The organism is Streptomyces johnsoniae, assembly GCF_031845565.1.
GTDB classification, from domain to species: Bacteria; Actinomycetota; Actinomycetes; order Streptomycetales; family Streptomycetaceae; genus Streptomyces; species Streptomyces johnsoniae.
Map to the genome: position 1 here is coordinate 225,854 of NZ_JAVREV010000002.1, position 54,840 is coordinate 280,693.

Here is a 54,840-nt window from a genome sequence, read left to right on the forward strand (position 1 = left end):
TGGAACGTGCTCCCGGAGCACGTCCGGCAGGTGAACGCGAGCGACCTGCTGCGCGAGAAGGTCCGGCAGGCCAACCGGCGCAGCATCGGCAGCGGGCCGTGACCGCGGCCGACCGGTGTGGCAGGCGTGATGTCAGGCGAGCGGATGGGGAGTTCACATGAAGTGTCCGAGCTGCGGCAGCATCAACGTGACGAGCACCGGCATGCCGCGCCGGTGGCAGTGCATGGACTGCGACAGCACGTTCGCCCGCTGAGCACAGCACGACGCACGGCAACAGGACAGCACCACAGCACCACAGCACCACAGCACGGCAGAACGGCACCGGCGGCCCGGCCTGTCTAGGCCGGGTCGTCGTCGATGTCGTGCTGGGTGTTGAGGTGCGCGGCCAGGGTGCGGGCCGCCGTCTCGTCCGTGCCGAAGAACGCCGCGCTCGGGCGGCCGTCGTCGCCCGGCACGTGCACCAGGCTTCCCACGGGGTCCACGACGTACCAGCCCCGCATGCGGCTGTGCCTCGCCTCGAAGGTCATGCGTCCGCTCGTGCCGAAATCGTCCACCCCAGGATGATGCAGCACCGCGGGCGCCGCCCGCGCCGCCCGCGTCACCCGCAGGTGTCGAGCAGGCCGGCCAGCCGGTCGCGTTCCGCGGTGGTCACGGTCAGCTCGTAGGCGTGCTTGACCGTCGTCCAGGCCAGGGCGTAGGTGCAGCCGAACTCCTCGGCGGGCGGCAGCCAGGCGTCCGGCGACTGGTCGCCCTTCTCCCGGTTCACGCCGCTGCCGACGGCGATGAGCTGCGGCTGCGCCAGGTCGTTGGCGAACGCGCTGCGCTCGTCGTCGGTCCACGCGTCGGCGCCGGAGCGCCATGCGTTGGCCAGCGGGACCACGTGGTCGATGTCGATGTCCCCGTCGTCCGTGTACTCCTCGCCGTCGTAGGCGCTGAACCAGGTGCCCGACACCGGGCGGCAGTCGTCGTCCACGGTGACGTCCTCGCCGTCGCGGCGCAGCACGGTCTGCCGCACGGTGCAGCCGTCCGCGCTGTCCCAGTGCGGGAAGCGGTCGCGCGAGTAGCCGGTCATGGCGCGCGGCTCGGCCACGGTGAGTGCCGCCAGCCGGTCGGCGGCGGTGGCCGCGTCGGGCAGTCCTGGCAGCCGCGTGCCGCTCTCCTGGGGCGCCCCGCTCGTGCCGCCCGTGCCCGCCGCGCCGTCCGCGCCGTCCGCGTCCTCCGTACCGGCCGCGCCGCAGCCGCCCGCCGTCAGCACCGCCGCCGACACCACCGCCACCACCGCCGCCGGAAACCGCGCCCTCATGCCCTCGCCCCGTCTCGCCGTGCCGTCCTGGTTCCGCATGCACTCCCTGCCCGCGAGCGGCCGGTCGCATACCCGCCGACCCGCGGAACCGGACAGGCCGCGCGGGGCCGCCCGCCTGAACGGGCGCCGCCGCCTGGTCACGCGGCGCTGAGCGCCGCCCGGCGCGGCACCGCGGCACCGCGCCACCGCGCCGCGTCACCGCCCTGGCCGTTCAGCGGGGCCGCGCGGGCGTCGAACCATGGACCATGGGGCCCGCGCACTTCCACGCCTACCACTGGCAAGGCGAACGCCGCGTCTTCGACCAGGAGGCCGACCGGCGGCCCGCGGCCGCGCCGGGCGCACCGCCCGCGCCCGGGTTCCTCGCCAACCCCTGCACCCCGCTCCGCATCAGCGACTGGCTGCTGCGACCCGCCGCCGCCGTCGCCCGTACCTGCGGCACCGCGGCCGAGGCGGCCGCGTGGTTCCGGCGGGAGAGCGAACGCGCGGCGCCCGCGTTCGCCATCGAACGGGAACGGCAGGCCGTCCCGGCGCTCGCCGGCCGGTCCGCCGCCCGCCTCGCCGCGGGCGGCGACGTGCACGCCGGGTGGTACCTGCGCGGCACCGGCTTCCTGACCCTCGACGTCATCGGCTGTTCCCCCAACGGCACCGACCCCGCCCTGCCCTGCCCGCTCGGCTCCTGAGCCGCCGGGCCCGCGCCCGGCCCCCGCGGGCCGTCAGGCCGTCAGGCGTGCCGCGCCAGGGGCCGCCGATCCACCCGCGCGAGGTCGCGGACCGCCGGGATCGCCAGCAGCGCCGCGCTCGCCGCCAGCGACACCGCGCCCGCCGCCAGCAGCACCTGGGACGCGCCGAAGAGACCGGCGGCCGGGCCGGCCAGCGCCTGGCCGACCGGCATCATCACCACGGAACCGGCCACCTCGTAGGCGTGGATGCGGTTGAGCACGGCCCCCGGCACCTGCGTCTGGATGCTCGTCGCCCACATCACGCTCCAGAACGCCATCGCCGCGCCCGCCACCACGAAGCCCGCGACGATCGCCGCCACGCCGAGCCCCGCGCCGACCGTCACCGGCTGGAGGAAGAAGCCGAACAGCGCGATGGCCCCCGCGCGCAGCGGGTGCCGCGGCCTGATGCGCATGGCCAGCAGCCCGCCGACGGCCATGCCCGCGCCGAGCGCCGAGTTCACGAGGCCGTACGTGCCGTCGCCGTGCGCCGTGATGACCTCGGTCGCCACCAGCGGAACGGACGGGCCCCACGCCGCGCCCATGAGGATCATCCAGACGACAATGGCCCCCCACATCCAGGTCCTGGCCCGGAACTCCCGCCAGCCCTCCGCCAGATCCGCACGGAACGTCCCCGCCGCGGGCCGCACCGGCCGCTCCGGCAGCCGGAGCAGCAGCAGGCACAGGGCGCTGAGCAGGTACGTTCCGGCGTGCGCGGCGAACACGCAGCCCGCGGACGTCCAGCCGACCAGTACGCCGGCCGCCGCGGGACCCAGTACCGCCATGCAGGACTCGGCCGTACGGATGGCGCCGTTCGCGGCCTGTACGTCGTGCGCGAGGCGCGGCACGGTGCTCGCCACGCCCGGCTGGAACATCGCGGCGCACACCCCGTTGACCGCGCCGATCACGCACACCTGCCACAGCACGACGTGGCCGGTGAAGAACAGCACGGCGGCCAGCGCCTCGGTGCCGATCCGCACCACGTCGGCGCCGACCATCAGCGCCCGCGCCTCGAAGCGGTCCGCGATGACGCCACCGAACACCACGAAGCCCGCGAAACAGCCGGTGAACGACGCCATCGCCAGGCCCACCGCGCCCGCGCCGCCGCCGTGCTGGACCAGGCCCGCGGCCAGCGCGACCGGCAGCATCATGTCGCCGAGCTTCGCGATGCCGCGCGCCGTGAAGAACAGGCCGAAGTCGCGCGTCCACAGCCGCGCCCTGACCACCTCACCGGCCGCCCCCGCGACCACCGCCCCCGCGGGCGCGGGCGGCCGGGCCGGCTGCCCGGCGGGGGGCGACGTCATGCGTCAACTATCACCCGGTGCACCGCTCCCCGCCTGCGCTGATGAGCCGTTCCCACGACGGTGCCCGCCCGGTTCGAGCGGCGGGGCGCCGACCGCGCAGTGCCGCGTGCACTGCGGCGCCGGGGCGTGCGGCAGCAGCCGTCCCGGCACCGTGAACCAGGCGATGACCGCGCCGAGCACCATCAGCCCGGCGCACAGCAGCACCGCCTTGCCGAACGCCCGGTCGACGGCCTCGGCCGAGCGGTACTCGTCCGTGGACAGGCCGATCGCCAGCGGCAGCGCCGCCACGGCGACCAGCTGCGCGACGCGCGCCGCCGCGTTGTTCACGCCGCTGGCCACGCCCGCCCGCCTGACCTCGACGGACGCCAGCACGGTCGCCGTCAGCGGCGCCACGAACAGGGCCATCCCCAGGCCCTGCACGACGACGCCGGGAAACACGTCCGTCCAGTACGAGCCGCCCGGGTGCACCCGGTACAGCAGCACGAGACCGGCCGCCGCGACCAGCGGGCCGAGCGTCAGCGGCAGCCGCGGCCCGATCCGGTGCGAGAGCGCACCCGCGGGGCCGGACAGGACCGTCAGCAGCAGCGTCACCGGCAGCGAGGCGATGCCCGCGGTCAGCGCGTCGTAGCCGAGCCCGTTCTGGAGCTGGGTGGGCAGCAGGAAGAAGATGCCGCCGATCGCCGCGTACAGGCACAGCGTCACCAGGTTCGCCGCCGTGAACAGCCGCGATCTGAACACTCCGAGCGGCAGCATCGGCCGCGGCGCGCGCCGTTCCCACCACACGAACGCCGCGCCGAGCGCCACCCCGCCCGCGAGCGCGGCGAACGCGGGGGCGTTGATCAGCGCGTAGGTGATGCCGCCCAGCGACAGGGCCGCGAGCGCCGCGCCCGGCACGTCGAACCGGCCCCCCGCCGTCCAGTCCCTGCTCTCCGGCACCGCACGCGTCAGCAGCAGCACGGCCGCCGCGATCGGCACGTTGATGAGGAAGATCCAGCGCCAGCCGGGCCCGTCGACCAGCCACCCGCCGAGGAAGGGGCCGAACGCGGTCGCCACGCCGCCGAGCCCCGACCACAGGCCGACGGCCTTCGCGCGCTGGTCCGGGTCGAACGAGGACTGGATCAGCGCGAGCGAACCCGGCGTCAGCAGCGCCCCGCCCACGCCCTGGAGCGCCCGCGCCGCGATCAGCAGCGGCGCCGACGGCGCGAGACCGCACAGCACGGACGCGACAGTGAACCACACGACGCCCCACACGAAGACCCGCCTGCGGCCGAACCGGTCGCCGAGCCCGCCGCCGAGCAGGATCAGCCCGGCGAGCGTCAGCATGTAGGCGTTCAGAATCCACTGGAGATCGGAGATCGGCACGTCGAAGTCCGCGCCGATGCGCGGGAGGGCCACGGTGACGATCGTGCTGTCCAGCATCGCCATGCCGGAGCCGAGCACCGCGCTGCCGAGCACCCGCCGCCCGCCGGGCGAAGCGGTGGTGAGCCGCCCCGCGCCGCCGAGCGGCTCGCCGGCGCTGTCCGGGTCATCTGCCATGCGGTCATGATCGGCCCGGCGGTGCCCCGCCGGACCGACCCGCGCCCGGGAACGGCCGGGTATGCCCGGTTCGGCCCCCTGGCGGGCGCCGCTACTGGCCGACGCGGCCCGGCTGAAGGGTCTTGGAGAACAGCACGGGACCGTCCACCTCCCGCAGCCGCACGGTCAGTTCACCGCCGTCGCCGTCGATCTCGACCTCGCCGTAGAACTGGTAGCCCTCGGCGGGCGACACGTTCGACGCCTCCGGCGCCTTCACGAACACGCGGTCCGGGCCGAACGTTCCGTCCAGCGCGTTCGCCGGGAACGCGCCCGCGTTCAGCGGGCCGCTGACGAACTCCCAGAACGGCTCGAAGTCGCCGAACGCCGCCAGCTCCGGCCGGTAGTGCTGCGCCGAGGTGTAGTGCACGTCCGCGGTCAGCCACACCGTTCCCGTGATGCGCCGGCGCTTGATGAAGCGCAGCAGCTCCGCGATCTGGAGCTCCCGGCCCAGCGGGGCGCCCGGGTCGCCGTTGGCGATGGCCTCGATGTCCGACTCGCCGTCCGGCACGACCAGACCGATCGGCATGTCGGCGGCGATCACCTTCCACACCGCGCGGGAACGGCTCAGCTCCCGCTTCAGCCAGTCCAGTTGCTCGCGACCCAGAATGCCCTGGGCGTCGTCGGGCTGCCGTCCTGGCGAGTTGGCGTTCCGGAACGTCCGCATGTCGAGGACGAAGACGTCGAGCAGCGGGCCGTGGCGCACCACCCGGTGCACGCGGCCCTCGCGGCGCCCGGGACGCAGCGTGGAGATCGGGAAGTACTCCGCGAACGCCTGCCGGGCGCGCCCGGCGAGCACGTCCACGGACTTCTCGGTGTAGCGGTCGTCGGCCAGGATCTCCCCCGGGTACCAGTTGTTGGTGACCTCGTGGTCGTCCCACTGCACGATGGCCGGCACCTGCGCGTTGAAGCGGCGCAGATTCTCGTCGAGCAGGTTGTAGCGGAAATTGCCGCGGTACTCGTCGAGCGTCTCGGCGACCTTCCGCTTCTCCGGCGTCGTCACGTTGTGGTACACGCTGCCGTCCGGCAGGGTGACGCTCTCCTCGATCGGCCCGTCGGCGTAGACGGTGTCGCCGCTGAAGAGGAAGAAGTCCGGGTCGCGGCGGCGCATCTCGGCGAACGCGCGGTAGCCGCCGAGCCCCGGGTTGATACCCCAGCCCTGCCCCGCCAGGTCGCCCGACCACACGAAGCGCACCCCGTCGCGCCGCCGCGCGGGCGCGGTACGGAACGTGCCCGCCACCGGCTCGCCCGTGCGGCGCGGATCGTGCGGGTCGGCCAGGAGCACCCGGTAGTGGACCTGCTCCCCCGGCGGCAGGCCGTGCAGCGCGGTGGTGCCCGTGTGGTCGGTGCCGGGACCGAGCAGCGGCCCGTACCAGCGGCGCGGGCGGCGGAACGACTCGGTCGCCGAGGTCTCGACGATCATGCGGGCCGGCCGGTCGGAACGCACCCACACCAGTCCCGAGGAGGCGGTGACGTCACCGGCCTGCACGCCCCAGCGCGCCGCCGGGCGCCCGGACAGCGCGAACGCCGGGGCGGCCCCCGCGACGATTCCCGGCACCGCGAGCCCGGCCGCCGCGGCGGCCCCGCCCCGCAGCACGGCGCGCCGCCCGGTGGCGCGCCCCTCCCGCGCTTCGCCTCGCGCTCCGCGCGCCTGGTGCATGTCCGTCATGACGAATACCTCCACGTTCCCTCGTCCGACGGCCCGCAGTATGGTCCGGCTGCCACCGGTCTCCGATGCCCCACGCCCCAACACGCGGCGAACACCAGGCCAACGCCGGGCACCGGTCCCCCGTCCCCCGGTACACCGGTCCCCCGTCCCCCGGTCCACCGGTCCCCCGGTCTGCTCCCCGGCACACGTTCGAGGTAATCCCCGGCCGCCGCTGCGCGGTTGCGGCCCGGCGCGGGTATCTCCCGGGCACCGGACGCCAAGGGAGGTACGCGTTGACCCCGTTCCCCGGCCAGGACAGTGCGACGGCGCGGCGGGTGCGGGTCCGCGTCGGCCGCCGCGGCACGTTCCTGCTCGTCGTGGGCCTGGGGGAGCTGGTCTGGGGCCTCCAGTACCTGCTCGACCCCATGCCCAATCCGCGCGGCCTCGCCCTCCTCACCGACGCCGCCCCGCTGCACGCGTGGGCCTGGCTGTGGATCGCGGCGGGCGCGGTCGCCGCCGTGGCCGCGTGCGTGCGGATCGGGGGCGACTGGACCGGGTTCGCCGCCCTGCTGACGCCGCCCACGGTGTGGACGGCGGCCTACGTGGCCGGCGCGTTCTCCGGCTCGTACGGGCAGGGGCTGTGGGTCGCGGTCTACTACGCGACCACCCACGTCGGGGTGTGCCTGTGGGCGTCGGCCATGCCGGAGTACGCGGTGCCCGCGCCGGACACCGCGGGAAAGGGCGCGCGGGGATGAGTGTGCTGTGGACGGCCATGGCGGCCGTGGGCGGCCCGCTGGCCGCGGCGGTCGGCAGCTGGTATGCGGCCAGGGCGACGCGCACCGCGGCGGGCATGACCGCCGACGCGCACCGGAAGGCCGCCGAGACCGCCGTCGGCCCCGAGGACCGGCTGGCGGACCTGGCGGTCTTCAAAGCCAGCGTGGAGCGGGTCGACACGGAGAACGACCGGCTGCGCCGGCGGCTGCTCGGCCTGGAAACGCTGGTGCGGGCCTTCGCCCGCCACGTCGCCCAGCTCACCGCCCAGGTGCACGAGGCGGGCGTCGAGCCCTGCCCGCCCCCCGACCGGGTCGAGGAATACAACCGCACCGGCGCCTGACCCGCACCGCCGGTCAGTGTTGCCGGTCAGTGCCGCCGGTGCGCGGTGTCGGAAGCGCCCCCGAAAAGCCGGGCGACGAGCCGGAACGGCAATGACACCACCGTGGCAACGGCACCGCCGATCGCCCGGAAGATGTCCGCTATGGCTCTCAACATGACTGCGGCCTCCTTTCCCTCTGGACGGCCTGGCCCCTCCGAATAACCCGCGCGGCACCTGCCGAAACGTCCCGCCACCGTTCAGGTCCGCTTATGAATCGACCCCAGAAGAATTAACTGGTGCGCCACGGCAGGCGTCAGCGATTCTGAACAGATGATCACAGCAGGCGCGGTAGCCGGTGTCGCAGCAGTCGCCCTCGGGATGGTGCTGACGCCCGGGCCCAACATGATCTACCTCGTGTCGCGCAGCATCACCCAGGGCCGGAGCGCCGGTCTTGTGTCGCTGAGCGGCGTGGCCGTCGGCTTCCTGATCTACCTGACGGCGGCGAACCTCGGCCTGTCGGCCGTCTTCACCGTCGTTCCCGGTCTGTACCTTGCCGTGAAGCTGGCCGGTGCCGGCTATCTCGCGTGGCTGGCGTGGCAGGCGCTGCGACCGGGCGGGGCAGCGGTGTTCGCCCGGCAGGAGCTGCCGGGCGAATCCTCGCGCCGGCTGTTCACCATGGGGTTGATGACCTGCCTGCTCAACCCGAAGATCGCCCTCATGTACCTGTCCCTCATCCCCCAGTTCGTGGACCCGGAGGCCGGGAACGCCATGGCGCAGGGCTTCCTCCTCGGCGGCGTCCAGGTGCTCATCGGGGTGGCCGTGAACGGCACGTTCGTGCTGGCCGCGGGCGCGATCGCCGCGTTCCTCGCACGACGCCCCGGCTGGCTGCGCGCCCAGCGGTACGTCATGGGCACCGTGCTCGCCACCCTGGCAGCACACCTGGCCCTGGACACCTCCCGCCCCGCGCGGACCTGACGCCCCCGCCCGCCACCTGCTTTACCTGGGCCGTTTCAGGTCGGCGAGGAGATCGTCGAGGGCCTTGGCGAGGGCTGCGGAGTTGGCCGGGTCGAACCAGGTGGTGCGGATGCGTTCGTTGTTCCCGTTCGGCGTCTCGTGGTTGGCCGCGAGCTGGTGCAGGGAGCGGGCCTCATCGCTCAGGGCACGGCCGGCCCCCTGGAAGAGGCCGCGCACGTAGCGGTCCGCGTCGTCGGAGGCGATGCCCTGGTCGATGGCCCACGACGTGAGGGTGGCGAGGTACGAGTAGTGGGTGGTCAGCGTTCCCGTCAGTGCGGAGAAGACGTTGAACGCCGCCTCGTCCGCGACCGGGAGCACCCCGCCCAGGTACTCGAAGAACGGGTCCACCACCGGATGCGACGGGTACGTGACCGTGACGCAGCGGCGTTCGGCCACATCGGGCAGGGGAATGGCCCGCACCAGCGGGGCGTCGGTGGCCAGCGTCCGGCGCAGGTCGTCGTTGCCGACACCGGCCATCACGTTGACCACGACCTTGTCATCGTCCACCCGCAGGCCGGCGAGCGCTTCGTGCCGGTCCTGGCGGCGAACGGCGATGAGCACCATCTCGGAACGGTCCACGACCGCCTGATTGCCGGCGCACACCTGCACGCCCTCGTAACGCCCGGAAAGCTCCGCGGCCGCGCGGGCCCCCCGAGGAGAGAGAAACACCTCAGGCGACCCGTCACCCCCGCCACACAGCCCCGTCACGAGAGCCCGCCCGAGCTCGCCCACCCCTATGATGCCGATGCGCTTCACTGTGCCTTCCTCCATGCTGCGTGGTGACCGTGCGAGTCCGCCGGAACGGTGTCATCCACAGTGTGGCCGCCGCCCGGTCCGCGGCAAGCTCGATACCGAGCCTCAGCCCTTCCACAACGCGGTCGAACAGCTCTCGCGCCTCCCGGCATGCAGAACGCCCCGGACCAGACCCGATCCGGGGCGTTCGCCCCTGTGCCCCAGGCAGGATTCGAACCTGCGACACCCGCTTTAGGAGAGCGGTGCTCTATCCCCTGAGCTACTGAGGCTGAGGCGCTGCCGGGGGTTAGCGTACCGGGTTTCGGGCGTCGGGGGTTCAGACGGGGGTGGCCAGGAGGAGGGCGAAGCGGGATTGGGGGTCGGGCCACCAGTGGGGGACCGTGAACGCGGCGCGGGTGAGTTCTTCGGTCAGCGGTTCGCGGCGGAACTTCACGGAGATCTCCGTGCGCAGATCCTCGCCGCGGGCGAAGTCCGCGGTCAGGCCGAGGGCCGGGATCTCGACGCTGTGGGCCACGCGGGCGCGCAGGCGCATCTCGATGCGCTCGGCCTCCGCGTTCCACAGCGCCTTGTGGTCGAAGGCGCCGAGGTCGAAGCCCGCGCCGAGTTCGCGGTTCAGGACGCGCAGCACGTTCTTGTCGAACGCCGCGGTCACACCCTGGTCGTCGTCGTAGGCGCGGATCAGGGTGGTGGGGCTCTTCACGAGGTCGACGCCGAGCAGCAGGGCGTCGCCTTCGCCGGTGAGGGCGGCGCGGAGGCGGGTGAGGAACGCGGCGCGCTGTTCGGTGTCGAGGTTGCCGATGGTGGAGCCGAGGAACGCGACGAGGCGCGGGCCCGGTTCCGGCAGCGGGAGGTCCGTTTCGAAGTCGGCGACCGTGGCGGCCACGCGCAGGCCGGGGTAGTCGCGGCTGATGGCCTCGGCGGCGCGGTCGAGGGTGGTGTCGCTGACGTCGACGGGCGCGTACTGCTTCAGGGTTCCGGCGGCGGTGAGGGCGTCGAGCAGCACGCGGGTCTTGGCGGAGGTGCCGGAGCCGAGTTCGACGAGGGTTCTGGCATCGGTGAGCCGGGCGATCTCTTCGGCGCGGGCGTTGAGTATCTGGCGTTCCGCGCGGGTCAGGTAGTACTCGGGGAGGCGCGTGATGCGGTCGAAGAGGGTGCTGCCGTGCTCGTCGTAGAACCATTTGGGCGGCAGTCTCTTGGGGCGGCCGGTCAGGGCGCTCTCGGCATCGGCGCGCAGGGCGCGGGCGGCGTGGTCGGCGGGCAGGCGGCGGTCGACGGTGATGCGCATGGGGCGTCCCTTCACAGTGGTTCGACGTCGGTGGTGGTGCGGCCGGCGAGGAGCAGGGAGTGTTCCGGGACCTCGTGCCAGCCGCGTTCGCCGGGAACGGGCGAGGAGGCGACGGTCACTTCGGTTTCGTCGCGGCGGCGGTACCAGAGGGTGTCGCCGTGGCGGGTGGCGGCGATGGTGCTGCCGTCGGTGAGGAGCAGGTTGAGCCGGGCGTCGGGCCGTGCGGCGGCGGTGGTGCGCACGATGTCGGCCAGGGCCTCGCCGGGCGGCAGCCCGGCGGTCAGGCGGCGGCCGGTCATGGCCCACAGCAGCGCGGAGTCGCTGCGCGCGTCGAGGCCGAGGAGCTCCGCGGCGGTCAGCGGTTCGCCGGTGTCGGCGGGCAGCAGTTCCCAGCGGGGCACGGCCCCGTTGTGGCTGAACAGCCAGCGCCCGAGCGCGAACGGGGCCGAGGCGGCCTCGTCGTGGCTGGTGCCGGGGGTGGCGGAGCGGACGGCGGCGAGCACGGCGCCGCTGCGCAGGACGGCGGCGAGGCCCGGCAGGTTGGCGTCGGACCAGATGGGAACGGCGCGCCGGTAGCGGACGGGTCCCGCGCCGTTCTCGGGCGGGTACCAGCCGACGCCGAACCCGTCGGCGTTGACCGAGGGCGTCCAGGACTGCCGGTAGAGGCTGTGGGGCGGGTCGGTGAGGACTTCGGCCAGCGGTCTGGCCGGGCCGAGGTAGGCGAGGTGGCGGCACATCAGCCGGGCTCCTCGGTGGGTTCCTCGGTGCGGCAGGTGCGGAACCCGGCGAAGATCTGCCGCCGCACGGGCAGGTCCCAGTTGCGGAACGTGGCGCGGCAGGCGACCTGGTCGGTGGCGAACGACCCGCCGCGCAGCACCTTGTACCGGTCGCCGAGGAACACTTCGCTGTACTCGCGGTAGGGGTGGGCCGCGAAGCCGGGGTAGCCGGTGAAGTCGCTCGCCGTCCATTCCCACACGTCGCCGAGCAGCTGCCGTGCGCCGCAGGGCGCGGCGCCGGCCGGGTAGGCGCCGGCGGGGGCGGGCTGGAGGTGCTGCTGGCCGAGGTTGGCGTGGGCGGGCCCGGTCGTGGTGTCGTCGCCCCAGGGCAGGCGGCGGGAGCGGCCGGTGGCGGGGTCGTGGCGGGCGGCCTTCTCCCATTCGGCTTCGGTCGGCAGCCGTCGCCCGGCCCAGCGGGCGTACGCGTCGGCCTCGTACCAGCTGACGTGCAGAACGGGTTCCGCGGGTGGAACGGGCTCGGTGTGCCCGAAGCGGCGGCGCAGCCAGGTGCTGCCGTCGCGGCGCCAGAACGCGGGGGCGGTGAGCCGGGCGCGGGTGCGGTGCAGCCAGCCGTCGGGGTGCCACCAGCGGGGGTCGTCGTAGCCGCCGTCGGCGATGAACGCCTGGTACGCGGCGTTGGTGACGGGCGCGGTGTCCAGCCGGAACGCGGGCACGTCCACGACGTGTGCGGGGCGTTCGTTGTCGAGCGCCCAGGGGTCGGTGTCGGTACCCATGGTGAACGGGCCGCCGGGGACGGGGACTTCGGCGGCCAGCATGTCACCGGGGGCAGGCGGCGGGGCGGGCGGCGGGGCGGGGGCGTTCAGCACGGCGGGGCCGCGGCGCAGCTGGTGGGTGGCGAGCATCGTCTCGTCGTGCTGCTGCTCGTGCTGGGCGACCATGCCGAAGAGGAAGCCGTCGCCCGGGTGCGGGGTGGCGGCGAGGACGTCGAGGGCGTGGTCGCGGACGGTGGCGAGGTAGCGGCGGGCCTGGGCCGGGGTGAGCAGCGGCAGCGCGGTGCGGTCGGCGCGCGAGTGCCGGAACGCGTCGTAGAGCGCGTCGAGTTCGGGGCGCAGCGGGGGCCGGCCGCCGGCGCGGCGCAGCAGCCAGATTTCTTCCTGGTTGGCGATGTGCGCCAGGTCCCAGACGAGGGGGGACATCAACGGCGAGTGCTGGGCCGTGAGTTCGCCATCGGGCAGGCAGTCGGTGAGGGCGAGGGTGCGGCGGCGGGCGGCGGACAGGGCGATGCGGGCGCGTTCCCGGACGGGGACGGCGGTGGCTTCGGGGATGAGAGTGTCCTCACTCATCGCCTGGCTCCTTCGAGCTGGTCGTCGGCGGGGCACCGGCCGCGGTCGGGGTAGCGGTCGGCGAAGTCGGCGACGGCGCGCCGCACGGCGGCGCACGCCGGGTCGCGCGCCAGGGCGTCGTCGACGGCGGCGAAGCAGGCGCGGGCCGCGGCGCCGAGCGGCGGGTCGGCGGGGCCGAGGCGCGCGGCGCGCAGCCACAGGTCGGGGCGGGGCAGGGGGCGGCCGCCGGTGAGGGGTTCGGTGGCGGCGAACGCGGCGTCGGCGGCGGCCGGGTCGTCCAGCAGGGTGCGGGCGACGGCGAGCGGGACGGTCCAGTCGTCGCCCGGCTGGGCGTCGATCATGCGCAGTTCCAGCCAGCCGCGGGGGCGGACGGGCGGGAAGAGGGTGCCGAGGTGGTAGTCGAGGTCGGCGAGGCGGGGCGGGCGTTCACCGTAAGGGCCGCGCAGCCAGGAGCGGAACGTCCGCCCGGCCGGCGCCGTCCACGCGGCGGGCGGCGTGCGGCGGACGCACAGCAGCGCGGCGTCGAGCGCGTACCTGGTCCAGGCGGCGCGCGGGTCGGGCTCGCCCGCCGTGTCGGTCTCGGGCGGGCGGGTGCGCCCGGGGTCGATGCGGGCCCACAGGGCCTGGCGGGTGGAGGCCCAGCCGGTGGGGCGCCCGCGCCACAGCGGTGAGTTGGCGAATGCGGCGACGAGGACGGGGCCGAGCCGGTGGGCGAGCTGCCAGCGGCGGCGGTAGCCGGTGAGGCCGCCGGTCTCGTCGCCGGCGTCGACGCTGATCTGGACGGCGGCGGTGGCGCGCATCATGACCCGGCCGGCGGGGCCGAAGCGGTCGAAGTAGCCTTCCATGGCCCGGTAGCGGGGGTGGTCGAGCAGCCGGGGCGGAGCGTGGTGCGGGTCGAGGCCGAGGCCGACGGGGGTGAGGCCGGTGTCGGCGAGGTGCCGGCGCAGGTGGCTCACGTCGGTTGTGGCGGCGCCGAGGCAGGCGGCCAGGGAGGTGGCGGGGGCGCTGCTCAGCTCGATCTGGCCGCCGGGTTCGCGGGTGAGGCGGCCGCCGCCGGGCAGCGCGCCCGGCGCGGCCAGCGGCGCGAGGGCCGCGTCGAGCGCCCCGGCGGTGGGGAGGCGCGCCGGGTCGCGGGCGTCGCGGATCAGCCATTCGAGCTCGATGCCGGTCCGGACGGGCGGCCCGGTGGTGAAGCAGGCGGCACGGACGTGGGCCTCGGCCTCGGCTTCGCGAAGCCCGGGACCGATGCGGGTGCCCAGGCCCGCGGGGGCCGCCGGGCCCGCCGGGCCCGTCGGGCCCGTCGGGTCGTCCGCGGGGTCCGCCGCCAGTTCAGCCGCCATAGGTGCCGCCCTCCTTCAGCCGCGCGCCCGATGCGTCCGGTTTGTACCGTTGGCGTCTGCTTCACGGTACGGCGGGCGGCGGCGGCGCGCTCCGGCTGTGCCGCCAGTCGGTCGACACCGGAACGGCGAGGGCCGGAAGGCGAACGGGCGGGGGGCGGCCCCCGGCCAGCAGCGGCTAGCCGACAGCCAGGCGGCGTACGGCCAGCTCCGCGTACAGCGCGGCGCCGTCCGGCAGCACCGCCTCGTCGAAGGCGGCCAGCGGGGAGTGGTTGGTGGGGGCCGAGTCGGGGTGCAGGCCGGGCATGGTCGCGCCGAGGAAGATCATCGCGCCGGGCACCGCCTCGATGACGCGGGAGAAGTCCTCGGCGCCGAGGAGCGGGTTGTCCATGCCCGCGTAACGTTCCTCCCCGTGGACCTCGCGGACGGCGTCCGCGGCGAACGCGGCCTCGGCCGCGTCGTTGACCGTGACCGGGTACTGCTCGGTGAACCGCGCCTCCACGCCGAGCCCGTGCGCCGCGGCGATGCCCTCGCACACGGCGACCGTGCCCCGGCGCAGCCGGGCACGGGTCTCGTCCGAGAAGCTGCGGACGGTCGCGGTGAAGGCGGCGGTGTCCGGAATGATGTTGGACTGGGTGCCCGCGTGGAACTTACCGACGGTCAGCACCACCGGGTCGAAGACGTCGAAGCTGCGGGAGATCCACGTCTGGAGCGCCGTGACCATCTCGCAGGCGGCCGGGATCGGGTCCTTCGCGCGGTGCGGCGCCGAGCCGTGTCCGCCCGCGCCGCGAACCGTCACGTCCAGCACGCTGGACGCGGCCATCGCGGGCCCGCCGCGCGTCGCGAAGACCCCGGACTCCCAGGTGTGTGAGATCACATGGAGGGCGTACGCGGCCACCGGGCGCTCCCCCGTTGCTTCGAGCACCCCTTCGTCGATCATGCGCCCCGCCCCGTTATAGCCCTCCTCGCCCGGCTGGAACATGAACAGCACGTTCCCCGCGATCCGGTCGCGGTGCGCGGACAGCAGCCGGGCCGCGCCCGCCAGCATCGCGGTGTGCAGGTCGTGCCCGCAGGCGTGCATGCGGTCGGCGGGGGCGGCGAACGGCAGCCCGGTCCGCTCGGCGACCGGCAGCGCGTCCATGTCACCGCGCAGCAGCACGGTCGGCCCGGGGCGTTCGCCGCGCAGCACGGCCGTCACGGAGCTGAGGCCGTGGCCGGTGGACATGTCGAGCGGCAGCCCGTCGAGGGCGGCGAGCACCGCCTCCTGGGTCCGCGGCAGGTCGAGGCCCAGTTCGGGAACGCCGTGCAGCGTGCGCCGCAGGCGCACCAGCTCGTCGGCGAGGGCGGTGGCGTCGTCGAGGAGGTTCACGTTCGCTGAGTCCTTCCACGCATAACGGATGGGAACGGCGCGCCGCGTCGGGTCACGACGCGGGGCGCGGGGTGTCGTCGGTGATGGCCGGGGTGAGGATCGTGGCGTTGCCCGCCGGCTCGGTGGCGGCCTTGCCCGCGCTGTCGCTGACGCGGATCAGCAGCGCGACGAGCAGCCAGTTGGCCACCGTCGAGGAGCCGCCCTGCGCCAGGAACGGCAGCGCCTTGCCGGTGAGCGGGATCAGCCCGGTCACGCCGCCGCAGACGATGAAGACCTGGAGCACGAGCACACAGGAAAGACCGGCGGCCAGCAGCTTGCCGAACGGGTCGGTGACGGAGATCGCCGCCTTGATGCCGCGCTGGATGAGCAGCGCGTACAGCAGGATGACGGCCGTCACACCGGCCAGGCCCAGCTCCTCGCCCACGCTGGCGAGGATGAAGTCGCTGCGGCCCGCGAACCCGACGAGGTAGGAGTGGCCCTCGCCGAGGCCCGTTCCGGTGAGGTCGCCCGCGCCGAAGCTGAACAGTGCCTGCGCGGACTGGTCGGAGATGAGGCCGGGCGGGCGTTCGTCCTCGGGGAGGAAGATCGCCATGGGGTCGAGCCACGCCTGCACCCGCCCCTTGACGTGCTGCTGCGTCGCGGCCACCACGGCGGTGCCGGCGGCGGCCATCAGGCCGCCGAGGAGGACCCAGCTGGTGCGTTCGGTGGCGATGTAGAGCATGAGCACGAACACGCCGAAGAAGATCAGCGAGGTGCCCAGGTCGCGTTCGTAGAAGAGGACGACGAGGCTGACGGCCCACACCAGCAGCACCGGTCCCGCATTGCGCCCGCGGGGCAGCGCGAGGCCGAGGAAACGGCGGCCGGTGAGGGCCAGGGCGTCGCGGTTCGCCATGAGGTAGCTGGCGAAGAACACGACGATCATGACCTTGACGAACTCTCCCGGCTGCACGGACAGCGGCCCCAGCGTGATCCAGCGCTTCGCGCCGAACTGGTCGGCGCCGAACAGCGCCGGGGCCATCAGCAGCAGCATGGCCAGCGCCATGCCCAGGTAGGTGTAGCGCGCCAGGACCCGGTGATGGCGCAGAACGATCAGGGTGGCGACGCACAGCGCGGCGCCGACGAGGGTCCAGACCACCTGGTCGGGCGCGGCGGGCGCGGACTGGTAGTTGTCCGGCGGGTAGTGCGCCGCGTAAGCCTGGTCGAGGCGGTCGAGCAGGACCAGGCCGAGGCCGCTGAGCAGCACCGTGACGGGCAGGATCAGCGGGTCGGCGTGCCGGGCGAAGCGTCGCACGGCCAGGTGCGCGGCCAGGGCGGTGCCGCCCAGCAGCGCCGCGTGCGCGGGCAGCCCGGACGGCACCCGTTCGTACATGGCCAGACCGGCGGCCGCGTGCCCGAACGTCACGATGGCGACGGCGAAGAGCACCATCGCCAGCTCGGTGTTGCGCCGGTGGGCGATCCAGCGCTTGACGGCCGGTGGCACGCCCCGCGTGCGCCCGGCGCCCCGGGGGCCGGCCGGGCCCCCTGGGTGCCCGGCGCCGCTTCGCCCGCCGCTGCCGCCCCTGCGCATGTGCCCCGCCCCCTGTCAAGACCTGCCCTGTCCGTTCCGCTCCCCGGACGGGCCGGGTCCCCCGCCGGACGGGGAGGCGCTGACCGGCAACCTACCCGGGCCGGGCGGGCTCGTCACCAGGGACGCGTGCGCCCCGGGTGGCCGGAACGGGCCGTGCGCCGCATGGCGGTGCGGGCGCTGGGTACCCGGACGCAACTAACGAAGCGTCCCGTTCGTCTTCAGGGATGTGGGGATGGATGTGGGGATGGATGTGGGGAGAGATGTCCTGCATGGTCCCGGGCGGGAGCATGTGGCCGGGCAGGGTACTGCATCACCGGGAAAAAGATGCGCGGCTTGGGAATTCTGTCCGGATTCCCGTCGTTGATTCGTTATGGATGCGGGCGGCAAGGGGGCAGCCCGGTCCGGTCCGAAGAGGACCACATTTGATCACTTCGCAAGGGAGCACGTATGGCAACCCGTGCCGTCGCCCGGCGTCCGGACACCGATGACAGTGTCGAAGCGGCGGGCAGTGTCCGGTCCAGCGCAGGCAGCGATGCCACGGAGCGCGATCTGGTCGGGATGTATCTCGACGAGATAGCCCGTACCCCGCTGCTCGACGCTGCGAAAGAGGTCGAGCTGTCGCTGACGATCGAGGCGGGGCTGTACGCGGGGCGCATCCTGCGGGGCGTGGAGGAGCCGGCGGCGGATGGCGCGGCCGCCTCCGCCACGCGGGAGGAGCTGGAGGCCATCGTCGCCGCCGGGGAGCGCGCCAAGGACGCGTTCATCCGTGCCAACCTCCGCCTCGTCGTCGCCGTCGCCCGGCGCTATCCGCGCAGCGGACTGCCGCTGCTCGACCTGATCCAGGAGGGCAACGCGGGCCTGGTCAGGGCCGTTGAGAAGTTCGACTACAGCAAGGGCTTCAAGTTCTCGACGTACGCGACCTGGTGGATTCGGCAGGCCATCACGCGGTCCATCGCCGACCAGTCGCGGACGATCCGGCTGCCCGTTCACCTGGTCGAGGAGCTGGGCCGCATCCGGCGCGTGCAGCGGGAGTTCAACCGCGAGCACGGCCGCGAGCCCGAGCCCTCGGAGATGGCGGCCGAGCTGGGCTCGACGCCGGAGCGCATCCAGGACGTCCTGGACTGGGCGCGCGATCCCGTCAGCCTCAACATGTCGGTGGACGACGAGGGCGAGACCCAGTTCGGCGATCTGCTGGAGGACACCTCCGCGGCCTCGCCCGAGCAGTCGGTGCTCGTCATGATGCGGCGCGAGGGTCTTGAGGACCTGATCAGCCGCCTCGACGACCGCACCGCGGCCATCATCAGGGCGCGGTACGGCATCGAGGACGGCCGCGAGCGGACGCTCACCGAGGTGGGCAAGCAGCACGGTCTGACCCGCGAGCGGATTCGGCAGATCGAGAAGCACGCCCTGCTGGAGCTGAAGCGCATGGCGAACGACTCCGGCTTCGACGCCGCGGCCTGACCGCCGCACAGCCCGACCACCTCACCTCCCACGGCCACGGCCACGGCCCCGTACCGCCACCCCTGGCGGTACGGGGCTCTCTGCCGTCCGCCCGTTCCCGCTCGCACCGCCGCGCTCGCACCGCCGCGCTCGCACCGATCCCGACATGGTGTGACACACGACACATCGGCTCGCGAAATAAGCGGGGATTGCCTCTCCGTTTAGAGCATTGTCCAGGCAAGCGGGGACTGACTCCCCGGTTGTTCACCCCAGCAGGGAGCGGCAAGGTGACCCTCAAGTCCACGGCCACACGCACCCGGTTGCGCGCCGACGCCGTCCGCAACCGCGAGCGCATCCTCGCCGCTGCCCGCGAAGCCATCGTCGAGAACGGGCCGCACGTGCCCCTCGACGAAATCGCTCGACGAGCCGGAGTCGGGAATGCCACGCTGTACCGGCACTTCCCGGATCGGGAGTCGCTGCTGTTCCACGTGTTGCTCTATGTGAACCAGCGCATCATCGAGCGAGCCCAGCAGGCCCTGGAGAGCGTGCACGACCCTTTCGAGGCGCTGTGCCGCATGGTCCTCGACTCCGCCGAGGAGCGGGTCGGCGGCCTCTGCCCGATGCTGGGCTTCGGCATCGACCGGGAGGACCCGCGCCTGGTAGCCAGCCGGGAGCGCATGCACCGCGTCACCCAGCAGTTGGTCGACCGGGCCCACGCGTCCGGCCAGCTGCGCGGCGACATCGGCTCCGGTGATCTGCTGATCGCGGTCGCCCGTCTGACCCTGCCCGTGCCGGGCACCCAGGGCTCCGGCGTGAGCACGATGGCCAGGCGCCATCTCCAGGTGTTCCTGGACGGCCTGCGCACGCCGCCCCGCAGCGAGCTGCCCGGCCAGGCGAGCAGCCTCGAAGACCTCAAGGACGAGTTCTGCTGATCGCCAGCACGACCCGGCGCCGCGCCCAGCGCTGAGTTCGGCCCGTCACCCGAGTCCTCAGTACGGGGCTCCCATCCGCCCGCCCATGCACCAACGCCACGTGAGGTTTGTCACCCTTATGCCACCGGAAAAGACCGTGAGCCCCGCTCACGGTGCCCTCGACCCCAAGCGCTGGCAAGCGCTCTTCTTCATCGCCCTCGCCCAGTTGATGGTGGTCCTCGACGGCACCATCGTGAACATCGCGCTGCCGTCGGCCCAGACCGACCTCGGCATATCCGACGGCAACCGGCAGTGGGTCATCACCGCGTACGCCCTGGCGTTCGGCGGCCTGCTGCTGTTCGGTGGCCGCGTCGCCGACCTGTGGGGACGGCGCCGCGCCTTCGTCGTCGGGCTCATCGGCTTCGCCCTCGCCTCCGCGCTGGGCGGCGCCGCGTCGAACGAGGCGATGCTCTACCTGTCCCGCGCGCTCCAGGGCGTCTTCGGCGCGCTGCTCGCCCCGGCCGCGCTGTCGCTGCTGACCATCCTGTTCACCGACGCCAAGGAACGCGCCAAGGCCTTCGGCGTCTTCGGTGCCATCGCCGGTGCGGGCGCCGCCATCGGCCTGCTGCTCGGCGGGGCGCTCACCGACTACCTGGACTGGCGCTGGACGTTCTACGTGAACATTCCGTTCGCCGTGATCGCCGCCGTCGGCGCCATGATGTACATCAACGAGCCGGAGAACGCCCGCAACCGCTCCACCCTGGACATCCCCGGCGCGGTCCTGGCCTCGCTCGGCCTGGTCGCCCTCGTCTACGGCTTCGCCAGGGCCGAGCACGAGGACTGGACCGAGTCGGTCACCGTCACGATGTTCGTCGCCGCCGCCGTGCTGCTCGCGGCGTTCGTCATCGTCGAGTCGCGCGTCAAGTCCCCGCTGCTGCCGCTGCGGGTGGTCACCGACCGCAACCGGGGCGGCGCCTACGCGGCGCTCGGCCTGGCCATCGTCGGCATGTTCGGTCTGTTCCTGTTCCTGACCTACTACCTCCAGGTCGTGCGCGGATACTCGCCGGTGAAGACCGGTGTGGCGTTCCTGCCGATGGTCGCGGGCATGATCATCGGCTCGACCCAGATCGGTGCCCGGCTGGTCACCAGGGTCCCGGCGCGCATGCTGATGGTGCCCGGCTTCCTGGTCGCCTCGCTCGGCATGCTGCTGCTGACCCAGCTCAGCATCGACACCTCCTACGCCGCGGTCATCATGCCGGCGCAGGTGCTGCTCGGCCTGGGCATGGGCACCGCGTTCATGCCGGCGATGAGCCTGGCCACCGAGCGGGTCAAGCCGACCGACGCGGGCGTCGCCGGCGCCATGGTGAACGTGTCCCAGCAGGTCGGCGGCGCCATCGGCATCGCGCTGCTGAACACCATCGCGGCCAGCGCCACCACCGCGTACGTCACCGACCACGCGGCCGGTTCGACGAACGAGCGCCTGCTGGTGCTGGAGTCGATGGTCCACGGCTACACCACGGCCATCTGGTGGGCGTTCTTCATCGTCCTCGGCTCGGCCGTCGTCTCCGCCCTGCTGATCAACAGCAAGGGCAGCGGCCACGGGACCGACGCCTCTGGCGAGGGCTCCGACGAGGGTGCGCCCATCCCGGTGATGGTGCACTGACACCACGAGCCGACAGCGCGCCCGGCCCCCGCGGCAACCCGCCGCGGGGGCCGGGCGTTTCCCATACGCGTCCGACCCCGGCCGCGGGACCGAGGAGGCACCGGGCGGCGGGGCGGCACCGCCTCACTCCCGGCCGTACAGGTCCCGGTAGGAGGGGAACAGCCCGCCCGGGGTGTCCGCCCCGTCCGCGGCCAGCACCCCCTTGACCACGGCCCGCGCCAGCACGTGCGCCCCCGCCTCCAGGATCGCGTTGAACGCGAGCGCGGCCTCGATCGGCGTCGGCCCCGCGGGCCCCGGCCGCCCCCCGGTGGCCACGGCGAACACCGTGTCCCCGTCGTTCATCAGATGCGCCGGACGCACCGCACGGGCCAGCCCGTCGTGCGCCGTGCCCGCCAGCTTCTGCGCCTGGGCGGCGGACAGCGCGGCATCCGTGGCCACGATGGCGAGCGTGGTGTTCAACGGGGGGCGCCCGGACGTCACGGACCTGCGCACCGTCTCCTCGCCGGCCGCCGCGAGCCGGTGCCGCGCCTCGGCGTGCCGCTGCGGGGACGGCACCGGGCCGCCCTCCTCGCCGTAGAGGGCGCCCGACGCGGGGTCGACCGGCGATCCGGCGGCATTGACCGCGGCGAGGGCGGCCACCGTGACGCCGGAGGGCAGCACCGTGCTGGCCGTACCGATCCCACCCTTGAATCCGCCGGCCTTGGCGCCGGTGCCCGCGCCCACCGTGCCCTCGGGCACGGGCGCCCCCGGCCCGCGGGCGGCGGCGTCCTCGGCTGCGGCCCGGCCGAGCGCGGCATCGGGCCGGGCCCGCCAGTCGCCGCCGCGGCCCAGGTCGAACAGGATCGCCGTCGGCACGATGGGCACCACGGCCGCCGGATCGGGCCCGACCCGGAAGCCACGGCCCTGCTCCTCCAGCCACGCGACGACACCACCCGCCGTGTCGAGACCGAAGGCGCTGCCCCCGCTGAGAGTGAACGCATCCACGTGCTCCACCAGGTTCCGCGGGTCGAGGACGTCCGTCTCCCTGGTGCCGGGGCCGCCGCCCCGCACGTCCACCGCGGCGACCGTCCCGCTTTCGGGTGTCAGCACCACCGTCACGCCCGAAAGCCAGCCGTCCCCGATCCGCTGGGCGTGGCCCACGCACAGCCCCGCCACGTCCGTCAGCGCGTCCAGGGGCCCCGTCGTGGCCCGTGAGTCCTCATCCATGCCTCCTGCGTACCACGCGCCGCACGCGAAGCACCCACGTACAGCGGACGTTTATCGGACGTCAATCGCCAACGGCGAGGCTGCCGGTCATGTCGGGAGATCAAGGCGGCTCGGGCGGCGGCTTCGGCCCTGCCGACGTGCTCAGCCACGCCCAGCTGTTGTGGGAGAGCGAGCGGGCGGCACGAGCGCTGGGGCGCCTCGGTGTGCGCGCGGGGGACCCGGTGCCGGTGCTCCTGCCCATGTGCCTGGAGTCCGTGATAGTCACACTCGCCTGCGTCCAGCTCTCCGCGCTGCGTATCTCACTGCCGCTGGGAGACCGGCACGGTCTCCTCCGCCACCGTCTGCGCGGCTCGGACGCACGGCTGGTGATCACCGCGGACGCCTGCCACTCCAACGGCCGCGTGTACGGGACCAAGGCCGTGCTCGACCGGGCGCTCGTCGGCTCCTCGACCGTCCACACGGTCCTGGTGGTGCCGCAGGTGGCCCGCCCGGTGCCGTGGCAGCCGGGCCGGGACTGCTGGTGGCACGAGGCCCTGAGTCCCGGAACGCTGCCGCCGCGGCCGTACGCTGGCAGCATGAGTGACATCTCGCGCCCCGGCCGGACACAGGCGGACACCGGGCGCGCCCTGGATTTCGACGATCCGCTGGAGCGCCGGTCGTCCGACGACTCGGACCGCGGTTGGGGCGACCCGCCGGAGGACGCCGAGGCCGGGGATGTCGCCCGCTTCCTGAGCGAGAAGCCGCCCCACCACCTCTGACCGGCCGCGGCTACTCCCGTTCGCGTGGCTCGTCCGGCAGATCCCGCCGCTGCGCGCCGACGGTGACGGTGTCCGCGCGGTGCGTGCGCTGCGCGACCAGCTCGTCCCTGATCTCGGCGAGCAGCTCCAGCTCCGTCTGCACCACGGGGGCGTCCGGGGCCTTGGCCTGCCGCCGCGCCTGATAGCGGGTGAGGGGCAGGATCATCAGGAAATACACCACGCCCGCGGTGATCAGGAAGGTCAGCGAGGCGCTGAGGACCGAACCCCACCGGATCGGGATACCGGACACGATCTCGCCCGCCGCGTTGACCTCGCAGGGCCCGCGCAGGCACGACTGGTAGGCGTCCAGATCCTTGGTGCCGAAAGCACCGACGAGGGGATTGATGACCCCATCCACCACCGAGTTGACGATGCTGGTGAAGGCGGTGCCGACGACGACGGCGACCGCGAGCTCCACCACATTCCCCCGGAGGAGAAAGGTGCGGAACCCTCCCATCGTGTCCTTGACGCCCGTCAGGACGCCCTTCCTCTCCTCGGTCACGGATACGCCTCTCGTCCACACCACAGGCTCTGCGGGCCTGCGCTCGCTGCTTGAACCGTCCAAGCTGCATCAGCCGGGGCGAAGCTGTCCAATTCCGTACCCACTTTCCGGTGAGCAGGCCGCGGATGGTCACCACTTGGTCACCGCCAGGTCCGCGGCCGCGGCGGCGCCGGCCAGGGCGGCCGCCGTACCGGGCGGGACGGACAGCACCAGCAGGGCGCCCCGGGCGGCCTCCAGCACGCCGCTCGCGGTCCCGGCCTCGGGCGCCTCGGGCGCCTCGGGAACGTCCACGACGCGGGCCCGTCTGGCGACGACCCGTGCGGGAGCCGCCGACGCGTCGGACCTGTCCGCGGTGGCGGCCAGGACGTCCACCCGGTCGCCCGGCCGCAACAGCCGCACCGCGTCCGCATCGGTGATCCTGACCGGCGCGAGAACCCGGTCGGCCGCCGCGCCGGAGCCGCGGCCGGGCCCGGCGCCCGGCGGCCCCTCCCGCGCGGCCGGCTCGGCGGGCTCGGCCGGCGCCGGCCCCGCGGCGCGGGGCGCCGCGACGGCCAGGGCCGCCGCCGTGACGGCGAGCGCCGCGACCACCGCGCGGCGGTGCCGCCGCAGCGCGCGCCGCAGCCGCCCCCGCCCGCCGCGCGGGCGCACGGGACCGAACTCGGGAACGGCCGTGGCCGGGAGCAGCCCGGCACGCTGCGCCGCCGCGGAACCAGCCGGTGCCGGAGGAGCGGCAGCCGGGGAAGTGGCAACAAGAGGTGCGGAATCGAGAGGTGCGGAGCCGAGAGGTGCGGAACCGAGAGGTGCGGAACCGAGGGGCGCGGAATCGAGAGGTGCCGAGCCGAGAAGGGCCGGGGACGAGGCGGAGAGGGCCGGAGCCGGTGTGCGCTGCATGGCACCACCGTGCCCGCCCGCGCCGAATCCCGCTCGGACCTGTGGACAACCCGGCCCCTGTGGAAAACCTCGTCACCCACAGGAACTCACCCGAGCCCCATCCGAGCCCCTCAACCACGGGTTACGGCAGGGCGATCCCCGGGTCCTGGCCGAGCAGCGCCGTCCCGCAGGTGCAGTCGCGGTCCTTGGGAAGGCGGCCGACGACGTCGAACAGCACCTCGCGCAGCCGCCCGACGTTCGCCGCGAAGACCTCCATGACCTCGGCGTGCGACACGCCCTCCCCGACCTCCGCGCCCGCGTCCAGGTCGGTGACCAGCGCCAGCGAGGTGTAGCACAGCTCCAGTTCGCGGGCGAGGATCGCCTCCGGGTGCCCGGTCATCCCGACGACCGACCAGCCCTGCGCGGCGTGCCACCGGGACTCGGCCCTGGTGGAGAAGCGCGGCCCCTCGATGACGCACATCGTGCCGCCGTCCACCGCGTCCCAGTCCTGCCCGCGCGCCGCGGCGAGCGCCGCCGCGCGCCCGGCCGGGCAGTAGGGGTCGGCGAACGAGACGTGCACGACGTTCGGCTGGGTCCCGTCGGCCCTGGGCTCGCCGTCGAAGAAGGACTGCGGCCTGCCCTTGGTGCGGTCGACGAGCTGGTCGGGCACCAGTAGGGTGCCCGGCCCGTACTCGGAGCGCAGCCCGCCCACCGCGCAGGGCCCGAGGACCTGCCGCACGCCGAGCGAACGCAGCGCCCACAGGTTGGCGCGGTAGTTGATGCGGTGGGGCGGCAGATGGTGCCCCCGGCCGTGGCGCGGCACGAACGCGACGCGCCGGCCGGCGATGTCGCCGAGCAGCAGCGTGTCACTGGGCGGACCGTACGGGGTGTCGACGGTGATCTCGGTCACGTCGTCGAGGAACGAGTAGAACCCGGACCCGCCGATCACGCCTATGTCCGCCTGCCGGGCGGCGTCCCCGCCCCCGGCGCTCATGCGGCGGAGGCTGCGGCGCTCGACGAGGAGGATGCCGAGGAGGACGCCGACGAGGAAGAGGCGGACGCCGAGGAGGAGGAAGAGGAGGAGCCCGAAGAAGACGAGGAGGAAGCGGCCTCCCCCTTCTTCTCACCGCCCTTGCCTTCCTTGCCCCCCTGGCTGCCTTCCTTACCGTCCTTGCCACCCTTGCCGCCCGCGGAGGACGAGGCCGGGCTGCCGGAGGCCGAGCTGCTCCTGCTGTCGTTCCGGTAGAACCCGGAGCCCTTGAAGACGATGCCGACGGCGGAGAACACCTTCTTCAGCCGCCCCTGGCATGCCGGGCACACCGTCAGCGCGTCATCGCTGAACTTCTGCACCACTTCGAGACCTTCGTGGCACTCGGTGCACTGATACTGATATGTCGGCACGTCTTCCTCCTGGCACTCATGGTCATGGAGTGCTAACGACGCTCCATCGTGCAACATTCCGGGGCCGGAAGTCCACTGCCGCTCACTCCCGCTGCCCCCGCAGCCCCGTGCTGCCGCCCCGGCCGAGCCATCCGGCGAGCTTCCCGCCGCGCCCCACGGCGATCAGCCGCCGTTCGACGGCGTCCCGTACCGCGTCCGTCGCCACGACCAGCAGCTCGTCGCCGTGCCGCAGCACGGTGTCCGGCTGCGGCACGAAGCTGGTGCCGTCGCGCACCACGAGGGTGACGGCGGCCTGGGCGGGCAGCCGCAGTTCACGGACCTCCACACCGTTCATGCGCGAGGCGCCGGGGATCGTCACGGACAGCAGGTGCCCCCGGAGCCGGTCGAGCGGCGCGGACTCGATGTCCACGTCCACGGCCTGCTCACTGCCCGCGAGGCCGAGCCGCCGCGCCAGCCAGGGCAACGTGGGGCCCTGCAGGAGTGTGAAGATCACCACGAGCACGAAGACGACCGAGAAGATCCGGTCGCTGTCCTCGACACCGCCCACGACCGGGATGATGGCGAGCACGATGGGCACCGCGCCGCGCAGCCCGGCCCAGGACAGCATGACCTGTTCCCGCCACGGCAGCCGGAACGGCAGCAGCGCCACCACCACCGACAGCGGCCTGGCGACCAGGGTCAGCGCGCCGCCGACGAGCAGCGCCGGGCCGATGTCGTTCCACAGGGCGTCGGGGTCCACGAGCAGCCCGAGCAGGACGAACAGGCCGATCTGCGCCACCCACGCCACCGCGTCCGCGAAGCCGCGGGTCGCCGGGCGGTGCGGCAGGCGGGCGTTGCCGAGGAGCACGGCTGCGACGTAGACGGCGAGGAAGCCACTGCCGTGCAGCAACGCGCCCGCGGCGTACGCCAGAACGGCCAGCGCGAGCACGGCGATCGGGTAGAGCCCGGAGGCGGGCAGCGCCACGTGCCGCAGGGCGAGGGCGCCGACGCGGCCGACGACGAGTCCGACGGCGAGGCCGACCGCCAGTTCAAGGACCATTTCGCCGAGCAGGACGTGCCAGTGCCCGGTCGCGTGGTCCGTGGCCGAGAAGGCGACGACGAGGATGATCACGGGGGCGTCGTTGAAGCCGGACTCCGCCTCCAGAATGCCTGCGAGCCGCCGCGGCAGCGGCACCCGGCGCAGGACGGAGAAGACCGCCGCCGCGTCGGTCGAGGACACCACCGCGCCCATCACGAGCGCCGATTCCCAGGGCAGCCCGGCCAGGAAGTGGGCGCCGGCGGCCGTCACGCCGACACTGACGCCGACCCCGACGGTGGCCAGCGCGGCGGCGGCCGGAACGGCGGGGCGGATGTCCTGCCAGCGGGTGCCGAGGCCGCCCTCGGCGAGGATGACGACGAGGGCCGCGTAACCCAGTACCTGCGTCAGCTCCGCGTCGCTGAACTCGACGCCGAGGCCGTCCCGGCCGAGCACCATGCCGATGGCGAGGTACAGCAGCAGCGAGGGCAGCCCGCTGCGCGAGGTGAGCCGGACGGCGGCGACCGCCACGAGCAGCACGAGGGCACCGGCGAGCATCAGCTCGTTCAGGCGGTCGACAGTCAGGGGGGTCCTTCCTCCCGGGGGACCGAGGCAGCGTACCGGCTCGGCAATTCACGGCCTTTGCGGCGAATTTACCAGCATATGAACGCGGAGGCCCGGGGGTGTGACTCCCCGTAGGCTCACCTCAGTGGCCGTATGTCTATGGTTGCCTCCTACCGCTCAGCTGCCCTGTGAAGGACAGAGATGCCCGCCAAAAAGCCCAGGCGACGCGGTCGTCTGATCGTGATCGCTCTCGTGATGCTGCTCGTGGCCGGACTCGGCTACGGCGCCTACTGGAGCGTCAGCACCGTACGGGCCTCCTTCCCGCAGGTCTCCGGTGAAATCGCGATCGATGGCCTGTCCGCCCCCGTCACCGTCACCCGGGACGGGAACGGCATCCCGCAGCTGTACGCCGACTCCGCGCAGGATCTGTTCCGCGCCCAGGGCTACGTGCACGCGCAGGACCGTTTCTGGGAGATGGACGTCCGCCGTCACATGACGGCCGGCCGGCTGTCGGAGATGTTCGGCGAGGACCAGGTCGAGACCGACGCGTTCCTGCGCACGCTCGGCTGGCACGACGTCGCACAGCAGGAGTACGACGAGCTGCTGTCGGAGGAGACCAAGGCGTACCTCCAGGCGTACGCAGACGGCGTCAACGCCTACCTCGCCGAGAACAGCGGCGAGGAGATCTCCGTGGAGTACGCGGCCCTCGGCTTCGTGAACTCCTACGAGCCCGAGGAGTGGGACCCGGTCGACTCGGTGGCCTGGCTGAAGGCCATGGCCTGGGACCTGCGCGGCAACATGCAGGAGGAGATCGACCGTTCCCTGCTGGCCGAACGGCTGAGCCCGGAGGAGATCGAACAGCTGTACCCGGACTACCCGTTCGACCGGAACAACCCGATCGTCCAGGAGAACGGCGGCAGCGACCCCGACGCCGGCGAGCCGCCGGGCGAGTCGCTGCCGGGCGGCGGGCTGCCGGAGGGGGACGGGCTGCCGGACGACGGCCTGCCCGCGGGTGCGGGCGACGCGCTGGGCGGCGCGTCGACGCAGCTGGCCGCGATCGCCGACAGCCTGGACTCGGTGCCCGCGCTGCTCGGCACCAACGGCAGCGGCATCGGCTCCAACTCCTGGGTGGTGCACGGCGACAACACCACCACCGGCATGCCGCTGCTGGCCAACGACCCGCACCTGGCGCCCTCGCTGCCCGGTGTCTGGTATCAGATGGGCCTGCACTGCTCCGAGGTCAGCGCCGAGTGCCCGTTCGACGTGTCCGGGTTCACGTTCTCCGGCATGCCGGGCGTGGTCATCGGCCACAACCAGGACATCTCCTGGGGCCTGACAAACCTCGGCGCGGATGTGACCGATCTGCGCCTGGAAAAGCTCAGCGACGGAAATTACCTGCGCGACGGTGAGCAGATCCCCTACGAGACGCGCAACGAGACGATCGAGGTGGCCGGCGGAGACCCGCGCGAGATCACCGTGCGTTCGACCGGGAACGGCCCCATCATCTCCGACCGCGAGGAGGAGTACGCCAGCGTCGGCGACAGCGCCCCCGTCGACTCCTCCGCGCCCGACCGCGGCGAGGGGTACGCCGTCTCGCTCAGCTGGACCGCGCTCGAACCGTCCCGCACCATGGACGCCGTCTTCTCCCTCAACACGGCCTCCGACTGGGACGAGTTCCGGGCCGCCGCCCAGGACTTCGCGGTCCCCTCGCAGAACCTGATCTACGCCGACACCGCGGGCAACATCGGCTATCAGGCCCCCGGCCTCATCCCCGTCCGCGGCCAGGGCGACGGCCGTTACCCCTCGCCCGGCTGGGACTCCGCCTACGACTGGCAGGACTACATCCCGCAGGACGAGCTGCCCTGGGAGCTGAACCCGGACCGCGGCTACATCGTCACCGCCAACCAGGCCGTCGTCGGCGAGGACTACGACTACGCGCTGACCGACGACTGGAGCTACGGCACCCGCAGCCAGCGCATCGAGGACCTGATCCGCGGCACCATCGAGGACGGCGGCAAGATCTCGATGGGCGACATGCAGTCCATCCAGCTCGACAACAGCAACGAGATGGCCAAACTGCTCGTCCCCCACCTGCTGCGCATCGACATCTCCGACCCGTACATCCGCGAGGCGCAGGCCCTCCTGGAGGGCTGGGACTACACCCAGGACGCCGACTCCCCGGCCGCCGCCTACTACAACGCGGTCTGGCGCAACCTGCTCCAGCTCGCGTTCGGCAACAAACTGCCCAAGGAGCTGCGCGTCGAGGACCAGTGCCTGCGCGTCCCGCCGGCCGACGAGTCCCAGCCCCTGGAGAACCCCGGCGGCGGGGCCCGGCTGATCACCGAGTGCGGCGAACGTTCCCCCGAGACCGCGCAGCCCGACGGCGGCGACCGCTGGTTCGAGGTGGTCCGCGGCATTCTGGAGGACCCGGACAACGAGTGGTGGCAGGCCCCGGCCACCACCGACCAGCCCGAGGCGGGAAACCGCGACGAGCTGCTGGCCCGCGCCATGCGCGACGCCCGCTGGGAGCTGACCGCGGAGCTTGGCAAGGACATCGACACCTGGAGCTGGGGCCGCCTGCACCGGCTGATGCTGAACAACCAGACGCTGGGCACCGAGGGCCCAGGGCCCGTCCAGTGGCTGCTCAACCGCGGCCCGTGGAACCTCGCCGGCGGCACCGACGCCGTGGACGCCAGCGGCTGGAACGCGGCCGGCGGCTACGACATCACCTGGGTGCCGTCCATGCGCATGGTCGTCAGCCTCGACAACTTCGACGAATCGCTGTGGATCAACCTGACCGGCGCCTCAGGACACGCCTACCACGGCAACTACACCGACCAGACCACCATGTGGGCCGACGGCGAGTACCTGCCGTGGGCGTTCAGCGCGGAGGCCGTCGAGGAGCGGGCCGAACACACCCTGACCCTCACTCCCCCGGGCTCCTCCTGAACCGGTGCACCCCCTCCGGGGTGACGGCCGCGTCCACCGGCAGGTCGTGCGGCTCCCGGGGCAGCTCCTCGACCACCTCGTGCCCGTACACCAGGGCCACCAGATCCGGGTGCTCGCCCGCCTCCGCCAGGCGGGCGAGTACCCGGTCGAAGCTGCCCCCGCCCCGGCCCATCCGCACCCCGCGGCGGTCCACCGCAAGACCCGGCAGCAGCACCACGGCGGCCTCCGTCACCGCCTCGCGGCCGAGCCGCCGGCCGCCCGGCTCCAGCAGCCGCGTCCGGCCGCCACGCTCCGCCTCCACCAGGCGGCCCGCGCCCTCGTACTCCGCCCAGTCCAGGTCGTCGTCCGTCAGCAGCACCGGCAGCAGCACCCGAACGCCGCGCTCCCGCAGCACGTTCAGCAGCCGCACCGTGCCCGGCTCGCGCCCCACCGACACGTACGCGGCGACCGTGTCCGCCGCCGCCAGCTCCGGCAGCTCGAGCGCGCGCCGCGCCAGCTCCTCGGCCGCCTGGGCCACCTCGTCGTCGGCCATCGCCGCCCGCACCGCGAGCAGGTCGCGCCGCACCTCCCGTTTACGTTCCGTCAACTCGTCCACGCCCGTCGTTCACCCCTTTCACATTTCTCAAATCGATTCCTCCCATAACACGACGCACTTCGGCAGTGCTCGGTGCCCGCACACCGGATGGATAAAGTGACCGCCATGACGTCACCACGCCCCCGGATCAGCAAGGCTGTCATTCCCGCCGCCGGGCTCGGCACACGGTTTCTGCCCGCCACGAAGGCCACTCCCAAGGAGATGCTGCCGGTCGTCGACCAGCCCGCGATCCAGTATGTGGTGGAAGAGGCGACGGCCGCCGGGCTCACCGACGTACTCATGATCACCGGCCGCAACAAGCGACCGGTCGAGGACCACTTCGACCGGAACTACGAGCTGGAGGACGCACTGCGCCGTAAGGGCGATTCCGAACGGCTTTCCCGCGTCCAGCAGTCCACCGCGCTCGCCACCATCCACTACGTCCGCCAGGGCGACCCCAAGGGCCTCGGGCACGCCGTCCAGTGCGCCGAGCCGCACGTCGGCGACCAGCCGTTCGCCGTTCTCCTCGGTGACGACCTGATCGACCCCCGCGACCCGCTCCTGACCCGCATGATCGAGGCGCAGGCCGAGCACGGCGGCAGCGTCATCGCGCTGATGGAGGTCGACCCCGAGCAGATCCACCTCTACGGCGCCGCCTCCGTCGACCCCGTCGCCGACGGCGTCATGCGCGTCACCGGCCTCGTCGAGAAGCCCGACCCGGCCGACGCCCCCAGCAACCTCGCGATCATCGGCCGCTACGTCCTCGACCCGGGCGTGTTCGAGGTGCTCGACCGCACGCCCCCGGGCCGCGGCGGCGAGATCCAGCTCACCGACGCGCTCCAGACCATGGCCCGCGAGTCCGCCGCCGCGGGCCCCGTCTACGGTGTGGTCTTCAAGGGCCGCCGCTACGACACGGGCGACCGCGGCGACTACCTGCGTTCCATCGTCCGCCTCGCCTGCGAACGACCGGACCTCGGCCCGGAGTTCAGGAGCTGGCTGCGGACCTATGTCAGCGAGGAGATGCCCCAGATTGACTGACGTCTGGTCCGTGGACGAGCACCGCGACGACGTGCTCGCGGCCGTCCGCCCCCTCGCCCCCATCGACCTGCCGCTTCTCGACGCGGACGGCTGCGTCCTCGTCGAGGACGTGGCCGTGCACGACGCACTGCCCCCGTTCGACAACAGCTCCATGGACGGATACGCGGTGCGCACCGCGGACGTCGAAACGGCCACGGACGCGTTCCCCGCCGTACTCCGCGTCATCGGTGACATCGCCGCGGGCAGCGGCGACCTGCCCGCCATCGGCCCAGGCGAGGCCGCGCGCATCATGACCGGCGCGCCTCTGCCGCCCGGCGCCCAGGCCGTCGTCCCCGTCGAATGGACCGACGGCGGCACCGGCGCTGGCCCCGCCGTGGCCATGACGGGGCGCGCGCACGGGCCCGAGGTCCGCGTCCACCGCCCCGCCGCCGCGGGCGCCCACATCCGCGGGCGCGGCAGCGACGCGGCGCCCGGCACCGTGGCACTGCCGGCGGGCACCGTGCTGGGCGCGCCGCAGTTGGGGCTGCTCGCCGCGATAGGCCGGGCCGCCGTGCCGGTCCGCCCCCGCCCGCGCGTCGTCGTCCTGTCCACCGGCAGCGAACTCACCGCGCCCGGCCGGCCGCTCGCGCCCGGCCGCGTCCACGACTCCAACGGTTTCATGCTCACCGCCGCGGCCCGCGCCGCGGGGGCCGTCGCCTACCGCGCCGCGGCCGTGGCCGACGACGCGGACACGCTGCGCGCCACCCTGGACGACCAGTTCGGCCGCGCCGACCTCGTCGTCACCAGCGGCGGCGTCAGCGTCGGGGCCTACGACGTCGTCAAGGAAGCCCTCGAAGGGGAGGCCGAGTTCCGGCGGCTGGCGATGCAGCCGGGCAAACCGCAGGGCTTCGGCCTGATCGGGCCCGGCCGCGTCCCGCTGTTCGCCCTGCCGGGCAATCCGGTCAGCGCCTACGTCTCGTTCGAGCTCTTCGTGCGCCCCGCGCTGCGCGCCATGGCCGGGCACACCGGCGCCGCCCTGCACCGGCCGCGCACCACGGCCCGGCTGGTCACCGACGCGCCCCTGTCCTCCCCCGCCGGCCGGCGGCAGTACCTGCGCGGCGCCCACCTGGCGGCCGAGGGAACGGTCCGGCCGGTCGGCGGCGCCGGCTCCCACCTCGTCGCGGCACTCGCACAGGCCGACGCGCTCATCGAAATCCCGGAAACGGTGACGGAGGTCGTGCCCGGAGCCGAACTGACGGTGGTGCTGCTCGGCTGAGCGAGGGGTACCGTAGCTGCTCATGAGCACCCCGCACCTCACGCACATCGACGCGTCCGGGGCCGCCCGGATGGTCGACGTGTCGGGCAAGGACGTCACCGCGCGCACCGCCAGAGCCACCGGCCGGGTGCTCGTCGCGCCACGGGTCGTCGAGCTGCTGCGCGGCGAGGGCATGCCCAAGGGGGACGCGCTGGCCACCGCGCGGATCGCCGGGATCATGGGCGCCAAACGCACCCCCGAGCTGATCCCGCTGTGCCACCCCCTGGCCCTCTCCGGCGTATCGGTGCGGCTCGACGTCGCGGACGACGCCGTGGAGATCACCGCGACCGTTCGCACGACCGACCGCACCGGAGTGGAGATGGAGGCGCTGACCGCGGTCGGCGTCGCCGCCCTGACCGTCGTCGACATGGTGAAGGCCGTCGACAAGGGCGCGGTGATCACCGACGTGCGCGTCGAGGAGAAGTCCGGCGGCTCCTCGGGCGACTGGAGCCGCGCCGGATGATCCCCGCCTCTGCCCAGGACCGCTACCGCGCGCTGGCGATCACCGCGTCGAACCGCGCCTCGGCCGGCGTCTACGCCGACACCACGGGGCCGCTGCTGGTGGCGGCGCTCGACGACCTCGGCTTCGCCGCCGAAGGGCCGCAGGTCGTGCCCGACGGCGAGCCGGTCGAGGCCGCGCTGCGCGCCGCCGTCGCCGCGGGCTACGACGCCGTCCTCACCACCGGCGGCACCGGCATCTCGCCCACCGACCGCACGCCGGAGATGACGCGGCGCGTGCTGGACTACGAGATCCCCGGCATCGCCGAGGCGATCCGCGCCGCGGGCCTCGCGAAGGTCCCGACGGCCGCGCTGTCCCGCGGCCTCGCCGGAGTCGCGGGCGCCACCCTCGTCGTCAACCTCCCCGGTTCAACGGGCGGGGTCAAGGACGGGCTCGCGGTGCTGCGCCCGCTGCTGCGGCACGCCGTGGACCAGCTGAACGGCGGCGATCACCGGCCGTGAACGCGCATCCGTGGTCCGTGGAGCTGACGGACGGCGACGTTGCCCTCCGGCCCATCCGCCGACGCGACCACCGCGCCTGGCGCGAGGTCAACCAGCGCAATCGCGACTGGCTGCGCCCCTGGGAAGCCACGATCCCGCCCCCGCCGCCCGGCCACCTGCCGCCCCGCCGGCCGACGTTCCGGCAGATGGTCAGACACCTGCGCGCCGAGGCGCAGTCGGGGCGCATGCTGCCGTTCGTCGTCGTCCATCAGGGGCGTCTGGCCGGCCAGTTGACGGTTGCGGGCATCACCTGGGGCTCGATGTGTTCCGCGCACATCGGCTACTGGATCGACCAGGCGGTGGCCGGCCGCGGCGTTATGCCGACGGCCGTCGCCCTGGCCACGGACCACTGTTTCCGCTCCCTCGGTCTGCACCGGGTGGAGATCTGCATTCGCCCGGAGAACGCGCCGAGCCGCCGTGTGGTGGAAAAACTGGGATTCCGTGAGGAAGGCGTGCGCCCCCGTTATCTGCATATCGACGGCGCCTGGCGCGACCACCTGGTCTTCGCCCTGACGGTCGAGGAGGTGCCCCAGGGCCTGCTCGCCCGCTGGCACCGTGATAGCACCCCTCAGAAATGAAATATATGTTCGAATCAGCGCGACAATACGAAGAAATACCCGGGATGACGGCCTGATCGTGCGACACACCGCGCTATTTGGCAGATGGACTCACGCAAACCCCTCTACGGTGTGAGCGTGAGCAGCAGTGGCCTCATCTTCGCAATGATCGTGGGGGCCTGGGCCGCCTATCTCGTGCCGATGTGGCTCCGCAGACAGGACGAGCTGAACGAAGCCCGTCCCACGGAACGCTTCAGCACCGCCATCAGGCTGCTGACGCGCGGCAAACGCGCGGCAGCGGCCCCGGCGAACGAGGAGCCGGCCGAGGCCGCACCCCCGGACGTCTCCGCCGACGTCCGGGCCTTCGCCGAGCCCGTCAGCCAGCCGAAACCGGCCGCCACCCCGAACCCGCGTGCCAAAGTCCTCGCCCGCAGGCGGCGCACGACCATGGCGCTCCTCCTCACGTTCACCCTCAGCGGCATCTTCGCCCTCACCGCCGGCTCCGGCTACCTGTGGCTCCCGGCCATCCCCGCCGTGCTGCTCACCGCCTACGTCGTGCACGTGCGCAGACAGGAGCGGCGCCGCTACGCGGTCGCCCTCGACCGCCGCCGCGCCGAAGAGGCCGCCCGGCGGCTGCACGAACGCACCCAGCGCAGCGCGGCAGCCGTTCCGGAAAAGCCCGCGGCGGCCGTGGTCGAACAGACGGATCACGCCGAGTGGGTCGACCAGCAGCGCCGCCGCACCCGGCCGCCCGAGGACGAACAGGAGGGCTGGGACCCGGCCCCCGTCCCCGTCCCCACCTACGTGAACGCCCCGGTCGCCCCCCGCACCACACGCGGCGTCGACCTCGACGCCCCCGACACCTGGAGCGCCGCCCGCTCCACCACGGCAGGCACCCCGCCCGCCCCGCGCACGGCCGACACGAAAGCCCCACAGCGCACTCCCCTCTTCGACCAGTACGCCGACGAGGACCGCCGCCGCGCGGCGGGCGAGTAGCCCCAAGAACGGATTTCGGACCACCCCCGGCGGAGTGCTACAGTTTCTGCGGAACACGGGCCTGTAGCGCAGCCTGGTAGCGCATCTCGTTCGCAACGAGGGGGTCAGGGGTTCAAATCCCCTCAGGTCCACAGCAAGGACCGTTCCCAGAACCAGGTGGAACGGCAGACGGGAGCCCCCGCCGATCTCGATCGGCGGGGGCTTTCGCGTGCGTGCAAGCAGCGAAGTACAGCAACGGCTCTGCTAGGCGCCGCCCAGTTGCCTGCCGAGCTTCCGCAGCGCCTTGCGCGTCGCCTCGGACGGGACGTGCGTGTACACCTCCATGGTGACCGCGATCTTGCTGTGCCGGAGGATCTGCATGGCGATGCGCGGGTGTGCCGGGTGTCGTGCAGCCGGATGCGCCGCACCCCCGCCTTGTCGGCCCGCGCGGCGAGCTGCCGGTTGAAGTTCCGCGGCTCCACCGGAGTCCCGCACCGGGTGGTGAACACGAACCCGTTGTCCGTCCACAACTCCCCCCGGTATCAAAGCCGGCGGCGCGTCGGTTGCGTGGCGCCGTGGCCCGCCGTGCCGTGCGGCGTTCCGTGACGCGTCAGTCGGCCGCCGGGAGGCGAAGCGTGGCGACGGCCCCGCCATCGGGCGCGTTGGCGAAGGACAGCGACGCCCCGATGACCTGGGCCTGGCCGAGCGCGATGGTCAGCCCAAGGCCGTGGCCTCGGCCGCGTTCCGACGCCCCGGTGTGGAACCGTTGGGGCCCGTCGGCGAGCAGTTCGCGGCAGAAGCCCGGGCCGTGGTCCCGTATGGTCACGCAGGTCCCCGCCACCTCGACCTCAACGGGGGCGCGACCGTGCCGGTGGGCGTTGACGATCAGGTTGGCGACGATCCTGTCGAGCCGACGCGGGTCGGTCTCGGCGGACAGGGCGCCAGCCGTGGTGAGCTGTGTCTGCAGCCCGGTGCGGACCAGCGACTCCCGGACCGCCTCGGCGAGCGGAACGGGTCCCAGGTCGGCCCGCTCGGCGCCCGCGTCGAGCCGGGAGATCTCCAGCAGGTTCTCCACCAGGGTCCGCAGCACCCCCACCCGGTCCCTGACCAGATCCGTGGCCTCCCCCTCGGGGAGCAACTCGCTCGCGGTGACCAGACCCATCAGCGGGGTGCGCAGTTCGTGGGCGACGTCGGCGGTGAAGCGCTGCTCGGCCAGCAGCCGCGCGAGCAGGCTGTCGGCCATCGAATCGACGGTGGCAGAGATCTCGGCGATCTCGTCGCCGCGGCGGCTAGTGGCCCGCCCGGGAACCTTTGCCCCGCCGCGCCGCCATGTACGGCCATCAGCTGCGTTGTCGGGCTCGCCCGAGTACTCCCCCAGGCCCCTGAGGGCCTGGGGGGACCCCCATGCGTACGAGGGCGGCCCTCCGCCTTGCAGCTGACCGCGCCTGACGACGCGGCTCCTGGGACAAAGGTTCCCGGACGGGGCACTGGCAGCGGTCCTGGCGGCCAGGTCACCGGCCGCGATCCGCCGTGCGGTCCACGCCACCCGCCGCAGCCTGCGGTTGGGCAGTTCCGCGGCGAGCGCCGACAGCGGTACGACGACGGCCAGCGCGACGAGGGAGTACTTCCACAGGTTCCGGTCCAGGGCGCGCCGGGTGAGCAGGTCGGACGTCATGTCGACCTCCACCGCCACGGGGCTGCCCCTGTACGTCTGCGCCGCCCACATCGAGGGATGATCCCCGGGGCCGTCACCGTCGTACCAGGTGGCATACCCGTCCCTCAGGCCCTGCGGGTCCCGGAGCCGGCGCAGCAGCTCGTCGGGCATGACCCCGGGCGACATCCGAAGCCAGTCGGGCGGGGCGCCGTCCCGCTCGTAGGCCTGCAGGGCCAGGGACAGCTCCGTCACGGCCTTGGCGCTGCCGTCGTTCATCGACCGGGCCAGGACGCTGCGGTGGACCAGCACCCCGGCAGTCAGCGCGATGGCGCAGCAGGCCACAGCGACAAGCACAGCGATCTTCCAGCGCAACGAACGCCAGTTCAGCAGATCGTGCAGCGTGTCCATGTCAGCGCCGCAACTTGTAGCCGAACCCGCGGACGGTCTGGATCCGCTCGGCGCCGATCTTCCTCCGCAGCCGCTGGACGCACAGGTCGACCACGCGGCTGTCGCCGTGCCAGCCATATTCCCACACGTTGCGCAGCAGCATCTGCCGGTCCAGAACGACGCCGGGGTTCGCGGCGAACTCCAGCAGGAGCCGCAGCTCGGAGGGGGCCAGCGCGACCGGTTCGCCCGCATGAAACACCTCAAGGCCGGCGGTGTCGATGGTCAGGTCGCCGAAGACCAGCGGAGCGCGTTTGGCCGGACGATCGGCATCCTCCGGCCGCGCCGCAGGGCTGAAGGTCGCCCGCCGCAGCAGCGAGCGGATCCGGGCCACCAGCACCGCGGTGTCGACGGGTTTGACCACGTAGTCGTCGGCGCCCGCCTCCAAGCCGGAGACCACGTCCAGGGCGTCGCCGCGCGCGGACATCATCAGGATCGGGTCCATGCTGGTCTCCCTGACCCGACGGCACAGCCCGATGCCGTCGAGGCCGGGCAGCATCACGTCGAGCAGCAGCAGGTCGTGGCGGCCTTCCCGGAACAGTTCGAGTCCGGTCAAGCCGTCACCGGCGGAGGTGACACGGTAGCCGTAGCGCTCCAGCGCCATGGTGACCGATCTGCGGATCACCTCGTCGTCCTCGATGAGCAGGATCGCCACGGGCGCCAGGGCGTTTCCCCCGGCCACTGGAACTGACATCTCTCCCCATCAGACGACGTAGGCGCTGGAGGTCCATCATGCGGCGGGGGCCCCGGCCTGATGAATTCTGCCTCCATCGCGCCCACGCCGGGGCCGGGTCAGCCGGTGAGTGTGCAGCCCTGGCGGGACAGGTCAAGTTCTGATCCCTCGGCCAGGCAGGCCGTGATCATGTAAACCTGCTGGCCATAACGACGGCCCTGCGTGGAGGTCACTTCCCCGTTCTGGCCCACTTCACAGGGGTTGTTGTCGGTGCATTGCTCGCCGTCGGCGTTGTGGGTGTTGTGGATTCCCACGACCGTGGTGCCGTCGGAGGCCAGCAGCGCCGAACCGGAGTCGCCGTGCCCGGGGCCGCAGTTTTCGCTGCTGGCGTACCGGATCGAGTTGTTCTGCTGGTAGCCGCCCTCCCGCAGGTGCGGGACCACGGCCTCGGCGGTGCAGTGGTAGCGGATGCCGAGGGACGCCACGGTCAGTGGGTCACCTGCGCGCACGGGCGTGGAGGTGAGTTGGAAGATCTTCGCGCCTTCGGCCGCCAACTGTCCGTAGGTCTTGTCCAGGCGATAGAGCGCGATGTCGGTGCCGGTCATCGTCGCGTACACCAGCCGTTCCGTATGGGCGGTGGTTTGGGGATAGCCCTGACGGTCGGCAATAGGCACCTCGCGATCGGCCGGCTGATCCACTATCGCGGTCCCGGGCGCGGGCCGCTGTCCTTGCACGCAGTGACCGTTGGTCAGCACCAGCGCCGGGTCCTGCGGCCGGGAGGTGGGGGTGCGGACCACCGAGCCCGCACAGCCGCCCAGGTCCACCGAGCCTTCCACGTCCGGGATCAGATCATCGGGGGGCACGTTGGTGCCCGTGATGATGCCGTTGATCCAGTCGGCATGCCTGGTGGCGTCGGTGAACAGCGTCTTGCCGCTTGCGTCGGGGCCGCTGACCACACCGGCCAGGGCCCACTGGTCGCCGTCGCGGACCAGCGCAGGCCCACCGGAGTCCATGTTTGACGCGGCGACACTGCCGTCGCGGCTGCCGATACACAGCTCTCCGCTGGGCTCGGCTGACGGACACGTCGAGATCGGCTGCACCACAGTGTCAGCCTCCCGCAGCCGCGTGGGGAAACAGGCCGCGTTGTTGATGTCGTCGCAAGTCATGCCCCAGCCCAAGATGCGGACGGGCGTGTTGTCCGGCGGCGTGGTCGAGGCGATCCGCACCGGCTCGGCCCGAACCGGGGTCCGCAGGTGCAGCAACGCGAGGTCACGGCCCCAGAACCCCCCTTCGTCGCGACTGGTCGCCAGCCGGTAGTAATGGTCGACCTCGGCGACCTCGCCTCCGGAGGTGGTGTCCAGTGACCCGACCCGGACCGTCCAGTCACGCGGGACACCCACCTTCGCATTAGTTGGGTTCCTCCCGGCGCAATGACTGGCGGTCAGGACCCACTGCGGCGCAAGGACCGCCACCCCGCAACCGTGCTGGTCCGGGCGCGGCGGGGCGGGGTAGGACAGCTGGAACGAGCCCATGAACGAGTAAGCATGGGTGGACTCGGTGCCTCCCACGACGGCCTGCGCCGGCGAGGGGGCCACAAGGATCGCGGCGAGCGCGATCCCCGTCATCAACGCGCCGACCGCCCTTCGGTATCTCAACATGTGCATGCGTGTCTCCCCTCTCGTCTGCCGCCAGCCATCGCTCCGGCAGGCTGCTGCTGGGGGACAGCGGTCAGCCGTCCCGTCCGGCCTCACCCTGGCCCCAGCGGTCTACCAGCAGGTCTCTCCCGCGTATCAGTCGCGACGCGGCAACCGCTCAGTTGTGTATCAGCGTGTCCAGACAGGCCAGATGACGGTGGACACGCATGGGAAGCCGCACCGCCGCCGTGTATCCGTCGCCGCGTGACGGTGGAGGCGGAGGCCCGGGGACGACATCTCCGCCCAGTCGATGACCTCTGAACTCCGAAAGTGGTCCCGGCCTGTGGTCTAAAATCTGACTTGGGCCACGTTTCGCGGGTGAGCGGGTGAGCGGGTGAGCGTGCGGGCTGCTGAGCTGCAGGTTCATGGCGAGGCAGAGGCGAAGTTGCGCACTGAATCGTGGCCCTGGGGTGTGGGGGTGGCCCCGTACATTCGCACCGTGAGGACCGCCTCGGGTGCTCGGGCGGTGCAGATCGTGCACTCCTCGCGTCGTGGGTCGCGGGACATCGAGCACATCGGGTCCGCGCACGATCGATCCCGTCGAACGTGCGTAGTGACTCCAGCAAGCGTAGGTCAGACTGGGACAATCCCATCGGGCACCTCCGCAGGGAGGACTGGCCGTCCACCAGGGAGATTTACACGATGGCCTGCCCTATGCGCAGGTAGCGGACACCCTCACTGGGCGCACGCCCCGGGCACACCGCATCCATGATCGGCTACACCACCCGGCGGGACGCCATCCCTGGCGTCGTCGACAGGGTCAAGACCAGCGGGTACGAAGTCGCCAGGTGTTCCGTTCGGCACGCTTGCTCATCGCTTTCCCGCCGGAAGGGAGCCCGCCGCAAGGTGCGCGACGGTGCCCGCGTCCACCGCGACCACGTGTACGACCTCCGCAATACGGTCTCGGTCGGCACCGCCTCGTCGGCAGCGGGCGGTCATCCGCTCCCTGACGCACGCGATGACGTCCTCGGCTGCCGGGTGCCGCCCGGCTCACTCCGGACCAGCCGGGCCTGGGGAGCGATCTTGGTCGATCTGGGGAACGATCTTCGAAGGGCCGAGAACGCGCTGGTCAGACCTACTCGTGAACACCCCACCGCAAGGACCGTTCACGAGTCCAGGTGTGAGCGGTTGACGAGATCCCGTCCGATCGGATCGATCCGATCGATCGGATCGATCCGATCGGGCGGGATCTTGGCGTTTCCGGGGCTTGTTCGAGGTGGACCGGGCGGTGGTCAGCTGAGGGGTGGGGCGGTCGGCCGGGTTGCCAGGCGGTGGGCCAGGTGGGACAGGCCGAGCGCGAGGGCGGCGAGTGCTGCGGCGATGAGGCTGAGGTTGTTGGTGCCGCCCCAGGCGATCCCGATGCCGCCGATGGCTCCGGACAGGGCGATGGCCACGTAGAGGATGGCCTGGTTGAGGGAGATCAGCACGGAGGCCGAGCCGGGGTCGAGGGCGAGTAGGCGGTGCTGCTGGGGAGTCGTGATCGCGAAGGCCGCGACGCCGTAGCAGAGGATCAGCGCGATCGCTGCCGCGAAGTGCGAGGTGGTGAGCGGGAGAACGAGCAGGCTGACGGTCAACCAGGTCAGCGCTGCCGCCACCACGCGTCGGCTGCCGATCCGGTCGGCGAGGGCACCGGCGGCGAGGTTCCCGACCGTGCCGATGGCTCCGAGCGCGAACATCAGAACGGACAGGCGGATGCCGTCGCCGGACGTCGCGGGCTCGAACACCGCTCCGATGTAGGTATAGGGAATGTAGACGGCGGTGAAGCCGACGAGCGTCGTGCCCAATACGGCGAGGACCCGCCCTTGGGTGAGGGGCAGCAGCCGCTGCCGCAGCCCCGCGGGGGCGGGAACGGAGAGGTCGCGGGGCAGCAGTGCCCGTATTCCGAGCATGCCGAGGGCGGCGAGCGCGGCGGCGAACCACAGGGTGGTCCGCCAGCCGAGCAGTTCTCCCAGCATGGTGCCGAGCGGCGCCCCGAACGCGACGGCGGCGGTGAACCCGGTGACGGTGGTGGCGATCGCCCGGCCGGCTCGTTCGGGCGGCACCAGCGCGGCGGCGGTGACAGACGCGGTCGGCACAAGGACCCCGACTCCCATGGCGGCCACGATCTGCGCCGCGAGCACCACGGCGTACGACGGAGCCAGCGCCGTGCCCAGGCTGCCGACGAGATATGTGAGCACGGCGAGCAGCAGCACACGGCGCCGTGGCCACCTCGCCGTGAGGGTGGTGAGCACCGGAGCCGCCACCGCGCAGGTAAGGGCGAACGCGGTGATCACCTGACCGGCCACGGCCATCGGGATGTCGAGTGACGCGCTGAGCATGGGCAGCAGCCCGGCGAGGAGGAACTCCCCGGTGCCGACCACGAAGACGCCGACAGCCAGTGCTCGCACTCCCCAGCGGCCGGCGTCGGGGGCTGTCCGCGCCGGCTGTTGCGCAGCGAGGCCGCCGGTCGGTGGCAGTTCGGTGGACTCGGTGGACTCGGTGGACATGCGTCCTCTCGCCTCCTGGTCAGCGACCCATAACGGAACCGATCGGTTCCGACTTCCGGAACGGTACCGAACGTTTCCGTTTCTGGCCAACGCCGGGTACGCTCGGCCCCATGGCGACAAAAGCCCGGGAACGCCTGGTTCAGGCCGCGGAAAAGCTCTTCTACGCGGAGGGCATCCGTGCGGTCGGGGTAGAACGGCTGCTGGCCGAGTCAGGCGTCGGCCGCGCCTCGTTCTACCGGCACTTCGACGGCAAGGACGACCTCGTCGTGACCATGCTGCGTGGCTACGACGAACGCTGGCGGAGCTGGCTGGCGCAGGCGGTGGCCGACCGGGGCGGCTCGCCGCTGGCCGTCTTCGACGCGCTGGCGGAGAGCTTCGCCACCGAGGACTTCCGCGGCTGCGCCTCCATCAACGCCATGGTGGAGATCACCGACCCCACCAGCCCCGCCCACCGGGTGGCCGCCGAGCACAAACGCTCGGTCATCGCGTACCTCGAAGAACTCCTCGCCTCGGCGGGTCACCCGGAGCCCGCCGCGCTCGCCGAGCGATTCATCCTGCTGCTCGACGGCGCGACCGTCACGGCGCTGCGCGAACGCTCCGCCGAGCCCGCACAGCGGGCGAGGGAGATCGCGGCAACGCTGCTCGCGCCCCCCGCTCCGGAGAAACCGGCGACGGCGGGAAAGGATCTTCATCCAGCCGGGAAGCGATCATAAGCGCGCCGAAACGTCACTGGCACCCGCCACTGGTGAACGGTCCACCGCAGGTCGAAGCCCCTGCCGGAGCAATCCGGCAGGGGCTTTTCCGTGCGCGCAAGGATCTACGGTGCCCGCCGAGGTGCCGACCGGGTCTGCGCAGCACGGACATGGGCCCGTTCGCGCCGGAAGTTGCTCACGTCAGCTGTCGATCGCTGCCGGTATGAGCTGCCGCAGAAGGCCGTCGATGTCGGTTTCCTCGTCGTTGCACAGGAGCGCGATGGTCATGTCGAGGCGGGGCAGCCAGCCGAGGAAGGACTGGTATCCCGGGTTGTCACCGGGGTGAAAGCGTGCCGCGTGCCCGGCCAGAGTGCCGAGGCAGTATCCGTAGCCGTAGCTGCGCGCGACCGCCGCGCCGTGGGTGCCCCAGGTGCCGTCCATGGAGGCGTGCGGGGTAACCATCGCCTCACGCGAGCGGGTGGTGAGGAGATGTCCGGCGTTGAACGCGGCGGTGTACAGGGCCAGGTCGCCGACAGTCGACCAGATGTCGCCGGGCCCCGGCAGGGCGGCGAACTTCGCCACGTCCACTCGCCGGCCTTCCCGGTAGCCGTATGCCGCCATCTCGGGCGGGGCCTCGCCGACATATGTCGACGTCATGCCGAGGGGCCTGAGGACTCGCTCGGTGAGGAAGTCGGCGTACCCCTGCCCGCTGACCCGCTCGATGATCCGCGCTATCAGCAGGTAACCCGGCGAGCTGTAGTGCCACGTGCTGCCAGGTGTGCTGCGCAGGGGCAGGCGCGCGAACCCGCCGAGGATCTCGCGGGCGTCGTCCAGCCGGTTGATGTCAAAGCCGGGGAGGTCCTGCCAGTGGCCCATACCCGATGTGTGGGTGAGCAATTGGTGCAGGGTCAGCCGCCGCCAGCGTTCGGGACAGTCGGCCAGCCAACGGGCGATCGGATCGTTGAGGCCGACTTTCCCCTCCTCGACCAGAAGCATCGCCGCCGCGGCGGTGAACTGCTTGCTCACCGAGGCGATCTGGAACCGGGTGTCCTGTGTGCACATCGCGCCGGTCTCGGCGTTCGACACACCGGCGGAGGCTCGCAGGATCGTCGCTCCGCCACGAGTGACCAGAACAGCGCCAGAAAGTCCTTCCATCATCTCTACGATAGGACGGAGAACGGCGGTCGGCGACGGGTTCAGCGCCGGACCGGCCGACCGGCCGCCGATTGCTCGGTGGGTAACACGGGTAACGAGTATCTCCGCGGTCACATGACTACGGCGCGGCGGGGGAGCAGGCCGGGGTCCAGCCGAGCGAGGAGTTCGGAGGGCGGGCCGTCTTCGACGACGCGTCCTTCGTCGATCACCACCGCGCGGTCCGCCAGATGAGGACGTGGACGTCCGGCTCGCCCGTCCGCGCCCGGGTGGCGGAGGGCCACGTTCTCGAACGCGAGGGCCGCCGGTGCCGGGTTCGGTGCCGGGGCCGGTGCGAGGTCCGGGTTCGGGTTCGGGTTCGGGTTCGGGTTCGCGGCAAAGTCGGCCGGCTCAGCGGGGGCCGGCTCGTCCATCACGTCGGCGTAGCGGTCGGCCGCCGTCGCCGCCTCGCTGCTCATCGCGAGCAGCAGCCCGGTCGACGTCATGGCCGGGCGCAGTTCCAGCGCGATGGCCAGGAAGGCCACGAGCGTCCCCGCCGACGTCTCCCCGTCCGCGACCTGCACGGCACCCAGCGCGAGTGCCGCGCCGAGCGCCGCCTCCGGCAGTGCCATGAGCAGTGCCGAAAGCGTCGCGAGCAGGCGGGCCTTGCGCAGTTCGGTGCCGCGGAGTCGTGCGGCGCGCCGTTGGAAGGCACGGATCAGGCTGCGCTGGTGGCCGAAGCTCTTGACGACGCGGATGCCGAGGACGGACTCCGTCACCGCCGTCGTCAGATCACCGTTCTGCTCGCGCACTGGCGCGACGCGCGTGCGTAACGCGACTCAAGGAACGGGCCCAGGGCCAGCAGCGGCAGCGCCGACGCGAGGAACACGAGGCCGAGCAGCCACTGCTGGGCCAATAGCAGCACGCAACCGACCAGCAGAGTCACCACGTTGACGGGGAGGAACGTGAGCGGCACCGCCAGGAACACGTGGATCGACTGAAGGTCCGCCGTGCCGCGCGACAGCAACTGGCCCGGCGGCCACCGGTCGTGGGCGGACAGGGGCAGTTGCTGGATGTGGCGGAGGAACGCCTCGCGCATCGACGCCTCGACCGCGGCCAGCGGGCGTGCCACCAGTCGGCGGCGTACCCCGAAGATCCCCGCCTCGGCGGCTCCGAGCAGCAGGAGCAGCCCGCCGCCGAGCCAGACCCCGGCCGTGTCCCCGTCGCGGACCGGGCCGTCCACCATCCACTTCAGCACCAGCGGCAGGGCCAGGCCGAGGCACGACGCGACGATCGCGAGGAGGGATGCCGAGATCAACTGCCTCCGCACCGGTCGCACGTACGGCCACAACCGCAGCAGTGAACGCACGGCGAAGCGCCGGGAGGCAGCGGGCCGTTGCCGTGCCACCGTGTCAGCCATCGGGAGTGGAGCGTAGGGGCGTTCCCGGCGGCGCTCACCTGGTTTTGGCGCCCGGTCCTCAGCGCCGCGGATCGCGGTCGAGCGCGCGCGGCAGGAATGCGCGGATGAGGGCGGCGATTTCCGGCCCGTGTGTCTCAAGGGCGAAGTGGCCGGTGTCGAGGAGGTGGATCTCGGCGTCCGGCAGGTCGCGGGCGTACGCCTCGGCGCCGGCCGGGGCGAAGATCTCGTCGTTACGGCCCCACGCGACGAGCGTGGGCGGGCGGTGGGTGCGGAAGTACGCCTGGAACGCCGGGTAGGCGTCGAGGTTGAACTGGTAGTCCCAGAACAGCTGGAGTTGAATGGCGTCGTTTCCTGGCCGGTCGAGCCCGGCCTGGTCGAGGGTCCAGCTCTCGGGGGAGATCCGTTCGAGCCGGTCGGCGGGCACGCCGTGCGTGTACTGCCAGTGCGTCGCCTCCGCGGTGAGGTAGTTGCGCATCGCCGTTTCGTTCGCCGCGCGGTCCTTGGCGTGCGCGAACAGCGGCTCCCAGAAGGGCGTGAACCCCTCGGTGTAGGCGTTGCCGTTCTGGCTGATCAGCGCGGTGACGCGCGCGGGGCTGCGGGAGGCGAGGCGCAGGCCGATCGGTGCTCCGTAGTCCTGCATGTAAAGCGCGAAGCGGTCCAGGCCGAGGTGGTCGAGGAGTTTGCGGGTGATCTCCGTCAGGTGTTCGAAGCTGTAGGCGAACGCGTCGGCGGGCGGCGCGTCGGACTGGCCGAATCCGATGTGGTCGGGGGCGACGAGGTGGTAGGCGTCGGCGAGTTCGGCGAGGAGGCCGCGGTACATGTGCGAGCTGGACGGGAAGCCGTGCAGGAGCACGAGGGTGGGGCGGGCCGGGTCGCCGGCCTCCCGGTAAGCGACGGTCAGGCCGTCGATGACTGCGGTGCGGTGGCGGACGGCGAACGCGGACATGGGTCCTCCGAGGGTGGGCGGACGACCGGAGAACGGTCGTTCTCCGGCTGTCCGCTACCCTAGAGAACGCTGGTTCTCCACGCAAGACGTCCAGAAAACCGGGATGGGAATGGATTGGGAATGGATGCGGAAACCGCGCGGGAACGACTGCTCGACGCCGCCGCCACGCTGTTCAACGAACGCGGCGTCCAGGCCGTGGGCATGGACGCCATCCGCGGCGCGTCCGGGGTGTCCCTGAAGCGCGCGTACCAGCTGTTCCCGTCCAAGACAGACCTGGTGGAGGCGGTGTTGCGGCGCAGGGACCTGGAGGTGCGCTCGGACATCGCGGCACTCACGGCGACACGGGAGTCGCCGGCCGAACGCGTGCTGGCGCTCTTCGACCACCTGCACCACTGGTTCGGGCAGCCGGATTTCCGCGGCTGCGTCTTCATCAACTCCTTCGGCGAGATGGGCGGCACCTCGGCGGGCGTCGCCGACATCGCACGCGCGCACAAGGAGGCGGTGCGTGACCGCCTGGGCGAGCTGGTCACGGAGGCCGGCGGCTCCTCCGTGCTCGCGGCGCAGATCGCCATGCTGGCCGACGGCGCGATGGTGTCCGCCGCCATGACCGGCTCCGCGGAGCCCGCACGGCAGGCGAAGGAGGCCGCCCGCGTACTGCTGCACTCCGGAGCGCTCGGGGGTTGACTTCAAGAGGGGTTGAAGTAAGAGGCTCGGCGGCGGCCGGGCACACCGCCCGCGGCGCGCCCCGCCGCCGCCGTCGGCACCCAGGAACAGGACGGAACGCACCATGACCGAATCCCCCGCCCCCGAGACCGCCGAGACCGCCGAGACCGCCGAAATCGCCGACGTTGTGCGGCGGTACGGAGCCGCGTTCAACGGCAATGACGCACGGGCGATGAACGCTCTTTTCAGCCGGGACGCGATCTTCGTGAACTTCGGTGGCGGCCTGGTGTTCGGCGCCGAACAGCTCTACCGCGCCCAGGCGTTCGTCTTCGCGCCGGGTGGGGTGCTGGAGCACGTTCGCGTGACGTATCAGATCGAGAGCACCGTCTTCCTGACCCGGGGCATCGCCGTGGTCCACGCGCGCCAGCGGACGGCGGACGCGGACGGGCGGCCCGTCGAGGCGCGGGACGGCGATCCCATGGAGGCCGTTCTGATGATGACGCTGGTGCGGGACGAGGAGGACGGCTGGCGCGTCAGGGCCGCGCAGAACACCCCCGTGACGGGGCCGCGGGTGGCGCCGGACGGCAGTCACTGAGGGCCGCGGGCGGGCCGTTGTCAGTGGGGGTGGTTACGCTCCGCAACATGAGTGGAGCGACCCACCTGCACACGACCCGGGCGGCGTACGACGCCATCGCGGCCGAGTACGCCGGGCACTTCGCGGGGGAGCTGGCGGCCAAGCCGATGGCGCGGGCGATCCTCGGCGTGTTCGCCGAGGTCGTCCGCGGCGCGGTGATCGACGTCGGGTGCGGCCCCGGCAGGGTGACGGCGTATTTGCACGGGCTCGGCGTGGCCGTCTCCGGCGTCGATCTGTCGCCGGAGATGGTGGCGCTCGCCAGGCGCGAGCATCCGGGGCTGCGGTTCGAGGAGGGGACGATGACGGCGCTCGGCGCGGCGGACGGCTCGCTCGGCGGCGTCGTCGCCTGGTATTCGGTCATCCACACGCCGCGCGAGGAGCTGCCCGCGGTCCTCGCGGAGTTCCACCGAGCGCTCGCGCCGGGCGGGCACCTGCTGCTGGCCTTCCAGGTCGGCGAGGAGCCGTGGCACCTGGGAGAGATATTCGGCCGCACCATAGCCCTCGACTTCTACCGGTGGACACCGGAGCGGCTGGCCGGGCTGCTGGCGGGGGTCGGCTTCGCCGTGGAGGCCCGCTTGCTGCGTGAGCCCGACGCGGAGGAACGGACGCCGCACGCCCATCTCCTGGCCCGCAAGACGACGGCCGGGACGGCACCGTGACCGGAGCGGTGTCGGCGGCCGGTCGGCCGGTCGGCCGGTTGGTTGGTGGGCATCGGTGGGGGCGGCCACACCGGCAGTCGGGGGCGGAACCGGCGGCCCTGGGGGCGCACGGGGAAACTGACGCGCGTGAGGCGTGCGTGATTGGGACAATCGGCGCGTCGTGCCGTCGTCTCGGAGGGAGCACGCCGTGAGCCGTGCCGTCCGCCTGATCCGTTCCGCCACCCTGTCCGACGTTGCCGAGTATGCCTATGCCGCCACGGCGCCCGCCGGGGCCCGGCTGATCTTCCTCGCCGGGGCCTGCCCGCTGAACGGGGACGGCACCACGGCCGCGGTCGGTGACTACGCGGGGCAGGCGGCGAAGTCCGTCGCCAATCTGCGGGTCGCCCTCGCGGACGCCGGCGCGGCGATCGAGGACGTCATCAGCACGCGGGTGCTCGTCGCCTCCTCCTCGCAGGCGGACTTGGTGGCCGCCTGGGAGGTGGTCCGCGACGCGTTCGGCGAGCACGACGTTCCCAGCACGCTGATGGGGGTCACCGTGCTCGGCTACGACGACCAGCTGGTCGAGATCGAGGCGGTCGCGGCGGTGGCCGAGTAGGCGGCGCGAAGGCAGCGCGAAGGCGGCGCTTCCTCCGCGCGGGCGGCGTGCGGGGGCGACGGTGCGCCTTCGAGTTCCAGGCCGCACTTTTGACCCGGCTCGCGCGCCGCCCCGAGGCGGCGTACATCAGGTCTCACGCTGAGCGCGCCGGGCACCTCCTGTTTCTGTGGTGGCCCCTGTGGATCGGCCTGGCCGCCTGGGGCCTGCGCCGCCCCTGGTTCGGCGCCGTCTGCCTCTGCCTCTGCCCCGCCGCGCCGCTGCCGGCCGTCTTCGTCTGCATCTTCCTGCCGGGGCGGTGGGCCGGCTGACCGCCGGGGCCGAGCGGGTTGGCGCGGACAGTGGCACCCGCTGGGTGCCCGGTTTCCGGCCATCTTCGCGGCCGCGAAAAATTCGCGGCGGCCGCCCGCCGCGGCCGGACAGGACGGATCGGGCGGCCGCGGAACGCCGGAGCGGGCAGGTCTCGATCTGGCCGGAAAAAGAGGTGAACGCGCCCACCGGCGATCTCGCTGGGCAACCGAACGACCGCCAAGAGTGGTCATGCAGGGTAGAGGATGCTGCCGAAGGTGGTCGGCGGCACAGGGCATGCCACGGGGGTTGACCATGCCGGATGTCATTTACATGCACGCCGTCGACGACTCGGGGGCCGTCGGCCCGCGGGACGCCGAGGAGCTGCCGGAGCCCGCCGTTCTGCGGGACTCCAGGCCCGAGGCGGAGCCGGTCGGCGGGCTGACGCCTTATCTCGACCCGCTGCGCATCCCGCCGACGCTCCGCCCGGGGCGCGGCGCGGGGCTGCGGGAGGACATCGAGGTGCAGTTGAGGGCGACATGGGTACGCCTGCACTCGCAGATGGCGCCGACGCACGTGTGGGCCTACGACGGGCACTTCCCGGGTCCGACGTTCGATGTGCGGCGCGGCCAGCGCATCCGCGTCAGCTGGCGGAATCGGATCGACAGCGCCTATCCGGCCGTTTCCGGGGACGCGCCGCGGTTCGTGGCGGACGTGCCGTCCAGCGCGCGGGCCGGCCGCGGGCCGGGATTCGCGGAGGAGAAGGAGGTCGCCGACCTGCCCGCCTGGTCGGTGACGCACCTGCACGGCGCGGCCACCGGCGGCGGCAACGACGGCTGGCCGGAGAACGGGGTGCCGGTCGGCGACGCCCAGCTGTCGGAGTATCCGAACGACCAGCGCGCCGCCGCGCTCTGGTATCACGACCACGCCCTGCACCTCTCCCGGTGGAACGTGTATGCGGGCCTCGCCGGGATGTATCTCGTACGTGACGCCGAGGAGGATGCGCTGCATCTCCCGCGCGGGAAGTACGAGGTCCCGCTGATGCTGATGGACCGCAATTTCGAGGTGGACGGCCAGGGCCGCCCCACGGGGGAGCTGCTGTACAAGGTGCCGCGGCTTCCGGAGGCGCGGGCCGGGACCGGGGCAGGGGCGGCGGGGGAGACGGAAAAGGCGGTCACGCTGCCGTTCACCGGCCCGTACACCCTGGTCAACGGCGTGCTGTGGCCGTACTTCGACGTCGAGCCCCGCTGGTACCGCTTCCGCCTGCTGAACGCGTCGAACGCCCGCATCTTCGATCTGGTCCTGATCGACGAGGAGGGGGCACCGGTGCGCGGGGCCATCAAGCAGATCGGTTCGGACGGCGGTCTGATGCCGCAGCCGGTTGCCGTCGACTTCGACGACACGCTGCCGCGGCTGACCATCGCACCGGCGGAGCGCATGGATCTGCTGATCGACTTCCGGGCCCTCCGCGGGCAGCGGGTGCGGCTGGCCAACGTCGGGCGCAATGTGCTGCCGGGCGAGGAGGACCCGGCGGGTGACGTGCCGTTTCCGCAGGTCATGGAGTTCCGGGTGGGCCGTGCGTCGGTGCACGACGGGTTTGTGCTGCCCGGCGTCATATCGTCCTCGTTCCGCCGGCTGCCGCACGACACCGCGCACGTGCACGCGCACCGGCTGATCGTGCTCACCCCGCCGGGCACGGCCGGGGGCGGAGGGCACCCGGAGATATGGGAGATGGCGGCGGTCGCCGAGGGAGCGGCGGAAGCGCCGTCGGACGGCCTGATCCAGCTGACGGACGCGGAGGGGAGGAGCACGACGTACCGCCGGTTGGCCCGGAGGTTCGACGACGCGCTGACCTTCAAGGTGGCGCACGGGGCGTACGAACGGTGGAGCTTCCTCCACCTCGGCGGCCCGGTCCACCCGATGCACATACACCTGTCGGCCTTTCAGGTGCTGCGTCGCGAGCCGTATGTCGTCACCGGCTTCGACCTGGCGCTCGGTGGCACCCGGGCCGGGGAGCCCGTCACGTTCAACAGCGCGCCGGGCGCCGCCATCCCGCTGGAGGCGAACGAGCTGGGCTGGAAGGACGTCTTCCGGGTGCGGCCGGGAGAGCTGGTCTCGGTCATGGGTGCGTTCTCCGGGGCGCACGGCCGGTTCATGTACCACTGCCACCTGCTGGAGCACGAAGGCACCGGCATGATGCGGCCCTTCGTGGTGGTGCCGCCCGGAGTGATGACGTTCGGGCGCCAGCGGCCGGGGCACGGCGGCCACTGACACGGCCTCAGCGGCCCCAGCGGCCTCACCCATCCCACCCGTTCCGCCCGGCACGGGCGGTGCCGGGCGATGCGGGACGGTGCTGGCCGGTGCGGGGGTTACTGCATCAGGTGGAAGGCGCCGGCCGACAGGGCGAGCAGTTCGGAGACCGTGGCCGCGTCGCTCACGTTGTTCTCCGGGTCGCTCGCCAGGACGGACACGACGTAAGTCTCACCCGTGGCGGAGGCGGCCATGAAGCTGCGGGTGACGACGCCAGGTTCTGAGCCGCCCTTGAACCAGCCGGTCGGCCAGGTCTCCGTGTCGAGACCGAGGATGCGGGTGCCCATAAGAGAAAGAGAGGTGTCCACAGGTTCCTGGCCCGGCTGTGCCGCCTGTGCGTGCAGACCGGCGAACGCCCGGCACAGGTCGGCCGCCGAGGCGTACCACTCGATTGTGGCGATGGAGCGCGGCTCACTCCAGATGGTGTCCGGTACCGGCAGTCCGGCCACCACGTGGTCGAGGTAGGCGCGGCGCGCGTCCTCGTCCAGGGCGGCGAACGCGTCGGCGTGCACCGGATAGTCGGCCGTCTTCAGCTGTGACATTTCGCGAGTGAGGAGGAAGGGAAGGTTGGCGGCGGGGTCGGCCATGCCGAAGCGGGCCTGCTGCGCCTCGACGGCTCCGCGGCCGAGGCGGTGCATCAGGTGGTCCGTCGCCGAGTTGTCGCTGTAGAAGATCATGTGGTCCGCGTACTCGCGCAGAGTGAGCCGGGTGCCCGCGGGCAGCTCCGCAACGGGGCCGCCGCCCCCCGCCTTCCACTCGTCGCGCACCGCCAGCGGCTCGTCCCACTCGGCCCGTCCGGAGTGCACCGCCTCGGCGAGGGCACCGAGCACGTACAGCTTGAACGCGGAGGCGATCGGCCGCGGCGTGGCGGGGGCAAGGGTGTGCACCGGCCGGCACTCCCCCGGCTCCCCGGGGTCGTCCGGCTCATCGATTTCGGCGGCGAGGAAGGAGACATCCGGCGCGACGGCCGCGGCCCGTCGCGTCAGCTCCGCCCACGAGTGCGGAAGGGGGGTGAGGAAGAGCGAGGCGATGGCTCCGTCGGCGTCGGTCACCACGACGGCGTGGTGTGTGCCCGTGCCGCCGGTGAGGAGGGCGTACGCCTCGGAGCCGGCGCGGGGTTCGCGCTGCGCGCGGTAGGAGCCGAGGCTCAGGCCGTTCGTGCCGCCGGCCTCGGCGAGCATGTCGTTGAGGCCGTCGGGCCCGAGCGATTCGAGGAGCGGATCGGACAGGTGCGCGCGCATCTCGGACTCTGCCAGGGGCAGCCGGTGCGAGGCGGCGAGCAGCCACGAGAGCTGCCGGGCCACGGGGGTGTCCGGGAGTTGGGGCGCCCGTTCGGCGTCGCGGGCCGTCGCGGCGGGCGGCAACAGCGTGACCAGGGCGATGAGTAGCACGACGAGTCGCCGCATGCGGGTCTTCTCTCAGCAGCAGGTGGAACAGGAGGTGCAGGCCGACCCTAAAGGCAAGATCGCGGAGTTGCCGTCGCTCCATGGGTGGATGCGGTATCCGTCCCGAAGCGGACCCGCGGGTGCCATGGGGACGCGGCGGACGGGCAGGTTCAGCGGATGGCAGGCGCCGAAGGGGCCCCGGGCCGGCGGGGCGGCACCGCGATGACGTACTTGCGGGCGGGGCGCGTCCGCCGTGCGGGGGAGGCGGTGAGTTCGGCGCCGCGAGGGACGCCACGGGGCGGGCCGCGCACATACGTTGCGTGCGGGTCCGGGCCACGGGCTCCGGGGCGGGCCTGCGCGGGCAGGACCGCGCCGTCGCAATGACATACCGCGTACTTATCGAGTAGGCGCGGCAAAGGGGACGGGCACCATGCGACCTGCCGCGGAGCGGACCAGCACGTCACGGCGGAAACGGAGCCGGGACCCGCGCTGGGACAACCTCCGTTGGCTCGCCGGGACTCTGGTCGTCTTCATGCACGCGGCGGACACCATTACCGACCGGGACGGGCTGCGCTGGCTGCACATCGCGACGTGGGCGATGCGCGTGCCGATGCTGGCGCTCCTCGCCGGCTATTTCAGCAGCGCGGAGCCGCTGACGCTGCGCCGCGCCCGTCACCTGGCGGAGTCGATCGCGGTGCCCTACCTGGCGATCGTCGGCCTCCAGTCCGCCGAGGTGTGGATGATGTCGCACCGCGAGTGGCCGAACGAGATACCGGGGCCCGCCTGGTCCCTGTGGTTTCTGCTGTCCCTCCTCACGTGGCGGGCCGCGCTGCCCCTTCTCTCGCGGCTCCCCCACCCACTGGCCACCTCCGTGGTCGCCGCCCTGGTCAGCGGCTACATCCCGGCGCTCGGCCTCCAGTTCTCCGCGGCCAGGACACTCGGGTTCCTGCCCTTCTTCCTCCTCGGCTGGAAGCTGCGGCAGGGGGCGCTCGCCGGGGTGCTGTCCGCCCGGTGGAGCCGCCGGGCCGCGGCGGCGGTGCTCGGGGCGGCGTTCGCGGTCTCCTGGTGGCTCAGGGACCGGGTCGACCTGGAGGCGCTGAAGCTGCGGGGCCCCTACGGCGAGGGCGGGTTGGCGGAGGCGCCCTGGGCCTGGACGGACCGCGGCGCGATCCTGGCGTGCGGGGCCGCCGTCGCGCTGAGCGTGATCAGGCTTGCGCCGCGCCGCCGCATCCCGTTCGTCACCGCGCTCGGCACGGGCGGGATGTTCATGTACCTGCTGCATCCCCTGGTCATCAGGCCGGTCGAGGCCGCGTTCGCCGTCGACTGGGTCGGCTCGGGCGCCGAGCAACTGCTGCTCCTGCTGCTCTCCGCCG

The 54,840-nt window shown here is 72.6% G+C and carries 55 protein-coding genes and 2 tRNA genes (2 of these 57 only partly in view); 26 read left to right on the forward strand and 31 right to left on the reverse strand.

Going from position 1 to position 54,840, the window contains the following annotated elements; genetic code table 11:
* Nucleotides 1-102 carry the end of a hypothetical protein gene (locus RM779_RS04080; RefSeq protein WP_253194918.1) on the forward strand. Its footprint begins 177 nt before the window's first position, so the window shows 102 of its 279 coding nt (coding positions 178-279); its start codon lies off the left edge, out of view; it ends in the stop codon at nucleotides 100-102.
* Nucleotides 103-157: 55 nt separating this feature from the next.
* Complete coding sequence (locus tag RM779_RS04085) at nucleotides 158-253, forward strand: hypothetical protein (RefSeq protein WP_079252089.1); 96 nt, start codon at nucleotides 158-160, stop codon at nucleotides 251-253.
* An 85-nt stretch (nucleotides 254-338) separates the two neighbouring features.
* On the opposite strand, the gene RM779_RS04090 is transcribed toward RM779_RS04085, so the two are convergent.
* On the reverse strand, nucleotides 339-554 hold the full coding sequence (locus tag RM779_RS04090) for a hypothetical protein (RefSeq protein WP_311615868.1): 216 nt from the start codon (nucleotides 552-554) through the stop codon (nucleotides 339-341).
* A gap of 44 nt (nucleotides 555-598) precedes the next feature.
* Entirely contained in the window at nucleotides 599-1,303 is a 705-nt protein-coding gene (locus RM779_RS04095) for an HNH endonuclease family protein (RefSeq protein ID WP_311615870.1), read from the reverse strand.
* Between the two features lie 245 nt (nucleotides 1,304-1,548).
* On the opposite strand from RM779_RS04095, the gene RM779_RS04100 reads away from it, so the two are divergent.
* Nucleotides 1,549-1,983 carry a hypothetical protein gene (locus RM779_RS04100; protein WP_311615872.1) on the forward strand — a complete coding sequence of 145 codons (435 nt, stop codon included), beginning with the start codon at nucleotides 1,549-1,551 and terminating at the stop codon, nucleotides 1,981-1,983.
* A 41-nt stretch (nucleotides 1,984-2,024) separates the two neighbouring features.
* Here RM779_RS04100 and RM779_RS04105 read toward each other — a convergent pair whose 3' ends face one another.
* The 3 genes from RM779_RS04105 to RM779_RS04115 all read right to left on the reverse strand — a co-directional run bounded on the left by RM779_RS04105 (nucleotide 2,025) and on the right by RM779_RS04115 (nucleotide 6,555).
* Complete coding sequence (locus RM779_RS04105; protein ID WP_311615874.1) at nucleotides 2,025-3,323, reverse strand: MFS transporter; 1,299 nt, start codon at nucleotides 3,321-3,323, stop codon at nucleotides 2,025-2,027.
* A 3-nt stretch (nucleotides 3,324-3,326) separates the two neighbouring features.
* Nucleotides 3,327-4,859 (reverse strand): MFS transporter, encoded by a 1,533-nt coding sequence (locus tag RM779_RS04110; RefSeq protein ID WP_311615876.1) that lies wholly within the window; start codon nucleotides 4,857-4,859, stop codon nucleotides 3,327-3,329.
* Nucleotides 4,860-4,950: 91 nt separating this feature from the next.
* Nucleotides 4,951-6,555, reverse strand: coding sequence for an alkaline phosphatase D family protein (locus tag RM779_RS04115; protein WP_311616502.1), 1,605 nt, complete (start codon nucleotides 6,553-6,555; stop codon nucleotides 4,951-4,953).
* Between the two features lie 281 nt (nucleotides 6,556-6,836).
* Here RM779_RS04115 and RM779_RS04120 point away from each other — a divergent pair, with 281 nt between their 5' ends.
* Together RM779_RS04120 and RM779_RS04125 are read left to right on the forward strand one after the other, a co-directional pair.
* Entirely contained in the window at nucleotides 6,837-7,298 is a 462-nt protein-coding gene (locus RM779_RS04120) for a hypothetical protein (protein WP_311615878.1), read from the forward strand.
* The gene (locus RM779_RS04125) at nucleotides 7,295-7,657 is read left to right on the forward strand and encodes a hypothetical protein (protein ID WP_311615881.1); all 363 of its coding nucleotides are present in this window, start codon (nucleotides 7,295-7,297) and stop codon (nucleotides 7,655-7,657) included. The genes RM779_RS04120 and RM779_RS04125 overlap by 4 nt, the downstream gene beginning before the upstream one ends.
* A 26-nt stretch (nucleotides 7,658-7,683) precedes the next feature.
* On the opposite strand, the gene RM779_RS04130 is transcribed toward RM779_RS04125, so the two are convergent.
* Entirely contained in the window at nucleotides 7,684-7,812 is a 129-nt protein-coding gene (locus RM779_RS04130) for an LPFR motif small protein (protein WP_253194910.1), read from the reverse strand.
* A 154-nt stretch (nucleotides 7,813-7,966) separates the two neighbouring features.
* On the opposite strand from RM779_RS04130, the gene RM779_RS04135 reads away from it, so the two are divergent.
* Nucleotides 7,967-8,611, forward strand: a complete 645-nt coding sequence (locus tag RM779_RS04135; protein ID WP_311615884.1) for a LysE family translocator — start codon at nucleotides 7,967-7,969, stop codon at nucleotides 8,609-8,611.
* 21 nt (nucleotides 8,612-8,632) lie between these two features.
* On the opposite strand, the gene RM779_RS04140 is transcribed toward RM779_RS04135, so the two are convergent.
* From RM779_RS04140 to RM779_RS04175, 8 genes are all read right to left on the reverse strand, one after another.
* Entirely contained in the window at nucleotides 8,633-9,421 is a 789-nt protein-coding gene (locus RM779_RS04140) for an NAD(P)-binding domain-containing protein (protein WP_311615886.1), read from the reverse strand.
* Nucleotides 9,422-9,599: 178 nt separating this feature from the next.
* A tRNA-Arg gene (locus RM779_RS04145) sits at nucleotides 9,600-9,672 on the reverse strand.
* A gap of 47 nt (nucleotides 9,673-9,719) precedes the next feature.
* Nucleotides 9,720-10,688, reverse strand: a complete 969-nt coding sequence (gene egtD / locus RM779_RS04150) for an L-histidine N(alpha)-methyltransferase (RefSeq protein WP_311615888.1) — start codon at nucleotides 10,686-10,688, stop codon at nucleotides 9,720-9,722.
* Nucleotides 10,689-10,699: 11 nt separating this feature from the next.
* Entirely contained in the window at nucleotides 10,700-11,425 is a 726-nt protein-coding gene (egtC, locus tag RM779_RS04155; protein ID WP_311615890.1) for an ergothioneine biosynthesis protein EgtC, read from the reverse strand.
* Nucleotides 11,425-12,768 (reverse strand): ergothioneine biosynthesis protein EgtB, encoded by a 1,344-nt coding sequence (egtB, locus tag RM779_RS04160; RefSeq protein WP_311615892.1) that lies wholly within the window; start codon nucleotides 12,766-12,768, stop codon nucleotides 11,425-11,427. Before egtB ends, egtC begins: the two co-directional genes overlap by 1 nt.
* The gene (egtA, locus tag RM779_RS04165; protein WP_311615894.1) at nucleotides 12,765-14,108 is read right to left on the reverse strand and encodes an ergothioneine biosynthesis glutamate--cysteine ligase EgtA; all 1,344 of its coding nucleotides are present in this window, start codon (nucleotides 14,106-14,108) and stop codon (nucleotides 12,765-12,767) included. The genes egtB and egtA overlap by 4 nt, the downstream gene beginning before the upstream one ends.
* Nucleotides 14,109-14,283: 175 nt before the next feature.
* Nucleotides 14,284-15,474, reverse strand: a complete 1,191-nt coding sequence (locus RM779_RS04170; RefSeq protein WP_311615896.1) for a M20 metallopeptidase family protein — start codon at nucleotides 15,472-15,474, stop codon at nucleotides 14,284-14,286.
* Between the two features lie 52 nt (nucleotides 15,475-15,526).
* Nucleotides 15,527-16,900 carry an FtsW/RodA/SpoVE family cell cycle protein gene (locus RM779_RS04175; protein ID WP_311616504.1) on the reverse strand — a complete coding sequence of 458 codons (1,374 nt, stop codon included), beginning with the start codon at nucleotides 16,898-16,900 and terminating at the stop codon, nucleotides 15,527-15,529.
* A gap of 588 nt (nucleotides 16,901-17,488) precedes the next feature.
* Between RM779_RS04175 and RM779_RS04180 the strand changes: the two genes are divergently transcribed.
* The 3 genes from RM779_RS04180 (at nucleotide 17,489) to RM779_RS04190 (ending at nucleotide 21,055) form a co-directional block, all read left to right on the forward strand.
* Nucleotides 17,489-18,502 (forward strand): sigma-70 family RNA polymerase sigma factor, encoded by a 1,014-nt coding sequence (locus RM779_RS04180; RefSeq protein WP_311615898.1) that lies wholly within the window; start codon nucleotides 17,489-17,491, stop codon nucleotides 18,500-18,502.
* Between the two features lie 266 nt (nucleotides 18,503-18,768).
* Entirely contained in the window at nucleotides 18,769-19,413 is a 645-nt protein-coding gene (locus tag RM779_RS04185; RefSeq protein ID WP_311615900.1) for a TetR/AcrR family transcriptional regulator, read from the forward strand.
* 118 nt (nucleotides 19,414-19,531) lie between these two features.
* Nucleotides 19,532-21,055, forward strand: coding sequence for an MFS transporter (locus RM779_RS04190; RefSeq protein ID WP_394813212.1), 1,524 nt, complete (start codon nucleotides 19,532-19,534; stop codon nucleotides 21,053-21,055).
* 123 nt (nucleotides 21,056-21,178) lie between these two features.
* Here the strand turns inward: RM779_RS04190 and RM779_RS04195 are convergent, their stop codons facing one another.
* Nucleotides 21,179-22,261 (reverse strand): P1 family peptidase, encoded by a 1,083-nt coding sequence (locus RM779_RS04195; protein WP_311615903.1) that lies wholly within the window; start codon nucleotides 22,259-22,261, stop codon nucleotides 21,179-21,181.
* A gap of 89 nt (nucleotides 22,262-22,350) precedes the next feature.
* On the opposite strand from RM779_RS04195, the gene RM779_RS04200 reads away from it, so the two are divergent.
* Nucleotides 22,351-23,019, forward strand: coding sequence for an AMP-binding protein (locus RM779_RS04200; protein ID WP_311615905.1), 669 nt, complete (start codon nucleotides 22,351-22,353; stop codon nucleotides 23,017-23,019).
* Nucleotides 23,020-23,029: 10 nt separating this feature from the next.
* Here the strand turns inward: RM779_RS04200 and RM779_RS04205 are convergent, their stop codons facing one another.
* From RM779_RS04205 to RM779_RS04225, 5 genes are all read right to left on the reverse strand, one after another.
* Nucleotides 23,030-23,515 carry an MscL family protein gene (locus RM779_RS04205; RefSeq protein WP_311616506.1) on the reverse strand — a complete coding sequence of 162 codons (486 nt, stop codon included), beginning with the start codon at nucleotides 23,513-23,515 and terminating at the stop codon, nucleotides 23,030-23,032.
* 174 nt (nucleotides 23,516-23,689) lie between these two features.
* Complete coding sequence (locus RM779_RS04210; protein WP_311615907.1) at nucleotides 23,690-24,208, reverse strand: RcpC/CpaB family pilus assembly protein; 519 nt, start codon at nucleotides 24,206-24,208, stop codon at nucleotides 23,690-23,692.
* Nucleotides 24,209-24,572: 364 nt separating this feature from the next.
* Entirely contained in the window at nucleotides 24,573-25,424 is an 852-nt protein-coding gene (locus RM779_RS04215) for an S-methyl-5'-thioadenosine phosphorylase (RefSeq protein ID WP_311615909.1), read from the reverse strand.
* Entirely contained in the window at nucleotides 25,421-25,831 is a 411-nt protein-coding gene (locus RM779_RS04220; protein ID WP_311615911.1) for an FmdB family zinc ribbon protein, read from the reverse strand. The genes RM779_RS04215 and RM779_RS04220 overlap by 4 nt, the downstream gene beginning before the upstream one ends.
* An 82-nt stretch (nucleotides 25,832-25,913) precedes the next feature.
* Complete coding sequence (locus RM779_RS04225) at nucleotides 25,914-27,404, reverse strand: potassium/proton antiporter (RefSeq protein WP_311615912.1); 1,491 nt, start codon at nucleotides 27,402-27,404, stop codon at nucleotides 25,914-25,916.
* A 207-nt stretch (nucleotides 27,405-27,611) separates the two neighbouring features.
* On the opposite strand from RM779_RS04225, the gene RM779_RS04230 reads away from it, so the two are divergent.
* Entirely contained in the window at nucleotides 27,612-30,359 is a 2,748-nt protein-coding gene (locus tag RM779_RS04230) for a penicillin acylase family protein (RefSeq protein WP_311615914.1), read from the forward strand.
* Here the strand turns inward: RM779_RS04230 and RM779_RS04235 are convergent.
* Nucleotides 30,337-30,954 carry a 5-formyltetrahydrofolate cyclo-ligase gene (locus RM779_RS04235; RefSeq protein WP_311615916.1) on the reverse strand — a complete coding sequence of 206 codons (618 nt, stop codon included), beginning with the start codon at nucleotides 30,952-30,954 and terminating at the stop codon, nucleotides 30,337-30,339. The genes RM779_RS04230 and RM779_RS04235 overlap by 23 nt on opposite strands.
* A 105-nt stretch (nucleotides 30,955-31,059) precedes the next feature.
* On the opposite strand from RM779_RS04235, the gene galU reads away from it, so the two are divergent.
* The 7 genes from galU (at nucleotide 31,060) to RM779_RS04270 (ending at nucleotide 35,948) form a co-directional block, all read left to right on the forward strand.
* On the forward strand, nucleotides 31,060-31,971 hold the full coding sequence (galU, locus tag RM779_RS04240) for a UTP--glucose-1-phosphate uridylyltransferase GalU (RefSeq protein WP_311615918.1): 912 nt from the start codon (nucleotides 31,060-31,062) through the stop codon (nucleotides 31,969-31,971).
* Nucleotides 31,940-33,226 carry a molybdotransferase-like divisome protein Glp gene (gene glp, locus RM779_RS04245; protein ID WP_394813213.1) on the forward strand — a complete coding sequence of 429 codons (1,287 nt, stop codon included), beginning with the start codon at nucleotides 31,940-31,942 and terminating at the stop codon, nucleotides 33,224-33,226. The genes galU and glp overlap by 32 nt, the downstream gene beginning before the upstream one ends.
* Before the next feature lie 22 nt (nucleotides 33,227-33,248).
* A complete protein-coding gene (gene moaC / locus RM779_RS04250; protein ID WP_311615922.1) occupies nucleotides 33,249-33,728 on the forward strand; it encodes a cyclic pyranopterin monophosphate synthase MoaC in 480 nt (159 codons plus the stop codon).
* A complete protein-coding gene (locus tag RM779_RS04255; protein WP_311615924.1) occupies nucleotides 33,725-34,225 on the forward strand; it encodes a MogA/MoaB family molybdenum cofactor biosynthesis protein in 501 nt (166 codons plus the stop codon). Before moaC ends, RM779_RS04255 begins: the two co-directional genes overlap by 4 nt.
* Nucleotides 34,222-34,842 carry a GNAT family N-acetyltransferase gene (locus tag RM779_RS04260; RefSeq protein WP_311615926.1) on the forward strand — a complete coding sequence of 207 codons (621 nt, stop codon included), beginning with the start codon at nucleotides 34,222-34,224 and terminating at the stop codon, nucleotides 34,840-34,842. Before RM779_RS04255 ends, RM779_RS04260 begins: the two co-directional genes overlap by 4 nt.
* 117 nt (nucleotides 34,843-34,959) lie before the next feature.
* The gene (gene sepX, locus RM779_RS04265) at nucleotides 34,960-35,817 is read left to right on the forward strand and encodes a divisome protein SepX/GlpR (protein ID WP_311615928.1); all 858 of its coding nucleotides are present in this window, start codon (nucleotides 34,960-34,962) and stop codon (nucleotides 35,815-35,817) included.
* A gap of 57 nt (nucleotides 35,818-35,874) precedes the next feature.
* A tRNA-Ala gene (locus RM779_RS04270) sits at nucleotides 35,875-35,948 on the forward strand.
* Between the two features lie 112 nt (nucleotides 35,949-36,060).
* Here RM779_RS04270 and RM779_RS04275 read toward each other — a convergent pair.
* The 5 genes from RM779_RS04275 to RM779_RS04295 form a co-directional block, all read right to left on the reverse strand.
* A complete protein-coding gene (locus tag RM779_RS04275) occupies nucleotides 36,061-36,177 on the reverse strand; it encodes an integrase (RefSeq protein ID WP_311615930.1) in 117 nt (38 codons plus the stop codon).
* 229 nt (nucleotides 36,178-36,406) lie between these two features.
* Nucleotides 36,407-37,858, reverse strand: a complete 1,452-nt coding sequence (locus RM779_RS04280) for a sensor histidine kinase (RefSeq protein ID WP_311615932.1) — start codon at nucleotides 37,856-37,858, stop codon at nucleotides 36,407-36,409.
* A gap of 1 nt (nucleotide 37,859) precedes the next feature.
* Nucleotides 37,860-38,588, reverse strand: a complete 729-nt coding sequence (gene cseB / locus RM779_RS04285) for a two-component system response regulator CseB (RefSeq protein WP_311615934.1) — start codon at nucleotides 38,586-38,588, stop codon at nucleotides 37,860-37,862.
* 98 nt (nucleotides 38,589-38,686) lie between these two features.
* The gene (locus RM779_RS04290; protein ID WP_311615936.1) at nucleotides 38,687-40,231 is read right to left on the reverse strand and encodes a serine protease; all 1,545 of its coding nucleotides are present in this window, start codon (nucleotides 40,229-40,231) and stop codon (nucleotides 38,687-38,689) included.
* Nucleotides 40,232-41,493: 1,262 nt separating this feature from the next.
* A complete protein-coding gene (locus tag RM779_RS04295; RefSeq protein WP_311615938.1) occupies nucleotides 41,494-42,747 on the reverse strand; it encodes an MFS transporter in 1,254 nt (417 codons plus the stop codon).
* A 110-nt stretch (nucleotides 42,748-42,857) separates the two neighbouring features.
* Between RM779_RS04295 and RM779_RS04300 the strand changes: the two genes are divergently transcribed.
* Complete coding sequence (locus RM779_RS04300; RefSeq protein ID WP_311615940.1) at nucleotides 42,858-43,460, forward strand: TetR/AcrR family transcriptional regulator; 603 nt, start codon at nucleotides 42,858-42,860, stop codon at nucleotides 43,458-43,460.
* 180 nt (nucleotides 43,461-43,640) lie between these two features.
* Here RM779_RS04300 and RM779_RS04305 read toward each other — a convergent pair whose 3' ends face one another.
* The 4 genes from RM779_RS04305 to RM779_RS04315 all read right to left on the reverse strand — a co-directional run bounded on the left by RM779_RS04305 (nucleotide 43,641) and on the right by RM779_RS04315 (nucleotide 46,936).
* A complete protein-coding gene (locus tag RM779_RS04305; protein WP_311616508.1) occupies nucleotides 43,641-44,597 on the reverse strand; it encodes a serine hydrolase domain-containing protein in 957 nt (318 codons plus the stop codon).
* Nucleotides 44,598-44,704: 107 nt separating this feature from the next.
* Complete coding sequence (locus RM779_RS33625) at nucleotides 44,705-45,382, reverse strand: ABC transporter transmembrane domain-containing protein (protein WP_394813214.1); 678 nt, start codon at nucleotides 45,380-45,382, stop codon at nucleotides 44,705-44,707.
* Complete coding sequence (locus RM779_RS33630) at nucleotides 45,358-45,990, reverse strand: ABC transporter transmembrane domain-containing protein (protein WP_394813215.1); 633 nt, start codon at nucleotides 45,988-45,990, stop codon at nucleotides 45,358-45,360. Before RM779_RS33630 ends, RM779_RS33625 begins: the two co-directional genes overlap by 25 nt.
* A 58-nt stretch (nucleotides 45,991-46,048) precedes the next feature.
* A complete protein-coding gene (locus tag RM779_RS04315) occupies nucleotides 46,049-46,936 on the reverse strand; it encodes an alpha/beta fold hydrolase (protein ID WP_311615942.1) in 888 nt (295 codons plus the stop codon).
* 120 nt (nucleotides 46,937-47,056) lie between these two features.
* Here RM779_RS04315 and RM779_RS04320 point away from each other — a divergent pair, with 120 nt between their 5' ends.
* The 6 genes from RM779_RS04320 (at nucleotide 47,057) to RM779_RS04345 (ending at nucleotide 52,043) form a co-directional block, all read left to right on the forward strand.
* Nucleotides 47,057-47,620, forward strand: coding sequence for a TetR/AcrR family transcriptional regulator (locus RM779_RS04320; protein ID WP_311615944.1), 564 nt, complete (start codon nucleotides 47,057-47,059; stop codon nucleotides 47,618-47,620).
* Nucleotides 47,621-47,723: 103 nt separating this feature from the next.
* On the forward strand, nucleotides 47,724-48,194 hold the full coding sequence (locus RM779_RS04325) for an SgcJ/EcaC family oxidoreductase (RefSeq protein WP_311615946.1): 471 nt from the start codon (nucleotides 47,724-47,726) through the stop codon (nucleotides 48,192-48,194).
* A 47-nt stretch (nucleotides 48,195-48,241) separates the two neighbouring features.
* On the forward strand, nucleotides 48,242-48,892 hold the full coding sequence (locus RM779_RS04330) for a class I SAM-dependent DNA methyltransferase (RefSeq protein WP_311615948.1): 651 nt from the start codon (nucleotides 48,242-48,244) through the stop codon (nucleotides 48,890-48,892).
* A 187-nt stretch (nucleotides 48,893-49,079) separates the two neighbouring features.
* Complete coding sequence (locus tag RM779_RS04335; protein WP_077060878.1) at nucleotides 49,080-49,487, forward strand: RidA family protein; 408 nt, start codon at nucleotides 49,080-49,082, stop codon at nucleotides 49,485-49,487.
* Nucleotides 49,488-49,576: 89 nt separating this feature from the next.
* A complete protein-coding gene (locus RM779_RS04340) occupies nucleotides 49,577-49,795 on the forward strand; it encodes a hypothetical protein (protein ID WP_311615951.1) in 219 nt (72 codons plus the stop codon).
* 292 nt (nucleotides 49,796-50,087) lie between these two features.
* Entirely contained in the window at nucleotides 50,088-52,043 is a 1,956-nt protein-coding gene (locus RM779_RS04345; RefSeq protein ID WP_311615954.1) for a multicopper oxidase family protein, read from the forward strand.
* Between the two features lie 98 nt (nucleotides 52,044-52,141).
* On the opposite strand, the gene RM779_RS04350 is transcribed toward RM779_RS04345, so the two are convergent.
* Nucleotides 52,142-53,488, reverse strand: a complete 1,347-nt coding sequence (locus tag RM779_RS04350; protein ID WP_311615956.1) for a serine hydrolase — start codon at nucleotides 53,486-53,488, stop codon at nucleotides 52,142-52,144.
* Nucleotides 53,489-53,897: 409 nt separating this feature from the next.
* On the opposite strand from RM779_RS04350, the gene RM779_RS04355 reads away from it, so the two are divergent.
* On the forward strand, nucleotides 53,898-54,840 hold the 5' portion of the coding sequence (locus RM779_RS04355) for an acyltransferase family protein (RefSeq protein ID WP_311615958.1). It continues 122 nt past the right edge of the window; the window shows 943 of its 1,065 coding nt (coding positions 1-943); it begins with the start codon at nucleotides 53,898-53,900; the stop codon falls past the right edge of the window.

Excerpts from the sequence above, each read along its gene's own strand:
- RM779_RS04135 (WP_311615884.1), top strand. The coding sequence starts at position 7,967 with ATGATCACAGCAGGCGCGGTAGCCGGTGTCGCAGCAGTCGCCCTCGGG.
- RM779_RS04350 (WP_311615956.1), bottom strand. The coding sequence starts at position 53,488 with ATGCGGCGACTCGTCGTGCTACTCATCGCCCTGGTCACGCTGTTGCCG.
- RM779_RS04205 (WP_311616506.1), bottom strand. The coding sequence starts at position 23,515 with ATGGGAGGGTTCCGCACCTTTCTCCTCCGGGGGAATGTGGTGGAGCTC.
- RM779_RS04175 (WP_311616504.1), bottom strand. The coding sequence starts at position 16,900 with ATGGTGCTCTTCGCCGTCGCCATCGTGACGTTCGGGCACGCGGCCGCC.
- RM779_RS04290 (WP_311615936.1), bottom strand. The coding sequence starts at position 40,231 with ATGCACATGTTGAGATACCGAAGGGCGGTCGGCGCGTTGATGACGGGG.
- egtB (WP_311615892.1), bottom strand. The coding sequence starts at position 12,768 with ATGAGTGAGGACACTCTCATCCCCGAAGCCACCGCCGTCCCCGTCCGG.
- RM779_RS04085 (WP_079252089.1), top strand. The coding sequence starts at position 158 with ATGAAGTGTCCGAGCTGCGGCAGCATCAACGTGACGAGCACCGGCATG.
- egtA (WP_311615894.1), bottom strand. The coding sequence starts at position 14,108 with ATGGCGGCTGAACTGGCGGCGGACCCCGCGGACGACCCGACGGGCCCG.
- RM779_RS04140 (WP_311615886.1), bottom strand. The coding sequence starts at position 9,421 with ATGGAGGAAGGCACAGTGAAGCGCATCGGCATCATAGGGGTGGGCGAG.
- RM779_RS04095 (WP_311615870.1), bottom strand. The coding sequence starts at position 1,303 with ATGAGGGCGCGGTTTCCGGCGGCGGTGGTGGCGGTGGTGTCGGCGGCG.
- RM779_RS04275 (WP_311615930.1), bottom strand. The coding sequence starts at position 36,177 with ATGCAGATCCTCCGGCACAGCAAGATCGCGGTCACCATGGAGGTGTAC.
- cseB (WP_311615934.1), bottom strand. The coding sequence starts at position 38,588 with ATGTCAGTTCCAGTGGCCGGGGGAAACGCCCTGGCGCCCGTGGCGATC.
- RM779_RS04330 (WP_311615948.1), top strand. The coding sequence starts at position 48,242 with ATGAGTGGAGCGACCCACCTGCACACGACCCGGGCGGCGTACGACGCC.
- RM779_RS04115 (WP_311616502.1), bottom strand. The coding sequence starts at position 6,555 with ATGCACCAGGCGCGCGGAGCGCGAGGCGAAGCGCGGGAGGGGCGCGCC.
- RM779_RS04130 (WP_253194910.1), bottom strand. The coding sequence starts at position 7,812 with ATGTTGAGAGCCATAGCGGACATCTTCCGGGCGATCGGCGGTGCCGTT.
- galU (WP_311615918.1), top strand. The coding sequence starts at position 31,060 with ATGACGTCACCACGCCCCCGGATCAGCAAGGCTGTCATTCCCGCCGCC.
- RM779_RS04280 (WP_311615932.1), bottom strand. The coding sequence starts at position 37,858 with ATGGACACGCTGCACGATCTGCTGAACTGGCGTTCGTTGCGCTGGAAG.
- RM779_RS04105 (WP_311615874.1), bottom strand. The coding sequence starts at position 3,323 with ATGACGTCGCCCCCCGCCGGGCAGCCGGCCCGGCCGCCCGCGCCCGCG.
- RM779_RS04200 (WP_311615905.1), top strand. The coding sequence starts at position 22,351 with ATGTCGGGAGATCAAGGCGGCTCGGGCGGCGGCTTCGGCCCTGCCGAC.
- RM779_RS04305 (WP_311616508.1), bottom strand. The coding sequence starts at position 44,597 with ATGATGGAAGGACTTTCTGGCGCTGTTCTGGTCACTCGTGGCGGAGCG.
- RM779_RS04215 (WP_311615909.1), bottom strand. The coding sequence starts at position 25,424 with ATGAGCGCCGGGGGCGGGGACGCCGCCCGGCAGGCGGACATAGGCGTG.
- egtD (WP_311615888.1), bottom strand. The coding sequence starts at position 10,688 with ATGCGCATCACCGTCGACCGCCGCCTGCCCGCCGACCACGCCGCCCGC.
- RM779_RS04100 (WP_311615872.1), top strand. The coding sequence starts at position 1,549 with ATGGGGCCCGCGCACTTCCACGCCTACCACTGGCAAGGCGAACGCCGC.
- RM779_RS04125 (WP_311615881.1), top strand. The coding sequence starts at position 7,295 with ATGAGTGTGCTGTGGACGGCCATGGCGGCCGTGGGCGGCCCGCTGGCC.
- moaC (WP_311615922.1), top strand. The coding sequence starts at position 33,249 with ATGAGCACCCCGCACCTCACGCACATCGACGCGTCCGGGGCCGCCCGG.
- glp (WP_394813213.1), top strand. The coding sequence starts at position 31,940 with ATGTCAGCGAGGAGATGCCCCAGATTGACTGACGTCTGGTCCGTGGAC.
- RM779_RS04325 (WP_311615946.1), top strand. The coding sequence starts at position 47,724 with ATGACCGAATCCCCCGCCCCCGAGACCGCCGAGACCGCCGAGACCGCC.
- RM779_RS04180 (WP_311615898.1), top strand. The coding sequence starts at position 17,489 with ATGGCAACCCGTGCCGTCGCCCGGCGTCCGGACACCGATGACAGTGTC.
- RM779_RS04315 (WP_311615942.1), bottom strand. The coding sequence starts at position 46,936 with ATGTCCGCGTTCGCCGTCCGCCACCGCACCGCAGTCATCGACGGCCTG.
- RM779_RS04255 (WP_311615924.1), top strand. The coding sequence starts at position 33,725 with ATGATCCCCGCCTCTGCCCAGGACCGCTACCGCGCGCTGGCGATCACC.
- RM779_RS04110 (WP_311615876.1), bottom strand. The coding sequence starts at position 4,859 with ATGGCAGATGACCCGGACAGCGCCGGCGAGCCGCTCGGCGGCGCGGGG.
- egtC (WP_311615890.1), bottom strand. The coding sequence starts at position 11,425 with ATGTGCCGCCACCTCGCCTACCTCGGCCCGGCCAGACCGCTGGCCGAA.
- RM779_RS04295 (WP_311615938.1), bottom strand. The coding sequence starts at position 42,747 with ATGTCCACCGAGTCCACCGAGTCCACCGAACTGCCACCGACCGGCGGC.
- RM779_RS04230 (WP_311615914.1), top strand. The coding sequence starts at position 27,612 with ATGCCCGCCAAAAAGCCCAGGCGACGCGGTCGTCTGATCGTGATCGCT.
- RM779_RS04190 (WP_394813212.1), top strand. The coding sequence starts at position 19,532 with ATGCCACCGGAAAAGACCGTGAGCCCCGCTCACGGTGCCCTCGACCCC.
- RM779_RS33630 (WP_394813215.1), bottom strand. The coding sequence starts at position 45,990 with ATGGCTGACACGGTGGCACGGCAACGGCCCGCTGCCTCCCGGCGCTTC.
- RM779_RS04225 (WP_311615912.1), bottom strand. The coding sequence starts at position 27,404 with ATGCTCGCCGGTGCCCTCGTGCTGCTCGTGGCGGTCGCCGCCGTCCGG.
- RM779_RS04320 (WP_311615944.1), top strand. The coding sequence starts at position 47,057 with ATGGATGCGGAAACCGCGCGGGAACGACTGCTCGACGCCGCCGCCACG.
- RM779_RS04195 (WP_311615903.1), bottom strand. The coding sequence starts at position 22,261 with ATGGATGAGGACTCACGGGCCACGACGGGGCCCCTGGACGCGCTGACG.
- RM779_RS04300 (WP_311615940.1), top strand. The coding sequence starts at position 42,858 with ATGGCGACAAAAGCCCGGGAACGCCTGGTTCAGGCCGCGGAAAAGCTC.
- RM779_RS04345 (WP_311615954.1), top strand. The coding sequence starts at position 50,088 with ATGCCGGATGTCATTTACATGCACGCCGTCGACGACTCGGGGGCCGTC.